Raw genomic sequence first — 54,231 nt, forward strand, 5'->3', positions numbered from 1 at the left:
GCGTACCCGATGCATGTGCACGAGGCGTGGACGCTGCTCATCGTGGACGACGGGGCCGTACGGTACGACCTCGACCGACACGAGCACGGCACGCCGGACGACACCGTGTCGCTGCTGCCGCCGCACGTCCCGCACAACGGCTCGCCCGCCACTCCGGACGGCTTCCGCAAGCGGGTTCTCTACCTCGACCACACCCACCTCGGCGACGAGCTCATCGGGGCGGCCGTCGACGGCCCCGATCTGCGTGATCCTGTACTGCGGCAGCGGGTGGGGCAGTTGCACACGGCGCTGACCAGGCCCGGCGAGGAGTTCGAGGCGGAGAGCAGGCTGACGCTCATCGGCGACCGGCTCAGGACCCTGCTACGACCCCCGCTGTACGACGGCCCCGCGCGCCGCGACCCAGCCCTCGCCCGCCGACTGCGCGAACTCCTCGACGAGCGGGTCGTGGAGGGGCTGTCGCTGGAGGAGGCGGCAGGGGTCGTCCAGGCTCATCCGGCGCACCTCGTACGGGCCTTCAGTGCCGCCTACGGCATCGCGCCGCACCAGTACCTCAACTCCCGTCGCGTCGACCGGGCCCGGCGCCTGCTGCTCGCGGGGCAGGGCCCCGCCGAGGTCGCCGCGCTCACCGGTTTCCACGACCAGGCCCATCTCACCCGGCACTTCAAGCGGCTGGTGGGGGTGACGCCGGGGCGTTACCGCAACAGCTCCAGGGCGGGAAGGGCCGGACTCTAAACAGGTGTTCGACGGAAGGCGTCCGTCCGGTGATCGACGCCGGTTAGCGTCGTCGCCATGGATGACAGACAGAACTCCTTACCGTTCAGACGTCTCTCCGTGGCCGTCGCGGGCGCGGCCGCCCTGGTCGCCCTCAGCGTGGGTGGCGCCATCGCCGCGAGCTCGGACGACGAGCCCGGCGGCGCCGAGCCGAGCGTGTCGGCCAGCCTCCCGCCGGGTGCGGGCACGGTGGGTGGCGGCGACAGCGACGGCAGTACCGTCGGTGGCAGTGGTGGCGGCGACGAGGGCAGCACCGGCGGGTCCGATCCCACCCCGGGACCCACCTCCCCGGACGATCCCCCGGTCACAGACGAGCCCACGGCCGAACCCTCCGCTCCGGGCGATCTGGCGGAGCTCAACCGCCGTATCGCCGAGCTCGACAAGAAGGTCGACGAGCTGCCCACCAAGAAGGAACTCGCCGACGCGCTGCGGGCCTTCGCGGACCAGCTGGACCAGCCGACCGCGCCCGAGAACCCCGGCGGGTCCGAAGAGCCGACCAACGATCCGCCCACCAGTTCCCTTCCGCCCGGCGAGTCGTAAGCCGCGGAGGACTCCAGGGCCCGGGGGTCAGCCCTCCGACCGCTGGGTCAGGTGCGCGAACGCGTCGAGGTTGCGCGTCGACTCGCCCCGGGCCACCCGCCACTCGTACTCCTTGCGGATCGCGGTGGCGAAACCCAGCTCCAGCAGGGTGTTGAAGCTGCCGTCGGCCGCCTCCAGGACCTGGCCCAGGAGTCGGTCGACCTCGTCGGCGGTGACCGCGGCGAGGGGGAGCTTGCCGGTGACGTAGACGTCGCCGAGCCGGTCGACGGCGTAACTCACGCCGTACAGCTTGAGGTTGCGCTCCAGAAGCCAGCGGTGGACGCCGGGTTCGTTCTCGTCGGGGTGACGGATGACGAAGGCGTTCAGCGACAGGGAGTGGCGGCCGACGAGGAGCGAGACAGTCGTCTTCAGCTTGCGGGTGCCGGGGAGCTGCACGACGTAATTGCCGGGTGCGGGGCTCTCCCACTCGATCTCGGCGTCCTTGAGGACGCCCTCGATGACCTGTGCCGCCTTCTCTGCCTCAGCCATGAAGCGAGCGTACGTGACGCCGGTACGACTGCGCGGCGGCCACATACACGTCCGCCGTCGCCGCGGCCGCGGTGTCCCAGCCGAACAACTGGGCGTGCCGGGCGGCCGCCTCTCCCATGCGGGGCGTCAGCGCCGGGTCGTCGGCGAAATCGCGCAGCACGCGCGCGTAGGCGGCCGGATCGTGTCCGCGTACGAGGAAACCGGTCCGTTCGTCGGCCACGGCCACCGGCAGCCCGCCGACCGCCGCCGCGAGCACCGGGGTGCCGGCCGCCTGGGCCTCTATGGCGACCAGGCCGAAGGACTCGCTGTAGGAGGGCATGACCAGCACGGACGCGGCCCGGAACCAGTCGGCGAGCTGGTCCTGGCCGACGGGCGGGTGGAACCGTACGACATCCGCGATGCCGAGGCGGGAGGCGAGTTTCTGCAGGCCCTCGGGTTTGGCGAGGCCGCTGCCGCTGAGGCCGCCGACGACCGGGACGAGGATGCGGGAGCGCAGGTCGGGCCGCTGGTCGAGGAGAACGGCGACCGCGCGGAGCAGGATGTCGGGGGCCTTCAGGGGCTGGATGCGGCCCGCGAAGAGAGGGATCAGGGCGTCCTGGGGCAGACCGAGACGGGCCCGGGCCGCCGCTCGGCCGTCCGCCGGGCGGAAGCGCTCGAGGTTCACGCCGGGGTGGACGACGGCGACCTTGGCGGGGTCGGCGGCGTAGTGCTGCACGAGTTCCTCGCGCTCCTCGGCGGTGTTCGCGATGAGGCGGTCGGCGGCGGCGACGATCTGGGTCTCGCCGATGACGCGGGCGGCGGGCTCGGGGGTGTCGCCGTCGGCGAGGTTGGCGTTCTTTACCTTGGCCATGGTGTGCATGGCGTGCACGAGCGGGGTGCCCCAGCGCTGGGCGGCGAGCCAGCCGACGTGGCCGGAGAGCCAGTAGTGCGAGTGGACCAGGTCGTAGTGGCCGGGGCGGTGACCGGCCCATGCCTGCATCACGCCGTGGGTGAAGGCGCACAGCTGGGCGGGGAGGTCCTCTTTGTTGAGGCCCTCGTAGGGGCCCGCGTCGATGTGGCGGACCAGGACGCCGGGGGCCATCTCGACGGTGGGCGGGAGACCGCCCGTCGTCGCGCGCGTGAAGATCTCGACCTCGATGTTGATCGCGGCGAGACGCTGGGCGAGCTCGACGATGTAGACGTTCATGCCGCCCGCGTCGCCGGTGCCGGGCTGGTGGAGCGGGGAGGTGTGCACGGAGAGCATGGCGACGCGGCGGGGGCGGCGGTGCAGTCGCAACCGGTGAGGTGTGACCTGGGAGCGACGCTGGAGCCTGCTGACGTACTGGCTCACGTGGCGTTCCTCCTTGCAGCGGGCATGCCGGACGGAGGGCGTGGGGACCCTCCAAGGGAGGCAACACCGGAGGGGTGTATTCCCATTCCGGGTGGGGTGGTTTTTGCCGAGGTATTACCGGGGGTCGCTCAACCGTTCGAGGGTGGGGTGCGTTGGTCTGTCGGTGCGTTGTGGCGGGGTCGGGTGCCACGCTTGCCGTGCCGGCGCCGGCGCCGGCGTCCGGTCCCGTGGCCGGCGCATACCCTCGTAGGCATGACCCCCCGCGCCGCCTCCCGCCCTGTGGGCACGGTCACGCGCGGGACGACCAACCCCAACCGGCTGCGCCGCATGGACCGGTGGATCGCGGCCACGCACGGCGCCGAGCTGCGCCGCGCCGCCGATCCGGTCGCCGTGGACCTCGGGTACGGGGCCGCGCCCTGGACCGCCGTCGAACTGCTCACCCGGCTCCGCGAGAACGCTCCACGCACGCGCGTGGTGGGCGTGGAGATCGAACCGGCCCGGGTGGCGGCGGCGAAACCGTACGAACGGGAGGGGCTCGTCTTCCGGCACGGCGGGTTCGAGATCCCGCTCCCCCAGCGGCCACTGCTCATCCGGGCGGCCAACGTGCTGCGCCAGTACGACGAGGGCGAGGTGGCCGCCGTATGGGAGCGGCTGTGTGCCCGGCTGGCTCCGACCGACCCGGCACGGGGGTCGCGCGGCGGGCTGCTCGTCGAGGGGACCTGCGACGAGATCGGACGTCGGCACGTGTGGGTCGCGCTCGGGCCCGAGGGGCCGCGGACGGTCACCTTCGCGACCCGGCTCGGCTCGCTGGACCAGCCCTCCGACCTCGCCGAGCGGCTGCCGAAGGCACTGATCCACCGCAACGTCCCCGGTGAGCCGGTACACCGCTTCCTGCGCGACTTCGACCGCGCGTGGGCGGCCGCCGCGCCCTACGCGTCGTACGGCGCCCGGCAGCGGTGGATCCGGACGATACGGAACCTGACGACGGACTGGCCGGTGGTGGACGGGCCTTCGCGGTGGCGGCAGGGGGAAGTGACGGTGGGGTGGGGGGCGTTGGCGCCGGGTGGGCTCGCGTGAGCGCCGGGGAGTCTTGCGGGGTGCCGCACGCTTGAACTCCGGGTGCCGCACAGGGCGCCGCATGAACTCCGTGTGCCGCACAAGGTGCCGCACGCTTGAACTGCGGTGCGCAATGCCGGGTGCCGCTCGCCTGAACTCTGTCACCGCACGCGGGATGCCGCTGCGTGAATTGCGGTGCGCCTGCATGCTGCCGCCGGCATGGCCCCGGCCCCGGCCCGCCTCGCCGAGAGCCACCCGAACGAAGAACTCCTGTGCTCCACGCCGGATAGTCCGCCCATGGCCCCCGGTCCACAGCGGGGGGCCTTCGCTTGAACTCCGCGTGCCGCGCGGAGTACAGCCACCCTGGCCCTGGGCCCGCCTCGCCAGGTGTCGCCTACTGCCCGCCTGAACTCCGGTGCGCCGCACAACATGCCGAGCACACGAACACCGGCCCGCCCCCGGAGGGACCCGCAGGGAACGATCTCCGTGAGTCGTTCGTCACAAAGGCGGGGAGATCGTCTTCGGCAGGCGGGGAGAGGGGGAGGCACCGGGAAGCGCCAGGTCGGCAGTGAGCGGCCCGGAGGGATACGCCGGGAAGGCCTGCCTCTGTCGCTTTCGGCCGTGACGTGGCACGATCCCCGAGCACCGTAAGTTACTGACGGTAAATCAGCTTTGGGGGCAAGGGTATGAGGACGGGCAAGCGCGGTCTGATCGCTACGGCCGTGACCGTGATCGGCGCGGTGGCCGTACTGGCGACGCCAGGCACCGCCTTCGCCGCCCCGAGTCCGACCCCCTCGCCCACCGCCTCACCGACGGCCGTGACCAACAAGGACATCGAAGCCGTACGCAAACAGCTCGACGCGCTCTACCACGACGCGGCCGTCGCCACCGACGCCTACAACGCCGCCGAGGAGAAGGCCGAGCAGCAGTCGGCGCAGATCGTCGCGCTGGCCCGGAAGATCGTCAAGGGCCAGGAGAGGCTGGCGGAGTTGAAGGCCCGCGCGGGCGCCGCGGCCGCCGCCCAGTACCGCACGTACGGCCTGTCGGACGAGGCCCGGCTGATGCTGAGCGACGATCCGCAGGAGTTCCTGGACAGCACCGGCCGCGTCCTCCAGGGCCAGCGCGCCACCAAGGCGCTCATCGCGGAACTGGCCCGCACCCAGCAGGACTTGAAGCAGTACGCCGACGACGCCTCCGCCCAGTGGACCAAGCTGGAGGCGAACCGCAAGGCGAAGGCCACGGCCAGGAAGAAGGTCGAGCAGCAGATCGCGGCGGCCGAGAAGCTCGAGTCCCGACTGGAGGCGAAGGAGAAGAAGCGCCTCGCCGAACTCCAGGAACAGGCCGCCCGTCAGGCACAGACCGCCTGGCTCGACTCCGGCGTCCTCAAGGACATCAGCGGCAAGGCGAGCGAGGCCGGGAAGACCGCCGTCGCCTACGCGACGAACCAGATCGGAAAACCGTACGTATGGGGCGCCGAGGGCCCGGACTCGTACGACTGCTCCGGACTCACCTCACAGGCCTGGGCGAGCGCCGGCAAGCCCATCCCCCGCACCTCTCAGGAGCAGTGGAAACAGCTCGAGCACGTCGACGTCGAGGACATGCGGCCCGGCGACCTGATCATCTACTTCGACGACGCCAGCCACGTGGCGATGTACCTCGGCGACGGCGCGATCGTGCACGCCCCCCGGCCCGGGCGCACGGTGACGATCGCCGGGGCGGGCTCGATGCCGATACTCGGAGTGGTACGGCCGGACGCCTGAGCGTCGTCGCCGGGCGACCGACTGAGACCTGGGTCATGTGATGCGGCGCACGCCTGACGCCTCCGCAAACCTTCCGCGAACGTGACGTTCGTCATCCCCGCAACACCCGCCACGTGTCCAACTGCGGTGGATAACGCGGCATATGACAGTGGCCACCGGCCAAGCGGCGTGTCTCACGCCATTCCTTTCCCGGCCCGGCACCCGCTATGGTCCCCGTCGGTGGATCGAGACCCCTCGCTCCACCATGCCCTCGGGGGGAGGGAAGGAACCGAGACCATGCCCGTACCCATACCGCGGCAGCGAGCGATCCCGGCCGTGGAAAGTGGTCAGGCGCCGGCCGTATCCCAGGACAAGCCCTCCCAGGAAGAAGCCCCGCGCAAGGAAGCCACGGTCGACCACAACGCCGTCACCCAACTGACCCTGCTCGTGATCGAGGACGATCCCGGCGGGTCCACGGTCGTCCCCGAACTCCTGGACTGGACCGGCAAGCCGATCCGCGTCCGCACCGCCCGCAACCTCACCGAGGCCGAGCGGCTGCTCACGGACGACGTGCACTGCATCCTGCTCGACCTCGCGCTGTCCGCGCCCGGCCGCCTGAATGACGACGACGAGCTCGCCGTACTCCGCCATGTCCTGCAACTCGCGCCCCGGCACGCCGTCCTCGCGCTCACCGCGTCCGGCGACGCCGAGCGCGGCGCGGAAGCGGTGCGGGTGGGCGCCCAGGACTATCTCTACCGGGACGAACTCGACGGACGGCTGCTGAGCCGGGCGATTCGGTACGCGGTGGAGCGGAAACGTTCCGACACGGCGGAGCGCAGACTCGCCGAGGGACGGATGCGGGCGCAGGAGAACCGGCGCCTGGAGCGCGGGCTGCTGCCCACGCCGCTGCTGGAGGGGTCGTCGCTGCGGTTCGCCGCGCGGTATCGGCCGGGCCGGTCGCGTGCGCTGCTCGGCGGTGACTTCTACGACGTCGTACGGACTCCGGACGGGACCGTGCACGCCATGATCGGTGACGTCTGCGGGCACGGCCCCGACGAGGCGGCGCTCGGCGTGGAGCTGCGGATCGCCTGGCGTGCGCTGACCCTGGCGGGGCTGTGCGGGGATGAGCTGCTCGGCACGCTGCAGGAGGTGCTGGAGCACGAGCGCTCCGACGACGAGATCTTCGCGACCCTGTGCACGGTGGACATCGCGCCGGACGGACGGCGGGCGGGGCTGTGTCTCGCCGGGCATCCGTCACCGCTGGTGGCCCGGCCGGGGCGACCCGCGCGGTTGTTGCCGTACGACAACAACGGCCCCGCGCTGGGACTGCTGCCGGGGGCTCGCTGGCCCCGGATGCAGGTGGAGCTGGGTGCCGAGTGGAGCCTGATGCTCTACACCGACGGGCTGATCGAGGGGCGTGTCGGGGAGGGCGGAGAGCGGCTGGGCCAGGACGGGATGGTGTCCATGATCCGTCGCCAGCTGTCCGAGGGCCTGCGGGGCGAGGCGCTGCTCCGGGCCGCGGTGAACGAGGTGCGCGCACTCAACGGCGGCGAACTGGCGGACGACGTGGCGGTCCTGCTGCTCGACCGGGAGACGTGAGGCCCGACCGCCGAGCGAAGGCTCACCGCCGCGGTTCGTGACGAGTCCACCGCGGGTGCGTGGCGCCCCACCGCGGTTCGCGACGGGTCCACCGCAGGTCCGTGGCGGCCCACCGCGGTTCGCGACGGGTCCACCGCAGGTCCGTGGCGGCCCACCGCGGCCTCATTACGGGCTCACGGCTGCCCACTGCCCGTCCGCCGCGGATTCTGGGGTCCATCTCTGTCCCTCGCGGACCCGCTGCCGCCGACCACAGGTGCCCGCCGCGCGTCCGCTGCGGATGCGTGGGTCCAGCACTCCCAGTCGCGGGTCTGTCGTAGCCCACCGCGAGCCCGTCGGCGGCCCATCTCGGTCCGCCCCGAGCCCATCTCGTTGTGCCGCTGGCGCAGTCCACGTCGGCGTCGTCCTGGTGGCCCCGCTGCGGGAGCCGGCCGCGCACAGCCAGGCCACGCCGAGTTGGTGGCCGAGCGACGACGGTCGCACCCGCCACGCAGCCACCCATCGATACGTCCCCGGCGGTCCCCGAAGGGGCTAGCGCCCCCCGTTGTACGGGCCGTAAGGGCCGTCGCTGCTCGAACCCCTGCCCCGGCCGCTGCGGCCGCCACCCGGAAGGGCGCGGATCGCCGGGCGTACGTCGACCATGTAGACGATCGTCGCGACGAGGCCGATGATCGGCAGGAACGACAGGATGTTGAAGATCAGGTTCACCACGAAGGCGAGCCCGAGGATGATCAGCCAGAAGGGCTTGGTCTTCTTGTCGGCCGCGCGGTAGGCGTCCTCACGGCGGATGGCCGCGTCGAACAGTGCGAAGCCGCTGAAAACGATCAGGGCCATGCTCAGCAGCCACATGAAGCCTGCGAACCCCTGCATCAGCACAACGTCCACCACCTGACTCGGCTCGTCATCTCAACGATTACGCGGTCACCGTACCCGTTACCCGTCCCCGCAAGGCCGCTACCCGCAGAACGGGCCGGGCACTCAGTAAGTGCCCGGCCCTCAGTCCTGAAGTGTCCCGCGGTGCCTTACTTGGCGGGCGGGGTCTTCTTGGCCGTCGTGGTCTTGCGCGCCGGCGTGGTCTTCTTGGCGGTGGCGGTCGTGGTCGCCTTCTTCGCCGGAGCCGGAGCCGCCGCGGCGACCGTGGCAGGCGTGGCCGGCTTCGCGGCCGGAGTCGCGGTCGCCTGGTTCTTGACCTCGCCCGGCTCGGCGTTCGGCTCGACGGCGATGGCCAGTTCCTCGATCTCCTCGGCGGCCTCGCCACGCCAGGTCTTGACGGTCTGCTCGCCGTGCTCGGCGACCTTCTCGTAGGTCTCGCGGGCCTTGACGGCGTACTCGGCGGCGACGCCGACGCTGCGCAGGGCGAGATCCTGAGCGGACTCGCCGAGCTTCTTCAGGTCCGCGTCGATCGTGCTGCCGAGCTTCTTCAGGTCACCGTCGAGGCTGCTGATGAACTCGCCGACCTTGGTCTGCAGGGTCTCCTGCGTCTCCTTGACCTTGGCGCCGGCCTCCTTGGCACGGGCCTGGGCCTTCTCCTGGACCGCCTTCGGGTCGGTGCCGCGCACGGCCTCGATCCGGGCCGGCGCCTCGGCGCGCAGCTGCTCCACCAGGCCGGGCACCTTCTTGGCCTCCTGGAGGGCCAGGTCACCGGCGCCGGCGAGGAAGTAGAGCGGGGTCGGGTCCTTGACGGCCTTGCGGATGTCGTCGGTGATGGCCATGGTGATGGTCCTCCCGGGTTGCTTTCTGATGAGGGTTTTGGGTCCCGCGGTGCGTGTCGGCGTGCGTCGAGCGTGTCGAGCTGTGACGAACCCTGCCGGGCTCAACTGGCCGTCTGCTGCGGGTCGGCGTCGCTGCCGTCGGTCTTGGGGGGCGTGCGGGTGGTGCGGGGCTTGCGGGTGGCGCGCGGTCGGCGGGTCTCCCGTACGGCGGTGTCACCGTCCGGGTCGCCGTCGGCCGGGACGGCTATGTCCCCGAGGCCCTCCTGGATGCCCGCCGCACTGTCGTCCGATCGGCCGCTCTGCCCGTCGCTCGGCGCGGGGGCCGCGTCCGGCGGGGCGATCTCGAAGCCGTTCTCCTTGCGGAAGGACTCGTAGATCTGGAGCAGCACCTGCTTCTGCCGCTCGTTGAGCGTGGGGTCGGCGAGGATGACCGCACGCGTCTCCACGTCGTCCCGGTCGCGCTCGGCGTCGAGGATGCCGGCTCGCACATACAGCGTCTCGGCGGAGATCCGCAGGGCCTTGGCGACCTGCTGCAACACCTCCGCGCTCGGCTTGCGCAGCCCGCGCTCGATCTGGCTCAGATACGGATTGGACACCCCGGCGGCATCGGCGAGCTGCCTGAGCGACAGCTGCGCAGTGCGCCGCTGTTCGCGCAGGTACTCACCGAGATTGCCGACGTTGAGCGATGCCATGTCCCCACTGTGCACCACCCGCGCTAACTATTGCAAGCAGGCGCTTGCAATAGTGCGCCACGCCACTCCCGTTGTCGGTGGGCCCTGCCAGGGTGTCCGTCGTGGATGAACTGGTGGAGCGGGTCGACGATCAAGATCGTGTTCTGGGGGTGGCGGTCAGCCGCCGGCAGGCTATCCGGGAAGGGTGGCTGCACCGGGTCGCCGTGACGGTGTGTCGTGATGAGCGTGGGCGAATCCTCGTCCACCGGCGGGCGGAGCGGCTGTCACGCTTCCCCGGGCTCTACGAGGTCATGGTCGGTGGCGCCGTGAATGTCGGTGAAACCTATGAACAGGCCGCCGGGCGGGAGCTGACCGAAGAGCTGGGCGTCCGTGTGCTGCCGCGCTTGCTGTTCACGTTCCTCAACCGCAGCGGCCTGAGCCCCCACTGGCTCGGCGTGCACGAAGCCGTAGTGCCGGACACCGTCGCCGCCGATCCCGATGAGGTCGCCTGGCACGGCCGGCTGACGGAGCCGGAGCTGCGGTCGGCCCTGCTGGAGTGGCGCTTCACTCCCGACAGTCACGAAGCCTTCGGCCGGTATCTCGCGTTCCGGACCGCGCGGCACACGGGAGGGACTCCACACATTCCGATATAGGCATATGATGACGCCATGGCACGAGCGGCGACGACCTCGGACGCGTTCAACGCGATAGCCGAACCGCAGCGGCGGCAGATCCTGGTGCTGCTGCGGAACGGCGAGCGGCCGGTGAACGACCTCGCGCGGGACCTGGGGATGACCCAGCCGCAGGCCTCCAAGCACCTGCGGGTGCTCCGGGAGGTCGGGCTGGTGCGGGTCCGCGGGGCGGGCAAGCAGCGGCTGTACGGCCTGGACGCCCACGGGCTGCGTCCGGTCCACGAGTGGCTGGGCGGCTTCGAGCGGTTCTGGAGCGAGAGCTTCGACCGGCTGGACGAGTACGTGCAGGAGCTGAAGCAGACACGGCAGGAGGGACCACACGATGGCGACGACGAGTAGCGGCGGCGAGGCCGCGCACCCGACCGCGGACCGCGAGATCGTGATCTTCCGGATGATCGGCGCCCCGCGGGAGTTGGTGTTCGAGGCGTTCACGCGAGTGCGGCACCTGTCGCGGTGGTGGGGGCCGGAGGGCTTCACCACCACGACACGGTCCTTCGAGTTCCGTGTCGGCGGGTCGTGGGACTTCGTGATGCACGGCCCGGACGGGACCGACTACCAGGAGTGGATCACCTGGCGGGAGATCGTCCCGTCGGAACGGATCGCGCTGCTGCACGGAGAGTCCCGCGACGACCCGAATGCCTTCGAGTCGGTCCTGACCTTCGAGCCCGCCGGGGAGGAGACCCGGATCGTGATGCGCACGGTGTTCCCCACCAAGGAGCTGCGCGACGAGGCCGTGGAGAAGTACCACGCGGTCGAGGGCGGCGAGCAGACGCTGAACAACCTGGCGGCCTACGTCGCCGAACTCGAGGCCGCCCCGAGGGGAGGGGACAGCTGATGGCCGGGAAGGCCGGGAAGGTGTTCTTCAGCGTGACGATGTCGCTCGACGGGTTCATGGCACCCGAACCGGTGTCGCCCGAGGACGCCTTCTCGCCCGAGAAGCAGGACGACCCGGGCGTCAGGCGCTGGAACGCGAAGTGGTCGGAGTTGCAGGCCTGGGCGTTCCCGCAGCGGTGGTTCCGGGAGAACCTGGGGCTCGGCGAGGGCGGCGAGGAGGGCATCGACAACGACATCGCCCGGGCGACGTACGAACGCACCGGCGCGAGCGTCATGGGCAGGCGGATGTTCGACCTCGGCGAGCCGGCCTGGCCGGAGGAGGCGCCGTTCCACACGCCGGTGTTCGTCCTCACCCACACCGGGCGTGACCCGTGGGAGCGGCCGGGCGGCACCACCTTCCACTTCGTCGGCGACGGCATCGACAGCGCGCTGCTCCGGGCCCGCGAGGCCGCCGGCGACCGTGATGTGCGTATCGCGGGCGGCGCCGAGACCATCCAGCAGTACCTCGACGGCGGCCTGATCGACGAGTTCTCGATCACCCTCGCACCGGTGCTGCTCGGCACCGGCATCCGCCTGTTCGACCACGTGGACCCCGACCGCCTCACACTGGGCCAGTCCCGCACGGACCCGTCGTCCCGGGTGACCCACCTGACCTACACGGTCGGGAAGCGGTAGCCGGCGTTTCCACAATCGCGCGGGCGACGACGGGCAGCTGACCTCACCGACAAACCCGACAAGAGGCGACTGCATAGGATCGTCGGCATGGCACTGCGACCTGTTCAGGTGAACATCAAGGCCGTTGACGCGTCGGCGGTCGGTCGGTTCTGGGCGCAGGCGCTCGGGTGGAGTGCCTACAGTCCCGGCGTGACCACCTACGTCGGCCCCGCGGGCGGTCTCGTGTGGCCGGACCCGGTCGCCTTCGGTATCGACGTCGTTCCCGTCCCGGAGCCCAAGACGGCGACGAAGAACCGCCTGCACCTCGATCTCGCCACCACCTCCGCCGCCCATCAGACAGAGTTGGTCGCGCGTCTGAGGGCTCTCGGCGCGACGCCCGTCGACGTGGGCCAGGGCGACGTGCCGTGGACGGTCCTCGCCGATCCCGAGGGCAACGAGTTCTGCGTGCTGGAGCCCCGGGAGGTCTACCGGGACACCGGGCCGATCGCCGCCGTGGTCGTGGATTGTGTGGATCCGCGGGCCATGGCCCGGTTCTGGGGCGAGGCGATGGACTGGACCCCGCACGAGGTGACCGACGATCAAGCGACGCTGCGTTCCGCCGCGGGGAGCGGCCCGTATCTGGAGTTCCTCCGCACCCCCGACGTGAAGACCGTGCCGGACCGCGTCCATCTCGATCTGCTGCCGTATCCCGGTGACGACCAGGCCGCCGAGGTGGCCCGGCTGCGTGCCCTCGGCGCCACCGATCTCGACCTCGGCCAGGGCGAGGTCCCGTGGACCTGCCTGTGCGACCCGGAGGGCCACGAGTTCTGCGTCCTCGCCCCGTCCTGACGCCCGGCCTCCACGCGTTCCCTGCGGCACCGGGCATTGTCAGTGCCGTGTGCGACGCTCGGCGCATGGGGTTCTTTGACGATCTGGTACTTGCTGAGGAACCGGCCGTCGAACAGGCCGTGCTGGTGCGGTTATGGCCGCCGCGAGAGGACGAGGGACGGTATGCGCCGCCCGTCGACCGGTTCGCACCCGCGCTGTCGCCGCAGCTGGAAGTGGTCGGTGCCGGGCCCGAGACGCGGGTCGTGGTGACGGGCTGGTCCGTGTGGCCGGGGTCGGTCACCTTGCACCTGACGGTGTTCCGCAAGGTCCGCAGACAGAGCGGGGACCAGCGGCGGCAGTCCGGCCTACGGGTGGGGTTGCTGTTCTCCGACGGCCGCCGGGTGACCTCGCTGGACGGCACGGTGACGCTGAGGATCCCGTACACCGGGCCGCAGGGTGAGGCGCTGGAGGCGGCGACCGAGCAGGCGGTCGGACTGATCCCGCTGGATCCGGGCCTGCACCACTCCCGCAGATCCCTGTTCAAGACGGACGTCGACCTGTATCTGCCGGAGCTTCCCCCGCCCGGGCAGGCGCAGTTGGTCGTCGAGTGGCCCGACGAGGGCGTGCCCGAGACGCGAACCCCCGTGGACGCGGACGCGCTCCGTACCGCCTCGCGCCGCGCGTTCGAGGTCTGGCCAGGGCTCGAACCGCCGGAGCAGGAGGCGGCCACGGGTTCGATCGCGACCTTCGAGGTCAGCGGACCGCCGGCACTTCTGGCACCACCCCTCAACCGACGCCGGCGCGAGGCTCTACGCCGTGAGGAGGAGGCCCGGCAGCGCTATGTACCGCGGCCCGACTGGCAGCGCATGGGCTACGCCGACTGGGGCGACGCGGCCCTGGTCAGGGCCCGGCTGAAGGCGGGCGCCCCGCCCGACGCCCGCGTCGGATGGCAGGGCGCCACCCCGCTGCACCTCACGGCGGAACAGGGCTCGGCGGAAGCGGTGGCCGCACTCCTGCCCCACGTCGCGGACGTCGACGTACTCGACGACGAGGAGCACACCCCGCTCTGGCACGCCGTCCACAGCATGGACGAGGCCACGGTGCGGGCGCTGATCGACGCCGGGGCGGACGTGTGGACACCGCAGGCAGAGCCCTGGTCACCGGGTCGGCTGCTGCTGACCACTCCCCTCGCCCCGCTGGTCCGACACCTACCGGGAGCGGTCGAGTTGCCGCCTGAGGAGGTCGCCGCCCAGCAGGCGGCCGACGCGCTCATCGCAGCCTTCGGCACGCAGGAGATATGGACCGAGGGGCTCGGCATCTGCTTCGTCCAGGGCCTCGACGAGGACGAGCTGATACGGCGGCTCGGTGCCGATCCCGCGCAGTGCCCGAGGACCGATCCCGACCACGCGCCCTTCGAGCCGGACGACTACGACGAGTCCCTGCGCCACGTGGGCATCACGGGCGTCGACGGCACCCCCGGCGGCTGTGTGATCACCCAGAACGGGTTCATGCCGAGCGACGACGCCGTACTGCGGGCGATATCGGCGGGCACCACCGCCTACGGGGTCTACTTCAACCCCAAGGGCGGCAGATTCGGCACCCTGGCCCGCGACGGCGAGATCGTCGCGTACGACGAGATCGGCCTCGGGCCGCACGCCTCCGACCCGGCCGCCTACTGGACCTTCCGTTTCTGGCAGGGCAAGCACGCGTTCCCCTACGGCGCCGACATCCTCGCCTACTGCTGCGCCGCGGCCGGTCTGCGGATCGACGATGGACGGGACGCGATCGACCCCCGGGCCCCGCGCCGCTGGGTGCCCCTGCCGACGCGACTTCAGCGCTGACCACGAGCCTGCCCGGAACTCGACGTGGCCCGCCTGGCGTACCCGGCAGGAGGACACCGGCGGGCTCGCGCGGGGGACACCTAGGGGCGCCGGGCCACGAAGACCAGCTCCTTGCCCGGCCGGTCCGGCGCGTCCCGTACGTCGTCCACCACGAATCCCTGCGCGCCCAGTTCCGCCTCGACCTCCGCCCGCTCCCGGAAGCGCAACGTCGAGTCCGAGGTCAGCACCCGCCCGTCCGAGGCGAACACATAGGTCCACCGGAACGTCACCAACTGCCCCTCCACTGCGCTGACTTCGACCCAGCTCTCCACCACCCCGGCTCCGGGCACGTCGGTCACGGCGTACGACTCCTGCCGGTTCCACTCCTCCCAGGCCCGCCGCGCGGGGTCCCGCGTCTCGAACACCAGCCGCCCACCGGGCCGTAGCACCGCGTACGCCCCCCGCAGGGTCTCCCGCCAGGCATCCGCTCCTACGATCTGCTGGGCGACGTTGGCCGTCATGGTCACCAGGTCGACGCTCGGGGGCGGCAGTTGGGAGGCGTCCCCGTGGATCCAGCGCACCCGCTCGCTCCCCGGCTTCCCGCGGGCCACGTCGAGCGAGGCCAGGGCGGGATCGACACCGACGACCTCGACGCCCCGCCCGGCCAGCAGCAGCGCGAACACCCCTGTCCCACAGCCGATATCCAGCACCTGCCGCGCCCCGAACTCCTCCACCATGCGGACATAGGCGTCGAGGTCGCCGCGATCGCCGTCGAGCGCGTCGTAGATCGCGGCGAGCCGTGGATGGGTGAAGCCTTCGTCAGCCATGCGCTCGACCGTAGGGGGAGGGGGCCGGGCCGGCCACCCGATATCGTCCAGTCACCGCCCCTCGCTCGCCAGCCACTCCTCCAGAACCACGAAGTCCCTGTCGGTGAGCCCAACTTGGGACTCCACTCGGTGCGGGAGAGTCCGCCCGGGATGCTGGGCCGCCACCCAGGCCCGGTCGGCATCGGTGATCTAGTCGTCGACCCAGGTCGTGGCCCACGCCAGCGCACAGCGGAGCGACGTCAGCCGCGCACCGAGCGTGGGATCGACGCGCGTCAGCAGCGTATGACCAGGGCATCCGGCAGCGGAAAGGCCGGCTCGTGCAGCGGATACGGCCCCGCCGCCCCGAACGGCAGCAACGTCCCGTCGACGTCCAGGAAGAGAAGCGCCCTCACTCCTCGAATCCACCCTCCGCGAGGATCTCGTCGACACGAGCCCGGTGCGCCGCCTCCCAGTCGTCGAGCGTCTCGGCCGCCTCCTTCGCCAGCGCGGCGCGGGCGGCGGTGAGGATGTCGGCCCGCCGCGCGGCGGGGACCGCCACGACCCCCTCCTCGTCGGCCACCACCACGTCCCCGGCCTCGACCCGCACCCCGCCGCACCGCACGCCCTCACCCAGCGGCGTCACGGCCTTCTTCGCGCCCGGGATCGGGATGACGCCCCGCGCGAAGACGGGGAAACGGGCCTCCCGCACCTCGGCGAAGTCGCGGATCAGCCCGTCGAGGACGAACCCGGCGATCCCCCGCCGCTGCGCGACCGCGCACACGTTCCCGCCGGCCAGGGCGTAGTCGAGGTCCCCCGACTCGACCACGATCACCGAGCCGGCCGGCGCCCGGTAGATCGCCGCGTGCAGCATGAGGTTGTCGCCGGGAGGGCACCGTACGGTGAACGCGGGCCCCGCGACCCTCGGCACCGGCCCCCACAGCGGCCGGATCCCGATGTCCATGACCTGGTCGCGACCGAGCAGATCGGCCAAGGTGGTCGTGGGAATGTCCGCAAACTCAGTGGTCTCGATCATGCCCCGGACGTTACCGTGCGTGTATGACTGCCGGGTCGGCCTTGTGCCGTGAGCGAGTTGGGTGCCCGGCCTCTGAGTGAGGCCGGGGAGGGCGAGAAGCCCTCCGCTTTCTCTGAGTCGTCCAGGAAATGACCGGAGACCAGAGAAAGCAGAGAGAGTGACCAACCCCATCCAGGACTTCAACCAGCGGATCATCGACGAGTTCCGCGCGAACCACGGCCGGGTCGGCGGCCCCTTCGAGGGCGGCCGCCTGATCCTCCTCACCACCACCGGCGCCCGCACCGGCACCCCGCACACCACCCCCGTCGGCTACCTCCCCGACGGCGGCGACCGCATCCTCGTGATCGCCTCGGCAGGCGGCTCGCCCCGCCACCCCGACTGGTACCGCAACCTTCTCGCGCACCCTCAAGTCACCGTGGAGAGCGGCGTGTTCACGTACGAGGCGAAAGCGGTCGTCCTGGCGGGCGAGGAACGGGACCGAGCCTTCGCGCGGGCGGTGGAGTCGGACCCCGGCTGGGCGGTGTACCAGGAGAAGACCGACCGGGTTCTCCCCGTGGTCGCACTGCACGAGATCGCCCGGCCGGGCCCGCCGGACATCAACGCCTCCTCCCCGGGCGAGGCGATCAGGCTCGTCCACGACGCCTTCCGCCGCGAACTGGCTCTTGTCCGACAGGAGTTGTCCGCCTCGACCAGCACCCTCGGCGCCCAACTCCGCGTCAACTGCCTGACCTTCTGCCAGGGCCTGCACAACCACCACACCGGCGAGGACGTGGCGATGTTCCCGTTCCTGGCCGACCGCCACCCGGAGGCGGGCCCGGCCCTCGACCGCCTGCGTGCCGAGCACGAGCACATCGCCGCGCTGGTGGAGGAGTTGAGGCAGACCCTCAGCGGCGGCACGGACGTCGACTCCGTCCGCACGGAGGTCGACCGCCTGACGACGGAGCTGGAGGCTCATCTGACGTACGAGGAGGAGCAGTTGATCCCCCTCCTCGACCGCACCTGACCTACCGGTGAGGTGGCGGCCACCCCGCGTGAACCTTGCTGGCGGGGTGGCCGCCACCTCGGGATACCGCGGAGGAAACTCGCGGGCGGCCGCCACCACAGGTTTCACGGACGGCCGCCACCTCGCCGCCCTCATGGACGGCGGCCGCCCCACCGGACCCGCCCGCAGAGCCCCCACCACCTCGGAATGCCCGCAGTGCGGCCGCCACCGCCGGACCCCACGAACGGCAACACCCTGGACCCCCACAGGCGGCCACCGCCACGCTAGAACGGCAGCGCCCGCCCATGCACCACCACCAGCCGTGACACCGCCCGGGTCAGCACGACGTACAGCCGGTGCAGTCCCCGTTCCTCCGCCTCCGCGATCGTGGCCGGCTCGACGGCCACGACGTGGTCGTACTCGAGTCCCTTGACCACACCGGCCGGTACGACGCTCACCCGCGCACCCAGCTCGTCCGGCCCGGCGGTGACGATCCCGGCCGCGTCCAGGGCCTGCCGTACGCGTGCCACGTCGGCGTCGGCCGCGACGACCCCCACGGACCCCTCGTGCGCGAGCGAGCCCCGTACCGCGTCCACGACCGTGTCCGGCAAGGCGTCCAGGGAGGTGGCCCGAATCGTCAACTCCCCGTCCCCGCGCAGCGACCGCCCCTCCGGCACCTCCACATCCAGGTGTGCGAGAAGCCGGTTGGCGAACCCGACGACGGCCTGCGGCACCCGGAAGCCGATGGTCAGCGGTACGACGGCAGCGTCCGGCTTGCCGAGGTGCCGCAGGACGGTGTGCCACGAGCGGGCCGCCCAGGGCGTGGTCCCCTGCGCCAGGTCCCCGAGCACGGTGACCGACCCGAAACGGGCCCGGCGGGCGATTGCCCGGCATTCCATCGGCGACAGGTCCTGCGCCTCGTCGACGACGAGATGGCTGTACCCCTCGGGATGCTCCACCAGCCCGGCGACCTCGTCGAGCAGCACCAGATCGGCCGCCGACCACCGCGCCGACTTCCACGACCTCGGCGGCTTGGCCCACAGCAGGTTCTTCTGCTCCTCGGCGTCGAGGATCCCCTCGGCGGCGACCGCCAACTCCTCCCGATCGCTGAGCAGTTCGGTCAGGACCTCCTCGGGTCGCACCTTGGGCCACACGGTGTCGAGGAACGCTCCCATCACCCGCGACCGCGAAACCCGCTGCAGCCAGGCGCCGTTCTGCGGCCCCGCCCGCCGCTCCGCCTGCAACTGCACACTGCGCACCACCCGCCCCCGCACCCGCTCCCGCCCGACGCCGTACGGCGGTTCCTCCTGTCGTACGTCCGCCACGATCCGCGCGAGTTCACCGGCCCGGACCCGCCACCGGTACGAACCGTCCGGGATCTCCAGGGAGTTGACGCCCTCGCTCGACACCCGCGCGTAGAGCGCCCGGCGCAGTACCTCCGCCATGCGGGGATCGTGCTTGAGAACGGCGGTGGGGTGGGCGTCGGCGGCGGTGACCGGATGGCGGGCGATCTCGTCCTGGAGGGTGGACTGCCGTACGCCGCTCTCGCCGAGCGCGGGCAGCACCTGGGAGATGTAGGAGAGGAAGGTCCGGTTGGGCCCGAGAACGAGAAGGCCGCCGCGTCGCATGCGCTGCGGGTGGGTGTAGAGGAGGTAGGCGGCCCGGTGCAGCCCGACGGCGGTCTTGCCGGTCCCGGGAGCGCCCTGGACGCACACGGAAACGGCGAGGTCACTCCGTACGAGATCGTCCTGCTCGGGCTGGATGGTCGCGGCGATGTCCCGCATGGGCCCGACGCGGGGCCGTTCGATCTCCTGGGTGACGATGGCACTGGGCCCCGACTCCCCTTTGCCCAGGTGCTCGTCCTCCAGCCCGGTGAGGTCGGCGGAGTCCCCCTTGCTCCCCGGCGCCCACCCGAACCGCCTCCGCACAGCTACCCCTTGCGGGTCGCGGGCGCTCGCCTGGTAGAAGGCGCGGGAGACGGGCGCACGCCAGTCGACGACGAGGGGCGGGGCGGCGGGATGCTCGGTGATCCGCAGCCGGCCCAGGTGATACGCCTGCCCGGCATGGTCACCGCGGTCGAAGTCCAGCTTGCCGAAGAACAGGGGCCCTTCGGGCAGCTCCCGCATCTCCTTGGCCTGGCTGCGCAGCTGGTATCCGAGTACCTCGGCATCGGCCCCGGAGGCGGAGACGTTCTCACCGACGACGACCTGCTCCTGCGCCCCGTCGACCATGGCGGCAAGGGCGGTACGGCACCGGTCGTGGTGGGAGCGCTCGCGGTGGAGGACCTCTTTCAGGGCGTTCCGGGAAGCGGGGTCGGCTGACGTCATGGGGACGAGCGTACGCGAGAAAGTGAGACTGAGTTAAATCTTTTACTCGCTCTCACTCAGGTGAGCCACGACAACCCGTCCGCCAGCAGCCCGAACGCCCGCTGCGCAGCGGCCACGGCATCCCCCCGCACGTCCTCGACCGTCTCCCCCTCGGCGATCCGCCGCCAGTTCTCCATCGCGAGAATCCGCCGCACGGCGATGATCTGGCCGGCGGCCAGCCGCGCGTCGAGATCACCCCCGAGCACCTCGGCGAGCGCGGCCTCCTGCCGCTCCAGGTGCCCGTGGGCCCGGGCGACGAGGGCGGGGGTGCCGTAGAGCAGCGAGTGAAAGGCGAGAACAGCGGGGTGATCATTGAGCCCGGTGACGGGATCCTCCCGCTCAAGGCCGTCGAGGAAGTGCCGCCGGAGCGCGGCGAGGGGCCGCTCCTCGGATTCGGCCACGACCCGCGCGGCCTCGTCCTCGTGATCGGCGATCCGGTGCAGAACGAGGTCCTCCTTGGCCGGGAAGTACCGGAAGAGGGTGGGCTTGGAGATCTCGGCGGCGGCGGCGATCTCGGCGACGGAGACCGCGTCGAAGCCCTTCTCCAGAAAGAGCCGGATGGCGATCTCGGACACGTTCTCGTACATCCGCTGCTTCTTGCGCTCACGCAGGCCGGGGGCGGTCATGGGGGTGAGCCTACGCACCGGGTCGGGAGTCAGGACGCCTTGAGCGGCGCGGGCAGCTTCGGCACGACACGCCTGCGCAGCCCCAGAGAGCCGGTGGCGGCGGACAGGGTCATCTCATACGCGTCGACGGCCCGCCGTACGTTCGGCGTGCTCAGCGCGGCCCCCGTCGTCATCCGGTCCAGATCCACGTAGGCCGAGCGGATCTGCTCGATCCAGCGATAGACGCTCCAGTCCCGCTCCCACCCGACGACACACTCGGAAGGAAGCTTCCTGCTCCAGCGGTCGAACATGCGCATGCGCATGTCCGTCCGAGTCGGCGTCAGATGCAGATGGCGTACGAGGTCGTAAAGGGGATCGCCGATCATCCCCATCTCCCAGTCGATGATCGTCAGCCCTCCCCGGCGTCCGGCACGCACCAGATTCCAGGGGTTGAGGTCACCGTGCAGCAGAACTGGGGTGCGCTCGGTCACCTCGTAGCGGCCGAGGATCCACCGGAGTACCTCCCCGTTCGGCAGTCCTCGTCGGTCGGCGGCCCGCAGGGTCTCGGGAGGAAGCTGGTCGACGAAGGCGGCAAGCCGTTCGGCCAGCCAGCCGTAGAAGCCGCCCTTCGGCTCGTCGGACGGCAAGGACGAGTGATCCACTCGCGCGAGCGCCGCGAGTTCGTCGACAAGCTCGTCCGCCTCGGCGGGCAACAAGCCGTCCACCGGGTGCTGAGGAGCCCGGCCTCCTGGGCCCTCGAAGGTGTGGATCGCGAAGTGGCGCCCGCGATCGTCATGGCCCAGCGCCAGGATTCGCGGCGCCCGGACCTGCACCCCGGACCGCTCGATCACCTGCAGGACGGCGTGTTCGGGGAGGAAACCCTGCTCACGGCGAGGAGCCGCCGCGGTTTCCCGACGGACCACCACGGGGTCGGGACGGTTCTCGAGACGAACGACGGTGTTGAGATGCGCCGTCCCGCGAAAGACGTGGTCGGCCGGCGCGATCCCCTCCGCCGCCAAGGCACTGCGCACCAGCTCCGGCGGAAAGTCGTCCCGCTCGGAGACGCGATCGTCGCGCCGCCACCGGAACAGCGAGTCCGGCACCCTCTCGGCCTTGCGCGCGAGCCGCGCGGCCTGCCAGCGGAACAGGGCGTCCGCGATCTCCTTCTCGGGCGGCACCTCGGACATGCCGAGCAGGCCGGCGGCGCGGTCCAGAGCCGTACTGATCTCCCCGGCAGCCGTCAGCAGCCGACGATCCTCGACCGAGTCATCAAGAGACTTCGCCGCGCGGATCACCTCGTGGTACGCGGCATGGATGCGCTCGAAGTCGACGTAATACGGAAAGTCCCGGCCGAGACCGGTGACGGCCAGTGGCCGGGTGCGCCGCATCTCGGCTGACCAAGCCTGGACGACTTCTTCTACCTGGTCCTCGGGGTAGCGCATCCGCACCACGTGGCTGGCGAGACCGTGCAGCGGGTCTCCGTACGACGCCGAGCACCAGTCGAGCCGGGCGACCGAGAGCTTGGGGCCCTCCAGGAGGAACACATTGTCCCGGGCAAGGTTGGTGAGGAGGAGGCCGTAGGGCCGGCGGGACATGGCGGGAACCCGCTCGGCAAACCGGGCCGGCGCGTCACCGGGCACCCCCAGAACGGCGAACAGACCGCCATTTTCGGCCCAGTTGGGGTTGAACATCCGCCCATTCGCATGGCGCACGAGAGTGTCCAGATAGGCCCGGCTGTCCCTCTCGTTGCGCGACCACTCGGCCGGCAGCGCGGGCAGCGCCTCTTTGCGCACAAGCATCAACTGCGCGAGGAACCGGGTCAGCACCCCGACGGTCAGAGCGTCGACGGGCTTGTCGGCCGGACAGGCCTTGGCCAGTGCGTCGACCCCTGCCCCGGGGGACGCCACTCGCGCTCCTGGGGAGACCTCACGGATGTATCCATGCCGACGAAACGCCGAAAGAACGGCATCTCGGACTTCGCCCCCGCGGTCAGGCCAAGCCCCGATCGCCACTCATGCTCCCGAAACGCTAGTTCTAAACATCGAAAGCGATGCGCATCCAAGGAAATTGATGCACACGATAGCGGCACGCGCCCCTCCACATGGCCACGATGCGCCCTTTGGAGTGAGACCTGTCGCAGATGTCTGGACGTGCCGGAATTTTTAACGCCCCCGTGCGCACTTCGTTACGTCGCCGGTAGCCATCACGCTGGCTCCGCCTCTACCGACTGCTCACAATGCGGCGGGCAGGGCCTTCAGCACCTGCTGCATCGAGCTCACGACGACGTCGGCGCCTGCATCCCTCAGTTCCTGCTCCTTGTCCGAGCGACGCGCGTAGCCCAGGAACGAGACCCCGGCCAGCCGCGCCGCCTCGAGGTCTGTCGGAGTGTCACCGATCATCAGGGTGGCCGAAGGCACAGCACCCATGGCCTTGATTGCCTGGTCCAGGCAGTACGGGTTCGGCTTCATCAGGTCGAGGTTCGGCGTGCGGCCGTAGACGTAAGGAAAGCAGTCCGTCAGCTGACGGCTCTCGACGTACGTCACTGCCGCAACTGCCGCGTTGTTGGTGGTGATTGCGAACCCGACGCCGCGCGACGACCACGCCCTGATCAACGGATCCACGTACGGCGTGGGCATCGCCTTGGGAACGGCCTGCAGTTCGCGCCGAGTGAGCCATGCCTCCAGTTCGAGGACCAGATCGCTGCCCGGGCGCCGCGCATGGACACCTCGCAAGGCATCGTGCGGGTCAATGCTGGATCGTTCCTGCTCTGTCAGCAGTCCGCCCATGCCCAACTGATCGATTTTCTCGACCAGTTCACCGGCTATCTGGTCCGCCGAATACCCCGCGAACAACCGGCAGATCGGTCCGTCCATGTCCCAGAGCACATACCGAGCGGAGGCGACCAGTGATGCGATTCGTGCTGTCTCTGCTGTCACCGGTTCAGTGTGCGTCGTCTCAGGAGTCACTAGGAGAGTGTCAGGTCCGTCGTGATGGTTGCCCAGAGGGCGTCGAACCACTTCTGCGATTGCTCCACGAACGCCGCGTCCCGTTCGCCGGCGCTCTTCTCGAAGGAGAAGAGGAGGGATTCGGTGCCGAGGACGTCGTACATGTCGAGCATTCCGGTGTCCGTGGCCTCCTCGCGGCGGGCAACCATGTAGTACGCGATCAACGCCTCCACGCCGTTGAGCAGGTACAGCTTCACCGGTGGCGTGAACGGCAACGCCCGGAACCTGACCTTGACGTCGATCCCGTGGGAGGAGCGCAGGGAGCGGAGATTGTGGCGCAGGACGTGACCCTGGGCGTTGCGCATCTCCAGCCAGCGCTGGTGGACCGGGTTGTCGTCGTCGGGGGCCTCGACCGGGACTGGGAAGGCCAGGTTGATGTCGCGGGAGGGCAGCAGGATGCGGACGTCGATGGACTCGGGGCGGATCCGGCCTTCGTGAATGAGGCGGACCGGCTCGCTCAGCGCCACCATCAGCGACTCCGCCGTGAGGCAGGCCGCGTCGATCCGGACGTCCGGGCCGGCGAACGCGTCGGCCAGGCGGGGCGCCAGGGCCACCATCGTCGGCTGCGGTCCGCCCTGGGTGACCGGCACCTCCGCGATCCGCGGCGGGCTCCCCTTGCTCACATTGCTGAGCAGCCCGTCCTCCTGCAGCGCGCGCAGCGCCTGGCGGACCGCGCCCCGTTCCACCCCGAACTCCTCCGCGAGTTCGGCCTGGGTGGGGAGGCGGTCACCGGCCTTGAGGTCACCCGTGCGGATGCGTTCCCGCAGGGTGTCGGCGATTTCCTGGGGCGAGAGCCTTCTGCTGCCGTTCACTGCCACGTTCTCCTGGGTCACGACCAAACGGTACAACTCCAATCCATCTACGGGGAGTTGTTCCGAAGTTGTTTATCAACCCCAACCAAGTGGGGACAACATAGGTAGAGTTGGCTGCCAACTTCAATGAGTTGGTGGAAGTTTTGCCTCCGCATCACCACCCGCCGTCACCCAGCCCGATGCCTGATGCCCGATGCCCGAAGGGGGAACCACCATGCCGGCCCTCGCCCTCCTCTCCGCCGTCTTCGTCGTCGGCGTCGAGCAGACCTTGCAGTGGAAGTACGGTGCCAGCGGCATCATCGGGATGCTCCTGCTCACCATCGGTCTCAAGGCCAAGAACCCCGCCATCAGTTCGGTCGGGGCCGTGGTGCTCGCCCTGCTGGTCGCGGGACCGGCCCTATGACCCGAGCGCAACCGGATCCGCCCCTGTGGGAGACCTCAGCCCGAGAGCACCAGCTCCGAACTGATCGTCTCCCACAGTGCGTTGAACCACAGCTGGGACTGCTCCACGAACGTCGTGTCCCGCAGGCCGGCGCCCTGCTCGAAGGCGAACAGCATCGACTGGGTGCCCTCGGAGTCGTACAACTCCAGGTGTTCGTCGTCGATCTCCTCCTTGCGGCGGGTCAGCGTGTAGTACGCGAAGAGCGCCTCCATGCCGTTCAGCAGGTAGAGCTTCACCGGTGGCGTGAAGGGCAGGGCACGGAACGAGACGTGCACGTCTATGCCGTGCGTGGCGCGCAGGGCCAGGAGGTTGTGCTGGAGGACCTGCACCTGGGCGTTGCGATGGGCCAACCAGCGCTCGTGGACCGGGTCGTCGTCGCGGCGGCCCCCGACCGGCACCGGGAAGGCGAGGTCGATGTCCCGGCCCGGGAGCAGGACCCGGACGTCGATCTTGGCCGGATTCAGCCGTCCGGCGTGGATCTGTCGCAGCCCCTCGCCGACGGCGAGGTTCAGGGACACCGACGTCAGGCACAGGGCTTCTATCTCGACGTGCGGGACCGCGAACGCGGCGGCGATCCGGGGGCCGAGCGTGACCATCGTGGGCTGTGGAGCGGCCCCCGGGCCGGTGCCCGCCCTGCTGAGCCCCAGGTCGGGGGCGACGGTCGCCGGGCTTCCCTTGGAGACGTTGGTGAGCAGATGCTCCGTCTGCAGCAGGTACAGCGCCTGCCGTACGACCCCCCGCTCGACGCCGAACTCGTCGGCCAGCCGTGCCTGGGTGGGCATGCGCTGACCTGCCCGCAGCGTGCCGGACCGGATCCGGGCGCGGAGCTCGTCGGCCACCTCGCGATGGGACTTCTGTGGCCTCTGCGACCTCTTCCGCCCATTGACGGAGGCGTGTTTCGGGTCCACGACCAAACACTACAACTTCCCGCCATCTTTGGGCAGTTCGCCGGAAGGTGGTTATGAGCCGCATCCAAGGAGATAAGTACAGTGAAGTTGGTCGCCAACTTGGTCAACCTTGAGAAACATGGTCAAAACTGCACAGGGTTGGCCACCTCGGTGGTCGACAGGGACCATCGTCCCGAAGGGGGACCGTCATGCCGTTCGTCGCCATCGCCATCGCCGCTCTCGCCGTCGGCTTCGAGGCACTCGTCCAGTGGAAGTGGGGCGCGATGGGCATCGTCGCGTTCGTCGCCCTGACCATCGGCGTCAAGTCCAAGAACGTCGCGATCGGTGGCATCGGAGCGGTCATCCTCGTGATGCTGCTCGCCCAGTCCGGATGACGTCCGCCCGCCCGCCGGGCCCAGGATCCGGCTGACCGGGCTCCCCCCTGGAGGGGAGCCGGGAGCCCGGTCGGTCTGCACAGCCACAACTGAACACCGACAACTGAACAGCAGCGACAGCTGCACACACCCGCACCGCCACAACTGAACCGCCACAACTGAACATCCACAACTGAACAGCTCGCTACGGATGCGAGAGCACCACCAGGTACTACCAGGAATACCCCCACCCGTCCCCGCCCGAAGGGAGCGTCAGAACATGTCCGGGCACCAAGGTCGCCTGGACGTGCGCAGCAGGGCGTCGACCCCCCGGCCGGCGCCCGCTCGTTCTTCCCGCACCCGCCCCAGCGCCGCGAGCCGCACCGCCGACTCGTCCCCGAGCCACAACGTCGCCAACTCCCGTACGTCGAGGGTGAGATCGGCGCTGCGCGTCGTCGCCGTACAGGAAGCACCGTCCGGGGCGGCGTCCAGCCGGTAGCGGCCGCCCGTCATCCCGGACCCGTCCACGACCTCCAGCACCAGCTCCCCCTCCCCCTCGTACGTCCGCGCCTCCAGGGCCCGTACGACATCCAGGATCCGCACCCACATCCAGTCCGACTGCATGCTGATCCTGGCCGCCGGGGGGTTGGGCAGCAGGTGCGGGAGCAGGTCGTCTGGGGCCCGCCAGCCGCTCTTGACCTGCATGACCCAGTCGATCGAGCACAGGTAGTGCCACAGTGCGCGCTCGGCGGCCGGGGTCGAGGCGATCAGGTCCCGCACACTCGCCGTGTTCGACGGCTGCATGGTGTCGGCCCACTTGTCGTCGACCTCGTACGCCATCAGCCCCTCGACCGTGCCGTCCGGCGCCCGGTACACCGCGAAGAACGGCTCGGTCCACGCCGGGTCGGGGCGCACCGCACCCGTGTTCAGCTGCCACCACCAGTCGCCCCGGCTGATCGCCCCCGGAGTGGCCCGGCGCATCCGGTCGTGCAGTTCGGGACCGAGCTTGCGTACGTCGTCGGGGTCCACCAGGTCGATACGGCCGCCGTCCAGATCCGGGCCACGGAGGTCGAGGCCGGCGCGCGGGACGTCGATCGTCCACTCGGTGCCCGTGGTGGCGGGGCCGAAGCCGTAGCGGCCGTAGATCCGGTACTCGGCGGCGATCAGCGTGGCCAGGACGTCTCCGCGCTCCTTCGCGGCGGCGAGGTCCTGGCTCATCATGCGGGTCAGGAGGCCGCGCCGGCGGTGGGTGGCGGTCACGGTGACGCCGGTTATCGCGTCGGCGGCCACGGACCGGCCCCCGACCGCCGTCACCTCCTGTGCGAAGGAACGGAAGGTCGCCACGCAGCGGTCCGCGTCGAAGGCCCCGAGGATCCGGCCGGGCGCGAACTGAGTCCTACGGGCCTCCAGTTCCGCCGCCGTCACCACCGGCTCCCGCAGGAACCCGGTCCGCACGGCACGCAGCCACTCGGGATACTCGGCCTCGGTGACCGCACGGACGTCGATGTCGGCTGGGGCGCTCATGGGGCCCACGGTAGGCGGGCGGGGTCGGGGTGTCGTGTCGTTTTCCGCACCCGGACGGCCGCACGCCGCCCCCGGGGAGCACCCCGAACACCCCCGACATCTCTACGTCAGCAGATCCTCCACCTGCGCCTCCCCCTCCCGGTACCGCCGCGCGATCTCCCCGCTGCACTCGTCCGCAGTCCGCTGCAAGCGTTGCCGGCGCACCGACACCCGCTGCTCGTAGCGGACGAGCCGGCCCATCGCGGTGCTCAGTTCCAGGTCGGTCCGCGCGCAGAGGTCCGAGAGCTCGACCTCGGCGAGCATCTCGGCGGCCAGCAGCCGGTACTCCTCGCTGTGCGGGGTGCCCAGCCTGACGTGACGGGCCGAGGAGCGGTGGCGGGCCGGGGCGTCGGTGAGGATCTCCGGGAGCCGATCGACCACGGAGGCCTCCGGGAGCCGTTCCGGAATGGAGCCGGTCGGGGACCGGCGGAGCAGTTCCGCGCGGAGGATGTCGATACGGCCCTGCAGCAGCCGTCGGACATAGCTGAGGTCGGCCTCGTCCCGCTGGGCGTCCCTGCGCAGGGTGCGCAGTTCGGGCAGGCTCAGCGTGGCGAGATCCTGTTCGGGTGGTTCCTGGGGCAGCAGCGGGCTGTCCGTTCGTTGTGTGGGCGGCCGCCGACTGTCCAGCCGCCCGGTACTCGGTGTGCTCATGCGCCTCTACCGTCCCCTCGACCGGCGTGTGCAAGCATCGTGCCACCCCAAGTGGCCGCTATGTGACCGAGTGCCCCCGAACGGCCGCACATGGGGGGTTAAGGATCAAAAACAAACCCGAACACGGGCCCCTCCTGAGCGAACGGCATGATGGGCACATGCGTGCAGTGGTGCAGAGGGTGGACGGCGCGAACGTCGTCGTCGACGGCGAGACGGTCGGGGAGATCAGCGGCGAGGGACTGTGCGTCCTGGTCGGGGTCACCCACGAGGACACCAAGGAGAAGGCGGCCCAACTCGCCCGCAAACTCTGGTCGGTGCGGATGCTGCACGACGAGAAGTCGTGCAGCGACATCGACGCCCCGCTGCTGGTGATCAGCCAGTTCACCCTGTACGGCGACGCCCGCAAGGGCCGCCGCCCCACCTGGAACGCCGCGGCCCCCGGCGACATCGCCGAGCCTCTCGTCGACGAGGTCGTCGCACAGCTCCGCGCCCTGGGCGCGACGGTGGCCACCGGCCGCTTCGGCGCACGGATGCGGGTCTCGCTGACGAACGACGGCCCGTTCACGGTCCTGCTGGACATCTGAGAGCCGGGGGCTACGGCTCCACGACGACTTCCTGGGCCGCGGCCGTCGACTCGACGACGAGCCGCGCGTCCAGCGGGACGTTCCGCTTGACCAGGGCGAGCGCGACCGGGCCGAGCTCGTGATGCCGTACGGACGTCGTCACGAAACCGATCTTGCGGCCGTCGGGCCCGTCGTCCGCGAGCCGGATGTCGGCGCCTGCGGGCGGCAGGTGCACCTCGCTGCCGTCCAGGTGCAGGAAGACCAGGCGCCGCGGGGGCTTGCCGAGGTTCTGGACGCGGGCGACGGTCTCCTGTCCCCGGTAGCAGCCCTTCTGCAGGTGCACGGCCGTCCCGATCCAGCCCAGCTCGTGCGGGATGGTGCGGTGGTCGGTCTCGAAGCCGAGGCGGGGGCGGTGCTGCTCGACACGCAGCGCCTCGTAGGCGAGCAGACCCGCCGCGGGACCGGACTTCTCGGCGTACGACTCCAGATCCCCGCGCGGCAGGAACAGATCGCGGCCGTACGACATCTCGCGTACGACGACCCCGTCCGGCACCTCGGCGATGGAACCGGCGGGAAGGTGGACGACCGCGAACTCGTCGGTGCGGTCGGCGACGTCCACCCGGTTGAAGAACTTCATCGACTCCAGATACGCGATCAGCGCGCCCTGGGTGCCGGGCTCGACGTGCGCCCACACAGTGGTGCCGTCGTCGACGAGGTACAGCGCGTGCTCGATGTGCCCGTGCGCGGAGAGGATCAGCGCCTCGGTGGCCTGGCCCGTGGGCAGCTCGCTGACGTGCTGGGTGAGCAGCAGGTGCAGCCAGCTGAGGCGGTCCTCGCCGGTGACGGACACGACCCCGCGGTGCGAGAGGTCGACGAATCCGGTGCCGTCGGCGAGGGCGCGCTGCTCACGGAACAGGTCGCCGTAGTGCGCGGCGACGTCTTCGTCCACGCCCTCGGCGGGGACGGCTCCGGGCAGGGACAGCAGGGGGCTCTTCATACGACCAAGCCTACGACTCGGTAGTTGAAGCCTTGAGAGAGCAGTCCTTGCAGCGGCCGAAGATCGCGAAGTGCTTCATGTCGGTCTCGAAGCCGAACTCCTGGCGGAGCTTCGCGGTGAAGTCGGCGGCCACCTTGACGTCCGCCTCGATGACGTTCTCGCAGTCGCGGCAGACCAGGTGGATGTGGTGGTGGCGGTCGGCGAGGTGGTACGTCGGCGCCCCGTGCCCCAGATGGGCATGGCTGACCAGCCCGAGCTCCTCCAGGAGCTCCAGGGTCCGGTAGACCGTGGAAATGTTGACCCCCGACGCCGTCTTCTTCACTTCCGTGAGGATCTCGTCGGGGGTCGCGTGCTCCAGGGTGTCCACGGCTTCGAGGACAAGCTGGCGCTGCGGCGTCAGCCGGTAGCCGCGCTGCCTCAGGTCACTCTTCCAGTCGGTGCTCACCACACCGGAAAGTCTAGGACCTCCCGGCGCGGGTCCTACTTGAAGAAGGCGATCCCGTCGTCCGGAAGGTCGTCGGGGAGGGCCTTGGCCCAGCGCTCGACCTCTTCCGGGGTGACGACCTTCTTCAGGTGGGCCGACATGTAGGGGCGCAGCTCGACCTCGGGGGTCTGCTTCTCGCCGACCCACATGAGGTCGCTCTTGACGTAGCCGTACAGGCGCTTGCCGCCGTTGTACGGACCCGAGGCGGCCGTACGCGCGACGGCATCGGTCACCAGGTCGATCTGCGGCTTCTGGGCGGCCATCTCGCCGTACCAGATCTCGACGACGCCGTCGTCGCGGACCATCGTCACCTCGACCTTGCGGTCGGCGTCGATGCGCCAGAAGCCGTGCTCGGACTCCAGGGGGCGGACCTTGTTGCCGTCGTTGTCCAGCACCCAGGTGTGGGACTCGTACTCCAGGAAGTCCCGGCCGTCGTGGCCGAAGGTCACCTCCTGGCCGAAGTTGCACTTCTCCGAGCCCGGGAAGTCGTGCACGCCCGCGCCGGCCCAGTTGCCGAGCAGGAAGGCGAGCGGGACGAGGTCCTTGTGGAGGTCGGACGGGATCTCGATCATGAGTGGCGGTTCCTAGAGGGGGGTCAGCGCTGGCCCTGGTACAGCTTCTTCACGGTCAGGTACGAGAAGGCGAGAACGCCGACGCAGACCAGGACCAGCAGGGCTTCGAAGAAGATCTCCACGGGGTGCTCCTCGGATGAGCGGGGTGCGGTGCATGTACACGGGCCGGGCCCCAGCTTACGCGGCCGGGGCCCGGGGAACCGTAGGGGTCCGCTCAGCCGAGGAGCTGGCCCTGGAGGGTCACGGTCTGCTGGAAGGGGACGGGGTTCGCGGTGCCCTTGCGGGACTGGACGACCAGGGCGAGTACGTCACCGGAGGACAGGTATGCGTGCCGGGTCTGCTCGGCGCCGTACGGCTTGGACTCGACGTAGACGGAGGCGGTGATCTCGGGGATCCGGGCCGCGCTCGGGAAGTGCTCGTCGGAGACGGACGTGACGGCGTCGCGCAGTTCGAAGCCGGGGCTGCCGTAGGGGGCTATGTCCTCGCCGAACAGATCGTCCACGACGGCCGCGGTGTCGAACTGGAGCAGGTAGATCCGGGTGTGCGTGCCGTCCGGGGTGGTCCAGCCGCGCGCCGCGATGTGCCGCAGACCGTTGTCGGAGAGCTTCTGCCCCAGCTCCTCGCGGTCCTCCTTCTCGCCGTACTCCGCGAGGAGGCCCTTCGTCGGCAGCCAGCCCTCCGTGCCGCGCAACGCCTTGTCGACGGCCGCTCCCTTCGGCGCGGGCAGCACCAGGGCGCGCAGGTCGGCGTAGTGGCTGCCCGCCTTGTTGTCCGGGGCGAGGGGCCCCGGACTGCCGGAGGGCAACGGCGGCTTCGTCAGCGTCGGGTACTCCCACCGTCCGTCCGCTTTCGTTCCCAGGCCCGGTACGTCCGTCCGCTCCATCCCCGCGATGCCGTACGCCGTCCCGGCCCCGACCACCGCGAAGGTGAGCAGGGCGGCGGTCCAGCGGAGAGCCGCGCGCAGGACACGGCGGTCCTTGGGGGCGGGGAGGTGTTCCGGGGCGGCGAGGGAGTCGGGGTCGGGTGTCGGGACGGTTGCGGGGTCGGGTGTCGGGACGGTTGCGGGGTCGGGTGTCGGGACGGGCGCGGACACGGGCATCGGGGCGGTCGCGGACTCGCCCGCGGGCTCGGGCCCGGACGCGGACGCGGCGACCCGGGGTGAGGACACCCCGTTCTGGGGCTCGCTCCGCTCGGGCTCGTCGGTGTGCTCGGCGCCGCCAGGCCGTTCCTTCGGCTCGGCCTGGTGCCCGTGACCGACGCTGCCGACCGACTCAGCCACCTCGACCTGCCCGGCCCCAGTGACCGGCTCCACCAGCTCGCCCTTCTCAATCCGGTCGACCGGCTCCGCCACCTCGAACCGCCCGGCCTCGGCGACCGGCTCCGCTGCCTCGGCCTTCTCCGGGCGGGCGACCGGCTCCCGGGTCGGGGGCTGGGCCGGTATCTGTTCGGTCTGCTCGGTCATACCGACTCCCCCGGCTCCGCGATCCGGTCGAGCTGCTCGCGCATGAGCATCGCGATCCCCTTTTGCTGCATGGGCCTGGCGCTGTCGGCGGTGAAGTCGACCAGGACGTTTCCCTGAAGGGCGAAGCAGAACATCGAGTCCAGCTTCGTGTCGGCGTCCTTGGGCGTCAGGAAACAGCGCGCGTCCTTGTGGCCCTCGATCCGGGGCCCGTCGCGCAGGACGTCGCCGAGCACGTCGAGGAAGTCGTTCTGGAACTCCGAGATGCCCCGCGCCGCCGCCTTGTTGTCGAGCTGCGTCAGCTCGATGGTGACCGTGGATGCCTTGTCCGTGTAGACGGAGGAGAGCTGGTCGGTGCTGACGTAACTGCGCATCGCGATGCCCGTGAGGCGCTGCTTGTCGATCTGCTTCTCCAGCGCCTTGCGCTGGGTCCGGGGCAGACCGCTCAGCGACTCCTTGCGCAGGGCGGTGGCCTCGGCCCCGCTGAGCCGGGTCTCGTAGCCGTACTCCCCGATGTCGGGCCCACGGCTCCACCCGTCGGCGCCGTACGGCACGAGCATTCCCGCGAGTCCCTGCGCGGGCTCCGTCTTCGTCTTGCCGGCCCCGCTCTTCGGGAACGTCCACACGGGAGCGCCCGCGTCACGGTCGGCACCGTCGACGGTGACCACGGTGAAGCCCACCCCGGCGACGACGGCCGCGACGAGCACCACTGACCCGACGACCGCGGCGATACGGCCACGACGGACGCGGACGCGCCTCGCGGGCGCCGCCGCGGGCTCGGTCGAGGCGGTGAGCTCGGCGGGACCGATCTCACCCACCTGCTGGTTCTCGGACTCGCTCACAGCTTCTTCACCTGCCGCTCGGCCAGATCCATGATCTTCGCCTTCGCTATGGGCCTGGTGTCCCAGACGAAGATCTTCATGAGGATGTCCCCGCGCCAGGCGACGGCCGAGGCCTTGTACTGCGGCAGATAACCGGGCTCGGTGTCCGGCTTCGTGTGGACGTACACCATGGCGTTTCCGCCGCCCGGCACCGACCAGCTCTTGGTGCCAGCCTGGGAGTCCTCGAAGTAGTTCTCGCCGTCGGCCGCGTCGGAAGCCTCCCGGGTCTCCTCCTGCCGGTACTGGGTGAGGCGGATCTCGACGCCGTAGGTGCGGCCGACCTGCCAGCCGGTGTCCGCTGCGCGGCGGAACTCCTGGGAGACGAGTTCGCCGAACGCTCCGCCCGGCTTGTTGGCCGTCTCCGCGACTTCGGCCAGCGTCATCCAGCGGTCGTCACTGCCCCAGTCGGCGTCCTTCGCCCCGGCCGGCTTCTTCAGCAGCAGCTTGCGCAGGTCGCCGTCGGTCTTCACCCGGCGGTCCTGGGAGGCGGGCAGCGGCTCGGGCGCCGGGCCCTTGGCCTGTGCCAGCGTCGGCTGGGAGAGCGAGGCCAGTTTCGTCGGCTCACGGTCGGCCTGGATCAGGTATCCCGTGCACGTCCCGGCGACGACACCGAGTACGGCGGCGGAGGCGATCAGCAGCGTCGTACGGCCCCGGCGGCGCGCCCGGGGTCTCTCCTCGGGCGGCTCAGGTGCTTCGGGTATCTCGGGTGCCTCGGGCACCTCGGGTCTTTCCAACGCGTCCCCCACAAGACGTGAAGCGCGCATTCCGTATGCGCGCTTCACAGGAGACCGCCGGTCAACATCCAGGGTTGTACGCCAACTTGATCACGATTCGGACACGTGGGCAACGAACACGGACCAGGCCCCGTCGGAGAAGAGCAGCGCCCGCCGACCGGGGTTCTTGCTGTCCCGGACGGGGACGAGGGCGGGCAGGGCGTCGGAGACTTCCAGGCACTGGCCGCCGTCCGGGTTGCTGTAGCTGCTCTTGCGCCACGTCAGGCCGCTCAGGTCGATGGCTCGCACGGTGCTTCCTCCAACAGCCGCAGGATGAACTTCCGTGACTCGGCCGGATTCAGCGCCAGGTCACGCATCGCATCGTAGGCACGGTGCAGCCGTTCGACCGAGGCGTTTTCCTCGACCAGTTCACCTCGCAGAGCGTTCTTCAGATACGCGATGGTCCGTCCGCGGAGCAGCTTCAGGAACATCACGTCGGAGCTCACCAGGCCGTGCAGCCCGGCACTCTGTGGCACCACCTGGATCGTGACGTGCGGCCACCGCGACACCTCCAGCAGATGCTCCAACTGCCCCCTCCACTCGCCCGCTTGCCGCAGCGGCGTCCGCAGTACCGCTTCCGCCAGGAGTGACCGGAAGATCGGGGCGTCCTCCTCCTCCAGCAGTTTGCGCCGCCCGGTACGGGCCTCCACCTGCTGGTCCAGTTCATCGCCCTTCGCCCCGCCCAGTGCGAGCAACTCACGGGCGTACCCGTCCGTCTGCAGCAGACCGGGCAGGACGCTGACACCGAAGTGCCACAGACTGTGCGCCTCCGTCTCCAGCACCATGTACCGCCGGTACTGCTCCTTGAACTGCGTCGGATCCCCAACCGCCAGCTCCCACAGGGCCAGCAGCATCCCCGGCGTCCCGTAGTGCTGGTCCAGTGCCTCCACGATCTCCGGGCTGCCCAGGCTGCGCCCGCTCTCCATCTTCCCGAGCGTCGAAGCGTCCCAGCCGAGCCGGTCCGCCAGGTCCCGCAGACTCCCGCCCTTCCCGGCCCTCAGTAACCGCAGCTCCTCCGCGAACCGTGCCCTCGGTTCATGGCTCCGCCCTGTGACCATCCGCCGCTGCGGCACCGCACCCTCCTTGATCATCCTTGTGGAATTTGTGGAATTTGGAGCGCCCGCTGTGGAATTTGCGGCCGTTTCCGTCGCTCTCCGTCGTCGCCCTGAGCCATGCTCGTACCGACCCAGGAACACGCAGAGTATTTCAACTGTCGCATTCCGTATAGATGTTGGGCGAAAGGATGGAAAACCGATGGAACCGGGAACGCTTCTCTTCGACCCCGCCACCAACAGAGTCGGCGAGTACCAGGACCGCTCCGGGCCGTACGCGATGCTGCGTCCCGTGGGCGGTGGCCGGGAGTGGCAGGCCGATCCGTCGGCGCTGCGGCCGGCCACCGACCAGGAGCGGCTGAGCGCCGGGGTCCGCGCGGCGAACGACCGCGCGCGGGCCGCCGTACCGGAGCCCGGTCCGCCGCTGACCGACGGCCCGTTCCTCGTGGTCGACCAGCCACGCGGGCACCGGCGAGAGGCGGACCTCGCATGAGCGTGCCGCCGCCCTACTATCCGTATCCGCCGCCGGGCCGGCCGAGCGGCCCGCCACCTCCCGAGGTGCCGGAGTCGGCACCTCCGCCGCCCGCCCCGGATCCCCGTCCCCGGCGCCGACGGCTGCGCCTGCGGGTGCCCTGGATCCTCACCGACGACGCCTTCTGGACCGGTGTGCTCACCGCGCTCAGCGTCGCGGGACTGCTGGTGATGATCGTCGCGACGGCGTGACCGCCGCACTACGCTGCCGGTATGGCGAAGAAGCTCGTGATCAAGGTGACCGCCGGGGCCGACGCCCCCGAGCGGTGCTCGCAGGCGTTCACCGTGGCGGCGGTGGCCGTGGCCAGCGGGGTGGACGTGTCGCTGTGGCTGACCGGGGAGTCGGCGTGGTTCGCGCTGCCGGGGCGGGCCGCCGAGTTCGAGCTGCCGCACGCGGCCCCACTGCCCGACCTGCTGGACTCGGTCCTCGCGGGCGGGCGGCTCACCCTGTGCACCCAGTGCGCGGCCCGCCGGGACATCACGGAGAAGGACGTCATCGAGGGCGTACGGATCGCGGGGGCGCAGGTCTTCGTGCAGGAGGCGCTCGCGGACGGGACGCAGGCGCTCGTTTATTGAGCAGGCACCGCGTGCGGCCTGTCACAGGTGATCGACAATCCGGCGGGTGCCTTACCCGGCAGGGTTACTCTGCCGCTCGACGGCCACCCGTCCGTCGACAAGACCGCCGCCCCGGGGGGACCCACCGCATGCGCGCCCTGCGAGTACTTCTGATCATCGCCGTGATTCTCGGCGGGCTGTTCGTCGCCGCCGACCGTCTGGCGGTCCACTTCGCGGAGGGCGAGGTCGCGGACCGGCTGAAGACGCAGGAGGGGCTGACCACGACGCCGAGCGTGGACATCAAGGGGTTCCCGTTCCTGACCCAGGTGGCCGGCGGCGAGCTCGACGACGTCGAGGTCGGGATGAAGGACTACGACGCGGACACCGGCACCAGCGGGGGCTCGATCCGCATCGACGACCTGAACGCCGCCATGAAGGGCGTCGCGTTCTCCGGCGACTACAGCTCCGCCACCGCCTCCACCGCCGCCGGCACCGCGACCATCGCCTACGACCAGCTACTGAAGGCCGCGGGGTCCGAGGAGGCCCAGCTTCCGCTGGGTGTCACCGCCAAGGTCGTCGGCCTCTCCGACGGCGGGGACGGCAAGATCAAGGTCGATATCAAGATCAGCGCCTTGGAGAAGCCCGTCTCCGTGCTCAGCACCGTCTCCGTCGTCGACGGCGACACCGTGCGGGTGCACGCCGACTCGATCCCCAGTTTCGGCAACATCACCCTCGCCGACACCGACGTCCGTTCGGTCGCCGACTTCGACCAGAAGATCGAGGGTCTGCCGGGCGGTATCAAGCTCGACAAGGTCGAAGCGGGTGCGAACGGTGTGGAGATCGCGGTGAAGGGTTCGGACGTCAAGCTCGCCGGGTAGGACGAGCGTCGGGCGGACACGCTGAGCCGGATGCCGCGCGTCCGACAGGCGAGACGGTGACGTCCGTACCGTAGATGTGATGACGGCTACAGCCGCCCGGGAACCGTGGGACCACGGCCCGGGCGGCTTTTTGGTCCCACATCCCGGACGATCGCATCTCAGTATGCGACACACCGGTGACATGCCGGTATGTCCCTCCCTACGATCGGCACCATGAAGCGACAGGCGGATCTCACGAAGCGGCGGGCAGTAGACCTGTGCCGCGTCGCCGCCATGCTCTGTCGCCCCTTCTGAGCGGACGGCACCGACCTCCGCGTCCCCTCGCCCTGGCGCCCCAGGGCATCCGTGCGCCCCGCGCACCCTTCCGCACGCCCCGCCGCAACTGCCCCGGAGGAGAACGAGCATGAGCCGCAGTGACGTCCTGGTCGACGCCGACTGGGTCGAGGCCAACCTCGACGAGCCGAACATCGCGATCGTGGAGGTGGACGAGGACACGTCCGCCTACGAGAAGAACCACATCCGCAACGCGATCCGCATCGACTGGACCAAGGACCTGCAGGACCCGGTCCGCCGCGACTTCGTCGACCAGGAGGGCTTCGAGAAGCTCCTGTCGGCGAAGGGCATCGCCAACGACACCCTGGTGATCCTCTACGGCGGCAACAACAACTGGTTCGCGTCCTACGCCTACTGGTACTTCAAGCTGTACGGCCACGAGAACGTCAAGCTTCTCGACGGCGGCCGCAAGAAGTGGGAGCTGGACGCCCGCGAGCTGGTCGAGGAGGTCCCGGAGCGGACCGAGACGACCTACACGGCGAAGCCGCAGAACAAGGCCATCCGCGCCTTCCGTGACGACGTCGTCGCCGCGATCGGCTCGCAGAACCTGGTCGACGTCCGGTCGCCCGACGAGTTCAGCGGCAAGCTGCTCGCTCCGGCCCACCTGCCGCAGGAGCAGTCGCAGCGTCCGGGCCACGTCCCGTCCGCGCGCAACATCCCGTGGTCGAAGAACGCCAACGACGACGGCACCTTCAAGTCGGACGAGGAGCTCAAGGAGCTCTACGCCGAGGAGCAGGTCGACCTCGCCAAGGACACCATCGCGTACTGCCGTATCGGTGAGCGCTCGGCCCTGACCTGGTTCGTGCTGCACGAGCTGCTCGGTGTCGAGAACGTCAAGAACTACGACGGCTCCTGGACCGAGTACGGCTCCCTGGTCGGCGTTCCGATCGAGCTCGGCGCCAACAAGTAAGACCCCGTCCGCATCATCCCGACCGGCCTTCCTTCCGGTCAGACCCCTTCCTTGGAGAAAGACATGTGTGGAGCGAAGGCCGGCGGCCCGGACGCCTCGACGATCAAGCCCGGTGAGACCACGATCCAGGGCCAGGTGACGCGTGACGGCGAGCCTGTGGTGGGCTACGTCCGCCTCCTGGACTCGACCGGCGAGTTCACGGCGGAGGTCCCGACCTCCGCGACGGGCCAGTTCCGCTTCTACGCGGCCGAGGGCACCTGGACCGTTCGCGCGCTGGTTCCGGGCGGCACCGCCGACCGTACGGTCGTCGCCCAGCAGGGCGGCCTGGCCGAGGTCGCGATCGCCGTCTGAGGCAGCCGACCGACTGATCGGCCGGAGGGCCGTACCCCGTCGCACGGGGTACGGCCCTCCGGCCTTTCCGGGCCTACGCTGGACTCATGTTGGCGCGACGACGGCACGCTTATTTCGCGATGATGGGCACGTGCATCGGGCTGTTCGTCCTGGCCTGGGGAGTCGTGCGGCTCTGGTCGGTGCCGGTGGCCGTGGGAATGTGCGTGGTGGCGATGGTGATCCCTCCGCTCGCCGCGATGGTCGCCAACCGGCGCGGCCCCGACGACCGCTGGTGGGACGACCCCTCCGGCGACCCGAAGTCCGACGAGTGGTGGGACGAGCTGGACGGGAAGCGACGGCGGGGCTGACCCGACAGGAGGCCGAGCGGCCCCGGCGTGGCCGTGGCTGGGGCTGCGCCCCAGACCCCCCGTCGGCCTGAACGGCCTCGCCCTCAAGCGCCGGGCGGGCTGGAATGTGCCCGGCGCCGAGCACGTGCCGTCGACGCGGCTCACCACGAACTCGGTCCCTGCGTCACTGAGCCCCTCGGCGTCGAGATGCCCGATGTCCCTGTCAGCGACCCGTCAGCGGCCTGGCGGCCGAGACCACCCGGGCTGTCGCTGAAGGCGCGCGGCTCGCCGAGTATCAGCCGCAGGGCGACGTCCGGGTTCTGTTCGACCCGGCCGGGCAGCCCTTCTGTCTGTGGACCCAGATGCCCCCGGCGACCTAGCCGATCGCCCGGCCCAGCACGTACACCGCCGGGGCCGACGCGGCCAGTGGGAGGGCCACGCCCGCCGTGAAGTGCACGAAGCGGGACGGGTAGTCGTAGCTCGCGACCCGGTGGCCGATCAGCGCGCACACCGCGGCGCCCGCGCCGAGGAAGGCACCCTTCGCGCCGAGGCCCGTCATCCCGCCGACCGCGATGCCCGCGCCCGCCGCGGCGAGCAGGGCGACGACCACGGAGGCCGGGGTCGGCAGGGGCAGCGCGCGGGCCAGGACCGCCACGGCCACCGCGGCCGCGCCGACCGTCACCGCGTCCGGGTCCGCCGCGAGGTGGCCGGTCGCCACGATCGCCAGGGCCGCCGAGGCGACGGTCGCCATCAGGCCGTACATCCGCTCGTCGGCGTCGGCGTGCGAGCGGAGCTGCAGCACCAGGCTGAGCAGGACCCAGACGCCGAGGGTGCCGAGGATCGCCGCGGGCGCGTTCTCCCGGCCGGCCGTCAGCAGGGCCGCGTCCGCCACCAGCGCGCCGAGGAACGCCAGCGCGATGCCCTGCCGGGCGGGCCACATGCCGTTCAGCCGGAACCAGCCGGCCGCGGTCACGGCCTGGAGGACGACGAGGGGCACGAGGAGGGCGTACGACCCGACGGCCGCGGCGCCGGAGAGCAGCAGGCCGAGCAGTGCGGTGAGCGCGGCGGGCTGGATGCCGGGCTCGATGATCGGGGACCGGCCTTCGAGGCGGGCGCGCTGGGCGTCGGTGATGCGCGCGTTGCCGGCGACGGTGGCGGGGCCGTAGCCGGAGCCGGAGCCGGAGGAGTCGGGCGCGGGGTGCCCCGGGGCCGGGGCGCCATACGCACCGGCCGCCGGAGTCGCCGGGGCGGGGCCGCCCTGCACGGGCCCGTGGCCGTACCCCTGCGGCTCGCCCTCGTAGCCCTGCTGCGGCAGGTACGCCGTCTCCCCCGCCGCCTGGACGGGTCGGTGCACCTGGGTGTCCCAGGTCTGGCCCTGCCACTGCTGGGTGTACTGCTGGGCTGCCTGGGCCTCGTCGTCGTACCCCTGCTGGGCCGGCCAGCCCTGCTGCGGGTACTGGTCGTAGCCCTCGTACGGCTGGTTCGTCATCGTCACCCTCCTGCGAACGGCGGGAGCACCTCGACCGTGCCGCCGTCGGCCAGCCGTACCGTCTCATGTCCGCGGGTGCCCACGGGGTCTCCGTCGACGAGGAACGAGCATCGCCGCAGGACACGCACGAGTTCGCCGGGGTGTCGCTCGCGTGCCGCGTCCAGCGCCTCGGCGAGTGTGGCCGCGTCGAACGGCTCCTCGGCGATCCCGGCCGCGGCCTTCGCGGCGGCCCAATAGCGCACCGTGACCTTTGGCATCCGCTTCCTCAATCGATCGGTGGTGTATGCCGCCAGGCTATCCGGCCGCTGTGGCGGCCCAGTCCCCGATGCGGTCCAGCAGCTCGTCGCCGACCGCGTGCTCGGCGTGGCCCATGGGCTCGATCCACAGCTCACCGTGGTCGCCGGCGGCCTCCGCGAGCATCCGCGGGTGGTCGAGGGGGAAGTATCCGTCGCGGTCGCCGTGGACGATCAGGAGCGGGGTGGGGGCGATCCCCGGGACCGACTCCACCGGGGAGAGGGGGACGGGGTCCCAGTCGCGGTGGTGGATGCGCGTGCGGAATCCGTAGCGGCTCACCAGGCGGCCCTCGGGGCGGGTCACCAGCCAGTGGAGTCTTCGCATGGGGGCCGTGCCGCGGTAGTACCAGCGGGCCGGTGCGCTGACCGAGACCACCGCGTCCGCGTGCGCGTCCGTGCGCCCGTCGGTCTCCGGCCGGTACAGCGCCGCGTGCCGCAGCACCACCGAGCCGCCCATCGAGAACCCGACGGTGGCCACGCGTGTGTGGCCGAGTCCGCGCGCCCAGGACACCGCGGCGGCCAGATCCAGCACCTCGCGGTCGCCGACCGTGGAGCGCCCGCCGGAGGCTCCGTGGCCGCGGAAGGAGAAGGTGACGACAGCGCCGTACCGGGTGAACGTGTTCACCACCCGGCGAACATGTGGGCGATCCACATCGCCGGTGAAACCGTGCGCGACGACGAACACCAGGTCACGGGAGGGTGGCCGGGAGGCTTCGTATACGGAGGAGGGCGGATCGTATACGGAATCGATCGTCACGCCGTCGTCGGTGTGCAGAAACGTCCGTATAGGTGCATGTCTGCGCGTCTCAGAGTGCGGACTCACCGTGGAACGCACCACACGACCTGCCGGATCAATGCTCATGTGGGCTATTCTCGTCGGAAGAGGACTCGGGCAACGCAGCCCCCGGGTCCTTTTGTGCTTTCGGATACCCCTGTATACGAAGGCCATGACCTCGCGGGACCGAGGAGGAACCAGACATATGAGTTCTCTGCTGCTCCTGACCAATGCCCTCCAGCCGTCGACGGAGGTGCTGCCCGCCCTCGGCCTGCTCCTGCACAACGTGCGTGTGGCTCCGGCGGAGGGCCCCGCACTCGTCGACACCCCGGGTGCCGACGTCATCCTCATCGACGGACGCCGTGATCTGCCCCAGGTCCGCAGCCTGTGCCAGCTGCTGCGCTCCACCGGGCCCGGCTGTCCGCTCATCCTCGTCGTGACCGAGGGCGGCCTCGCGGCCGTCACCGCCGACTGGGGCATCGACGACGTCCTCCTCGACACCGCCGGTCCGGCCGAGGTCGAGGCACGGCTGCGTCTCGCCATGGGCCGCCAGCAGATCGTGAACGACGACTCCCCCATGGAGATCCGCAACGGCGACCTGTCGGTCGACGAGGCGACCTACTCCGCGAAGCTCAAGGGCCGGGTCCTCGACCTGACCTTCAAGGAGTTCGAGCTCCTGAAGTACCTCGCCCAGCACCCGGGCCGCGTCTTCACGCGCGCTCAGCTGCTGCAGGAGGTCTGGGGCTACGACTACTTCGGCGGCACCCGGACGGTCGACGTGCACGTACGACGGCTGCGCGCGAAGCTCGGCCCCGAGCACGAGTCGCTGATCGGGACCGTCCGCAACGTCGGTTATCGATTCGTTACTCCTGAGAAGGGCGACCGGGTCACCGACGAGGCGAAGGCCAAGGCGGACCGGGCAAAGGCGGAGGATGCGGACGAGAGTGCCGCCCTCGAAGACGTAGAGGCGTAGCGGGTCCCGCGGATGGGCATGGCTCAGGAACCGATGCGCCCCCGCACGCCTGTCCGCGGGAGCACGGGGACCTCCTTCACGCCCTGCCCAGAGCGGGTCCATCCGCGTAGACTCCGCGCGTGGCCAAGGTAACCAGGGATGATGTCGCACGGCTGGCAGGGACGTCCACTGCCGTCGTCAGTTACGTCATCAACAACGGACCCCGGCCGGTTGCCCCGGCCACGCGCGAGCGTGTCCTCGCCGCGATCAAGGAGCTGTCGTACCGGCCCGACCGGGTGGCCCAGGCGATGGCGTCGCGGCGCACCGACCTCATAGGCCTGATCGTGCCGGACGCGCGCCAGCCGTTCTTCGCGGAGATGGCGCACGCGGTCGAACAGGCCGCCTCCGAGCGCGGGAAGATGGTGCTGGTCGGGAACTCCGACTACATCGGCGAGCGCGAGGTCCACTATCTGCGGGCGTTCCTCGGGATGCGGGTCTCGGGGCTGATCCTGGTCTCGCACGCGCTGAACGACAACGCCGCCGCCGAGATCGACGCCTGGGACGCCCGGGTCGTGCTGCTGCACGAGCGGCCGGAGGCGATCGACGACGTCGCCGTCGTCCTCGACGACCTCACCGGCGCGAAGACCGCCGTCGAGCATCTGCTGGGCCACGGCTACCCCTACGTCGCCTGTATGGGCGGCACGGCCGACACCCCCGCGGTCGGCGACCCGGTCTCCGACCACGTCCAGGGCTGGCGGCAGGCCATGGACGAGGCCGGTCTCCCGACCGAGGGACGGCTCTTCGAGGCGCCGTACAACCGCTACGACGCCTATCAGGTGGCGCTCGGGGTGCTCTCCGGGCCCGACCGCCCGCCCGCCATCTTCTGCTCCACCGACGACCAGGCGATCGGCCTGCTGCGGGCCGCGCGCGAGCTGCGCATCGACGTGCCGGGCGAGCTGGCGGTCATCGGGTTCGACGACATCAAGGAAGCCGCGCTCGCGGATCCGCCGATGACGACCATCGCGTCGGACCGGTCGGCGATGGCCCGGGCGGCGGTGGACCTGGTGCTGGACGACGGGCTGCGGGTCGCCGGCTCCCGCCGGGAACGGCTGAAGGTGTTCCCGTCGAAGCTGGTCGTGCGGCGGTCCTGCGGCTGCGAGTGAGCTTTCTGAAGACCGTCTGAGAACATCCGGCCCGAGGCCAGCGGCGCCTTTATATCGGGCATACGCGGTTCTGCCGGGCTTCTCAGGGAGCACTCAGGGAGCTCTCATGGTCGCGGGACAAGCTTGCTGTCATGACCGAGAGCTTCCGCCGCGACGGCGAGTACGAGCAGTACGAGAACCCCTACCAGGGCGCCCAGCAGCAGCACGCTTCGTCGCCCGTGAACCCCGAGTGGCCGCCCCCGCCGGCCCAGCCGCCGGTCGTCGAGCCGACCACCGTGTGGCCGGGCGGGCAGCAGGCTCAGCACGCCGCCTTCGCCTCCGAGGGCGCCGGTTCGTACGGCGGTGACGGCAACGGCGGCGGAACCGCTCTCCTCACCGCGGCCCCCGAGGAGCCCGCTCCCGCTCCGAAGCGGCGCACCCGCGGCCCCCTCGCCCTCCTCGCCGCCGTCGCGATCGTCGCCGCGGCGATAGGAGGCGGCACCGCCTACGGCATCCAGGAGCTGACCGGCAACGACACGGTCGCCTCCAGCAGCACCAGCACCAACGTGGTGCCGTCCTCCGCCAAGGGCACGGTCTCCGGGGTCGCCAAGGCGGTCAGCCCCAGCATCGTCGAGATCAACGCCACCTCGAACGCCGGGGAGTCCACCGGCTCCGGCGTGATCATCACCAGCGACGGCGAGATCATCACCAACAACCACGTCATCTCCGGCGCCACTTCCGTCAAGGTGAGCACCAGCGACGGCAAGACCTACACCGCGAAGGTCGTCGGCACCGACAGCAAGAAGGACCTCGCCCTCATCAAGCTGGAGAACGCCTCCGGCCTGACCCCGGCCACCCTCGGCAACTCCGACGGCGTCCAGGTCGGCGACGAGGTCGTGGCGATCGGCTCCCCCGAGGGTCTGACCGGCACCGTGACCAGCGGCATCGTCTCCGCCCTCAACCGGGACGTGACGGTCGCGACCGACGAGGGCCAGAGCCAGAACCAGGGCCAGAGCGGCGGCAGCGGCCAGTGGCCGTTCGAGTTCGGCGGCCGGCAGTTCAACGGCGACACCGGCTCGTCCACGACGACGTACAAGGCGATCCAGACGGACGCGTCCTTGAACCCGGGCAACTCCGGCGGCGCGCTGATCGACATGAACGGCAACATCATCGGCATCAACTCGGCGATGTACTCGGCCACTTCGGACTCGTCCACGGCCGGCAGCGCGGGCCTCGGCTTCTCCATCCCGATCAACACCGTCAAGTCCGACCTGGCCACGCTGCGGGCCGGCGGCTCGGACAGCTGACCCCCTTCGACCCTCGCGAGGAGTACGCCATGATCAAGCAGGTTTCGCACACGGTGGCCGGTACCGACCCGGCCGGGTTCGCCCTGGCCCTCGAGGTGGCGTACGCACTGCACGCCCCGGCGCCCCGGGCGCCCGAGGTGGCGTCCACGGCGATGGCCCGTCGCGGGGTGAGCGCCGCCCGCAGCCGCCGCCGCACCGTACGCGGCTGACCCTTGAGAAAGCACGTCCCGCAGCGCCATCGGGGAACCGTGCGAGGCTGAAAGCGTTCACTACCTTCAGTCCCCTGTTCTCCCACCGCACCCGAGGAATCCCCAGCCATGAGCCCCGCCGAAGGCGACCGTGACCCCCAGCGCATCCTGATCGTCGACGACGAACCGGCGGTGCGCGAAGCACTCCAGCGCAGCCTCGCCTTCGAGGGCTACGACACCGAGGTCGCCGTGGACGGCGCCGACGCGCTCGACAAGGCGACCGCGTACCGGCCCGACCTGGTCGTCCTCGACATCCAGATGCCCCGCATGGACGGGCTCACGGCCGCCCGCCGCATCCGGGGCGCCGGCGACACGACCCCCATCCTGATGCTGACGGCCCGCGACACGGTCGGCGACCGGGTCACCGGGCTCGACGCGGGCGCCGACGACTACCTGGTCAAGCCGTTCGAGCTGGACGAGCTGTTCGCCCGGGTCCGTGCACTGCTGCGGCGCAGCTCCTACGCTGCGGCGGCCGAGGCGGCGTCCGCCGCGGACGACGAGGCGCTCACCTTCGCCGACCTGCGGATGGACCTCGCGACGCGTGAGGTGACCCGGGCGGGGCGGCCGGTGGAACTGACCCGGACCGAGTTCACGCTGCTGGAGATGTTCATGGCGCACCCGCGCCAGGTGCTGACCCGGGAGCAGATCCTGAAGGCGGTGTGGGGCTTCGACTTCGAGCCGTCCTCCAACTCGCTGGACGTCTACGTGATGTACCTGCGCCGCAAGACGGAGGCGGGCGGCGAACCGCGGCTCGTGCACACCGTGCGGGGCGTGGGGTACGTCCTGCGGCAGGGCGGCGCGGAGTGAAGAGGCTCGTACGGCGCTACCGGTCCCTTCCGCTCCGGTCCCGGCTGGCGCTGCTGGTGGCGGCGGCGGTGGCGTTCGCGGTGGCGGCGGTCTCGGTGACGTGCTGGTTCATCGTGCAGGGGAAGTTGTACGACCAGCTCGACGAGGATCTGCAGAACGCGGCGCAGCCGCAGCAGGTGCAGGCGGTCGTGGCCACCCTCGCCGAGTGCCCTCAGACACCGGTGGAGACCTTTGGCGATGTCCGGACCCGGGCCGAGGTCTACCTCCAGCTGGTGCAGGCGGACGGCAAGGCCTGTGTCTCGTCGAACTCCCTGGGCAGGGTCAGGACCACCGGTGCCGACGAGAACGTGGTCAAGGACACGACAAGAAGGAGGGGGATCCTTCGCAACGGCACCGACTCGGACGGCGAACCCGTACGAGTGCTGACGACACCCTTGTACGTCAGCCAGGGCCCGGGCTCACGGCCCCAGCTGTACACCGAGGCCGCCCTCACCGTGGCCGTCCCGCTGAAGGCGACCCAGTCCACCCTCAACGAACTCGCCCTCATCCTCCTTCTCGTCTCCGGCATCGGAGTCCTCGGTGCCGGTGCCGCGGGGCTCTTCGTCGCCCGTGCCGGTCTGCGTCCCGTCGACAAGCTCACCGAGGCCGTCGAGCACGTGGCCAGGACCGAGGACCTGGGCATCCGGATCCCCGTCGAGGAGGACGCCGAGGACGAGGTCGCCCGGCTGTCCCGGTCCTTCAACTCGATGACGAGCTCCCTCGCCAGCTCCCGCGAGCTCCAGCAGCAGCTCATCGCCGACGCGGGGCACGAGCTGCGCACCCCGCTGACAAGCCTCCGCACCAACATCGAACTCCTCACCCGCAGCGAGGAGACCGGCCGCCCCATCCCCGAGGCCGACCGCAAGGCACTGCTCGCCTCCCTGAAGGCGCAGATGACCGAACTGGCCGCCCTGATAGGCGACTTGCAGGAGCTGTCCCGCTCCGAGGGCCAGCGCGGGGAGCGGGTGCAGGTGGTGTCCCTGGAGGACACCGTCGAGTCGGCCCTGCGCCGGGTGCGACTGCGGGGCCCGGAGCTGACCATCAACGCCTCGCTGGAGCCCTGGTACACCCGCGCGGAACCGGCCGCCCTGGAGCGCGCCGTGGTCAACGTCCTCGACAACGCGGTGAAGTTCAGCCCCGAGGGCGGGATCGTCGACGTCCAGCTCACCCAGGGCGTCCTCACCGTCCGCGACCACGGTCCCGGCATCCCCGACGACGAACTCCCCTACGTCTTCGACCGCTTCTGGCGCTCCCCGGACGCCCGCGCTCTGCCCGGATCCGGCCTCGGTCTGTCCATCGTGGCCCGCACCGTCCAGCAGGCCGGCGGCGAGGTCACCCTCGGTCCCGCCGAGGGCGGCGGCACCGTCGCGACCGTACGACTGCCGGGGGCGCCGACTCCGCCACCGGAGGCTCCCGCCGCCGGGCAGTGACCGCCAAGCTGTCGATGTCCTGTCAAACCTCTCGCGTTCTCGACCCTACTCGCGGGTTCTCTGCCAGCTTCCTGAGTCGTCGCACAGGTGCCCCACGCACCTGTCCTCAGCACTCAGGAGTGAAGAACCCCCCATGCGTCTGTTTCGTACATCGACTCTGAAGAAGAGCGCCCTCGCCGCCGCGTCCGCGGCCCTCGCCGTCACCGGGCTGCTGGCCGGCTCCGGGACCGCGCAGGCCGCCGGTCCCGGCGGGGCCCAGAACGTCCGGGGCGTGGACCCCGGGAACACCGACGTCATGCTGGACCGGCTGTGCAGCCAGGAGACCAGCCTGACCGGCGTCTACGGCGCGCTCAACGTCGACACCGGCGAGTTCAAGACCCGCGACGAGTACCTGCGGGACGTGTTCGGACTGTGGGTGCCCGCCGGACCGTGGGAGCTGTTCCGCGGCTGGTGCGGGTACGCGCAGTCCTCGACCTGGTCCGTGAAGGGCGAGCCCGTGCGCACCTCCGAGTGGACCGGCAACCACGGCACGACCGAGGACAAGGTGACCTTCGTCAGCGGGTACAGCACCAAGACCTTCGCCAAGAAGAGCGTCGGCGCCAGCATCAGCCTCTCGCTGGCCAAGAGCATCTTCTCCGGCACCGTGGGCGGCAGCGCCGGCTACGAGTGGGGCTGGGAGAAGTCCTCGTCCTTCGAGCGGCGCAGCGAGAAGTCGATACCGCCGTGCACCCAGGTGGCGACCACCTGGACGCCGTACCAGCGGGTGGTCCGCGTGAACCCGGTGTTCTCCGTCGAGGACTACCAGTGGAACAAGGGCGACGGCGAGGTCACCACGCACACCTGGCGTGGCCGGGACGCGAGCTGGAAGACGATCTACTCGTACGGCTACTACATCGACGGCATCTCCGACAAGCTCCTGCCCAACGGCCAGCCCGACGGCCGTGAGGACAAGTGGCAGGAGAACCTCGACCCGAAGTCCTGCGCCAAGTAGGCCGATTCGGGCGGCAACCTTCCGTGCGGGGGCGGCGACTGCACTGCGGTCGCTACCCCCACACGGAACGGATGACCTCATGGCCCAGCATCGCCGACGCCGAACAACCGCTCTCGCCCTCGGTGTTCCGCTCGCCCTGACGGCCGCGGGAGGACTCGCCTACGGCCTGCTCCCCGGCTCCCAGCCCGAGGCCTCCGCAGCGACGACCGCCGCTCCCGCCTGGGCCACCGCCACCGCCGACGGCTTCGCCTCCGTCAACGCGCTGGGGCAGAACGGGACGTACGGCGGCCGGGACGGTCAGATCGTGACCGTGAAGACGCTCGCCGACCTGGAGAAGTACGCGACGGCGAGCGAGCCGTACGTCATCGTCGTCGCCGCGACGATCACCATGGACCCGGTCGGAAAAGAGATCAAGGTCCAGAGCAACAAGACCATCGTCGGAGCCGGGACCTCCGGGCAGATCGTCGGCGGCGGCTTCTTCCTCGGCTCCGGCGTCCACAACGTCATCATCAGGAACCTGACGATCCGGGACGCCTACCAGGGCGTGTGGAACGACAAGGAACACGACTTCGACGCCATCCAGATGGACGGCGCCCACCATGTGTGGATCGACCACAACGATCTGCGGCACATGGCCGACGGACTCATCGACGTCCGCAAGGACAGCACCTATGTGACGGTCTCCTGGAACAAACTCAGCCAGGACAACAAGGCGTTCGGCATCGGCTGGACGGAGAACGTCGTCACCGACATCACCATCCACCACAACTGGGTGCGGGAGACGGAGCAGCGCAACCCCTCCACCGACAACGCCGCCCACGCGCACCTCTACAACAACTTCCTGGAGGACGTGGCCGGGACGGACATCGCCTCCTCCTACGGCAACTACTCGCGCGGCGCGACCAGGATGGTCCTGGAGAACTCCTGGTTCCAGGGCTTCAAGAACCCCGTCATCAAGGACAGCACCGCGAGCATCGTCCAGAAGGGCAACACCTTCGTGGACACCAGCGGCAGGAACGAGAGCGGGGGCACCGCCTTCGACCCGAAGACGTACTACGCCTACACGCTCGACAAGACCGCCGACGTGCCCGCCCTACTCAAGTCCGGTGTGGGGCCGCGCAGTTCCATCGGGACGACGGCCGGCATCACGACCAAGGCCGCGGCGGCCACCACCCTCACCGTCGCCAAGGACGGCAGCGGCCAGTACTCGACCGTGCAGGCCGCGGTGAACGCCGTACCCGCCAACAACCCCTCGCGTGTGGTGATCTCCGTGAAGCCGGGGACGTACCGCGAACTGGTCAAGGTGCCGTCCAACAAGCCGCACGTGACCATCCAGGGCACGGGCTCCAGCCGTAACGACACGGTGATCGTCTACAACAACGCGTCCGGCACGCCCAAGCCCGACGGCTCCGGCACCTACGGCACCGGCGGCAGCGCCACCGTCGCCGTGGAGGCCGACGACTTCCAGGCCCGCAACCTGTCGATCTCCAACGACTTCGACGAGGCCAGTCACCAGGACATCGCGGGCCAGGCGGTCGCGCTGCGCACCGCCGCCGACAAGGTGTTCCTGGACGGGGTCATCGTCAGCGGCGACCAGGACACGCTCCTCGTGGACACCGCGGCCAAGGAGAAGCTGGGCCGGGTCTACATGAAGAACTCCTACGTCGTCGGCAACGTCGACTTCATCTTCGGCCGGGCCACCGCGGTGATCGACAAGTCCGTCATCACGCTGAAGAAGCGCTGGAACGGCACCTCGGCCGGTTACGTCACCGCGCCCAGCACCGCCGCGAGCCGCAAGGGCATCCTCATCGCCAACTCGACGGTGAACGGGGACGTCTCCTCCGCGAGCTTCTACCTCGGCCGGCCCTGGCACGCGGGCGGCGACACGACCCTCGACCCGCAGACCACGGTCCGCAACACGTCCTTGAGCGCGGCGATCAGGTCCACGCCGTGGACCGACATGAGCGGCTTCTCCTGGAAGGACGACCGGTTCGCGGAGTACAAGAACACCGGCGCGGGCTCGGGTGCGGCCTCGTCCAACCGGCCGCAGCTGACCGACGCGCAGGCCGCCGCCCAGGAGGTCGCCGACTGGCTGGGCGACTGGACGCCGAGCGCGGCCTGATCTGCTCCGCTCCTGTGTCAGTGCCTCGTTCTAGGCTGGTTGTTCAGCTGAAGAAGGACTGACGGGGGAGCGGAACAATGGTGCGTATCGAAAGGCATCGGGTCGGCGAGGCAGCCGTTTCGGCGGTGCGGAAGGACTTCGCGAACAGGATCGGTTCGCAGGTCCACTCCTTGTCCAAGGCCGGCCCGGTGACGGCGTGGGAGTGGTGGCTGATCGCCCAGGAGTTCGTCGAGTATCTCGGCGCGCTCTCGGTGGAGACCCCCGATCTGCACTCCCCCGAGGCGAAGGCGATCCTGGAGGACGCCGCCGAGGCGGCCGCCGGCGCGGTGGCGTACGCGGCGTACTTCCCGCGCGACCACTTCGAGGTCTTCCTCACCTACCCGAACTGGGGCCTGGTCTACGACCGCGAGCCCGGCGGCACCCCGGAGCCGGTCACCGCCGCCAAATGGCTGGACGCGTTCTGCCTGGCGATCCTCGCCGAGAAGACCCAATGGCACGGCGAGGCCTTCCACTTCGCCCGCGAGGCCCCGCTGGAGGGCCGATCCGGCCACCCCGACGCCGAGCTGATCAACGGCTTCATGGCGTACGTCCTCGGCGACACCGCCGACGACGACGCCGACCACCCGCCTTCCCGCGAGCAGAAGCTCACCGCGCTCGACGCGGCGCTCGACCGGGTCCGGGCACGGCAGACGGAGACCGGCGAGCACCTCACCGACCAGCCGTACGGCATCGGGCTGCAGGCGCTGCGCGCGCTGACCGCGGGCGACCGGGAGGGGTTCGGCGAGGCGGTCGTACGGCTGTTGAAGCCGCTCACCGGCACCACCGGGCCCGGTGCGCGTCCGGGCAGTCTCCTCCCGCTGCTGCCGATCGCCCTGACGGCGCTGGCGTACCGCGAGGAGGGCTGGCCGCCGGCCGTCGACAGCGACTACCTGCCGGACGCGCTGGTCACCGGGTTCAAGGCCACGCCGCCGCGGGTGGGGCCCTACGGCCGGGACCGCCGCCCGGACGCGGTGGCCGAACTGGCTGCGGGAGTGGTGGAGTTCGGGCGTTGCCTGGAGCCGCGTCCGCTGGACCCGGACAGCGAGGAGCAGTTCGAGCGGTACACCCGGGACGCCGTCACCCCGGTGCCGGGCAAGTCGCTCACCACCTTCGAGCTGGCCTACGCCGTCACCTACCAGGAGCTCCTGTTCCGGACCCGCGCCTCGCACACGCCCGACGCGAGCGACGCCCAGCTGGAGAACCTGCGGCTGGCCGCGGAGCTGGGGGCCGCGCTGTTCCGTACGACGCTGGCGGAACCCGGTACCGACGTGCCGGTGACGATCGACGGCAGGACCGTGACGTACCCCGCCTGCCGGGACGAGGACGCCGGGCCGGGGGCCTGGCACCGGGCGGTGCACCTCGCGCTGATCACGGGCCGGCGGGAGGATCTGGCGCCGCTGGTGCTGGCGGGGCCGGAGCGTGTCGGCCCGGACCGTTCCGTGTCGGCCTCCTACCGCCGGGCCCTGCACGCCTACCTGCGCGGCGAGGACCCCCAGCCCGCCACGGGCCAGGCCCTGCGGGATGCGGGCAAGGCCCGCGACCAGGGGCTCCTGCCGCCGCCCGTGGTGCTCTTCTCCCAGCTCGTCGAGGGCGACGAGGAGAGCTTCAACCTGGCCCTCCTGGACGCCCTGACGGCCCACCGCGACCACTACGCCGTGGCCGACCGCCCCTCCGACCCCGACGCCGCCCTCAACCTCGACACCCTGGCCCTCACCTGCCACGCACGCCGCCGGGGCTGGGAGATCAGGGTGAGCTCCCCGTATCTGCCGAAGCGGATCGTGGAGGCGGCGAAGCCGTTCTGAGGACGTGCCGGCGGCCGGCCGCGCCATCAGCCGCGCGGTGCCGTCATGTCGATCGGCGGCCTTCTGAGGATCATCGTGTCCTCCGGGAGTGGGCCCAGCAGGCGGGCGTAGGTGCCTCGGCGGGTGAGCAGTTCCGTGTGGGTGCCCGCTTCCAGCAGGCGGCCGGCGTCCACCACCAGGATCCGGTCCGCGTCCGGGGCCAGGCTCAGGTCGTGGGTGATCATGATGGTCGTACGGCCCGACATCAGCCTGCGCAGGGGCTGCACGACCTGGCGCGCGGCGACCGAGTCGAGGCCGGCGGTGGGTTCGTCGAGGATGAGGACGGGCGCGGCCCGGAGCATCGCGCGGGCGATGGTGATCCTCTTGAGCTGGCCGCCGGACAGGGCGGCCGTGCCGGGGGCGATCTCGGTGTCGTAGCCCTCGGGGAGTGAGGAGATGAAGTCGTGGGCGGCCGCCGACCGGGCCGCCTGTTCGATCTCCGCGTCACTCGCGCCCGGCCGGCCCGTCCCGATGTTCTCGCGGATCGTGCCGTTGAGGATCAGCGTCTCCTGCGGGAGCAGGGCGATCTGCTCCCGCAGGAACTCCAGGCCCATGTGGGTGAGCGGGACAGCGTCCAGGGTGATCACGCCCGCGGAAGGGTCGTAGAAGCGGGTGAGGAGCTTGGACAGGGTGGACTTGCCGGCGCCGCTCGGGCCCGTGATGATCACCAGCTCGCCGGGGGCGGCCGTGAAGGAGACGTCGGTGAGGGAGTCCCTGGGCGCGTCGGGATAGCGGAAGTGCACGCCGTGGAAGCCGACCCAGCCGTGGACCGGCCAGGCGGGGACGGGTTCGACCGGGTCGCCGACCGACGGTTGCGCGTCCAGGATCTCGTTCAGGCGCCGGGCGCCCGCGGTGGCCGCTGTGAGGGTCAGACCCAGCTGGCCGAGGTTGCGGACCGGCGGGTACAGATAGCCGATGAAGGCGGCGAAGGCGAGGAGTTGGCCCAGCGTCATACGGTCCGCTGAGATCTCCCAGACGCCCAGGCCGATCACGGCGAGCACGCAGAGCGTCTCCACGACCTCGACGAACTGCTCGTACATCTCGCTCAGCCGGGCCCCGCGCACCGACGCCTTCATCCAGGCGCGGGCCTCACGGTCCAGGCGCCGCTCCTCGTCGCGGCGGCGGTTGTACGCCTGGGTCAGCACGACGTTGCCGAGCGACTCCTGCACGACGGAGGTGATCGCGCCGTCCGCGACCCGCTCGTCCTGCGAGGCATCCTTGATCCGGCCGGAGAAGCGGCGGGCGGCGACCAGGAACAGGGGCGCGAGGACGAAGGTGGCGAGGGCCAGGTCCCAGCGCAGATACAGGGCGGCCGCGGAGTAGAAGACGGCCGAGAACGCGGCGGCGACCGTGCCGACGACGCCGGACACGACCATCTGCTCGATGGCCTCGACGTCACCGGTGAGGCGTTCGACCAGGTCGCCCTGGCGGTGCTTCTGGAAGAAGTGCGGAGGCAGGTCCTGGATGTGCCGGAAGACCTTCGCGCGCAGCCGCAGCACGAATCTCTCCGCGGTCCAGGTCGCGAGCGAGTTGCCGAAGTAGCCGACGAGCGCGCCGAGCACGGCCACGGCGAGCCAGGCGCCGGCCGGGCCCCAGAACGCGGAGAGGGAACCGGCCTTCAGGGCGGTGTCGGTGAGCTCCGCGAACAGCAGGATCGCGGCGGTCTCGGCGAGCGCGGACACCACCACGCACGCGACGATCGCCGCCAACCACTTGCGGTCGCCGCGGGTCAGCGGCCAGAAACGGTGGAAGGCCTCGCGGACTTCCCTCATCGTCGGCACCTCCTCTGGTGCT

The 54,231-nt window shown here is 70.5% G+C and carries 59 protein-coding genes and 2 pseudogenes (1 of these 61 running past the window's edge); 33 read left to right on the forward strand and 28 right to left on the reverse strand.

Annotation, left to right across the window (positions count from 1 at the left end; translation table 11 throughout):
- Both ACZ39I_RS25925 and ACZ39I_RS25930 read left to right on the forward strand, forming a co-directional pair.
- Nucleotides 1-732, forward strand: the 3' portion of a protein-coding gene (locus tag ACZ39I_RS25925; RefSeq protein WP_467246820.1) for a helix-turn-helix transcriptional regulator. Its footprint begins 96 nt before the window's first position; 732 of the gene's 828 nt are visible here — the last part of the coding sequence; its start codon lies off the left edge, out of view; its stop codon occupies nt 730-732.
- 57 nt (nt 733-789) lie between these two features.
- Nucleotides 790-1,311 (forward strand): hypothetical protein, encoded by a 522-nt coding sequence (locus tag ACZ39I_RS25930; RefSeq protein WP_467246821.1) that lies wholly within the window; start codon nt 790-792, stop codon nt 1,309-1,311.
- A gap of 27 nt (nt 1,312-1,338) precedes the next feature.
- Here the strand turns inward: ACZ39I_RS25930 and ACZ39I_RS25935 are convergent, their stop codons facing one another.
- Both ACZ39I_RS25935 and mshA read right to left on the reverse strand, forming a co-directional pair.
- The gene (locus tag ACZ39I_RS25935) at nt 1,339-1,839 is read right to left on the reverse strand and encodes a type III secretion system chaperone family protein (RefSeq protein ID WP_467246822.1); all 501 of its coding nucleotides are present in this window, start codon (nt 1,837-1,839) and stop codon (nt 1,339-1,341) included.
- Nucleotides 1,832-3,169: a D-inositol-3-phosphate glycosyltransferase gene (gene mshA, locus ACZ39I_RS25940; RefSeq protein ID WP_352391722.1), complete on the reverse strand. Its 1,338-nt coding sequence runs from the start codon at nt 3,167-3,169 to the stop codon at nt 1,832-1,834. The genes ACZ39I_RS25935 and mshA overlap by 8 nt, the downstream gene beginning before the upstream one ends.
- A 252-nt stretch (nt 3,170-3,421) precedes the next feature.
- Here mshA and ACZ39I_RS25945 point away from each other — a divergent pair, with 252 nt between their 5' ends.
- The 3 genes from ACZ39I_RS25945 (at nt 3,422) to ACZ39I_RS25955 (ending at nt 7,563) form a co-directional block, all read left to right on the forward strand.
- On the forward strand, nt 3,422-4,246 hold the full coding sequence (locus tag ACZ39I_RS25945; RefSeq protein WP_467246823.1) for a class I SAM-dependent methyltransferase: 825 nt from the start codon (nt 3,422-3,424) through the stop codon (nt 4,244-4,246).
- A gap of 665 nt (nt 4,247-4,911) precedes the next feature.
- On the forward strand, nt 4,912-5,985 hold the full coding sequence (locus ACZ39I_RS25950; RefSeq protein WP_467246824.1) for a C40 family peptidase: 1,074 nt from the start codon (nt 4,912-4,914) through the stop codon (nt 5,983-5,985).
- A gap of 276 nt (nt 5,986-6,261) precedes the next feature.
- Nucleotides 6,262-7,563: a PP2C family protein-serine/threonine phosphatase gene (locus ACZ39I_RS25955; RefSeq protein ID WP_467246825.1), complete on the forward strand. Its 1,302-nt coding sequence runs from the start codon at nt 6,262-6,264 to the stop codon at nt 7,561-7,563.
- Nucleotides 7,564-8,091: 528 nt separating this feature from the next.
- Here ACZ39I_RS25955 and ACZ39I_RS25960 read toward each other — a convergent pair.
- From ACZ39I_RS25960 to ACZ39I_RS25970, 3 genes are all read right to left on the reverse strand, one after another.
- Nucleotides 8,092-8,430, reverse strand: a complete 339-nt coding sequence (locus ACZ39I_RS25960; protein WP_082319565.1) for a DUF2516 family protein — start codon at nt 8,428-8,430, stop codon at nt 8,092-8,094.
- Nucleotides 8,431-8,582: 152 nt separating this feature from the next.
- Complete coding sequence (locus tag ACZ39I_RS25965; protein ID WP_467246827.1) at nt 8,583-9,272, reverse strand: hypothetical protein; 690 nt, start codon at nt 9,270-9,272, stop codon at nt 8,583-8,585.
- A 101-nt stretch (nt 9,273-9,373) separates the two neighbouring features.
- Nucleotides 9,374-9,964 carry a helix-turn-helix domain-containing protein gene (locus ACZ39I_RS25970; protein WP_467246828.1) on the reverse strand — a complete coding sequence of 197 codons (591 nt, stop codon included), beginning with the start codon at nt 9,962-9,964 and terminating at the stop codon, nt 9,374-9,376.
- Nucleotides 9,965-10,056: 92 nt separating this feature from the next.
- On the opposite strand from ACZ39I_RS25970, the gene ACZ39I_RS25975 reads away from it, so the two are divergent.
- From ACZ39I_RS25975 to ACZ39I_RS26000, 6 genes are all read left to right on the forward strand, one after another.
- A complete protein-coding gene (locus tag ACZ39I_RS25975; RefSeq protein WP_467246829.1) occupies nt 10,057-10,596 on the forward strand; it encodes an NUDIX hydrolase in 540 nt (179 codons plus the stop codon).
- Between the two features lie 15 nt (nt 10,597-10,611).
- Nucleotides 10,612-10,974, forward strand: a complete 363-nt coding sequence (locus ACZ39I_RS25980; RefSeq protein ID WP_467246830.1) for an ArsR/SmtB family transcription factor — start codon at nt 10,612-10,614, stop codon at nt 10,972-10,974.
- Nucleotides 10,958-11,470, forward strand: a complete 513-nt coding sequence (locus ACZ39I_RS25985) for an SRPBCC family protein (RefSeq protein WP_467246832.1) — start codon at nt 10,958-10,960, stop codon at nt 11,468-11,470. Before ACZ39I_RS25980 ends, ACZ39I_RS25985 begins: the two co-directional genes overlap by 17 nt.
- A complete protein-coding gene (locus ACZ39I_RS25990; RefSeq protein WP_467246833.1) occupies nt 11,470-12,144 on the forward strand; it encodes a dihydrofolate reductase family protein in 675 nt (224 codons plus the stop codon). Before ACZ39I_RS25985 ends, ACZ39I_RS25990 begins: the two co-directional genes overlap by 1 nt.
- Before the next feature lie 87 nt (nt 12,145-12,231).
- A complete protein-coding gene (locus ACZ39I_RS25995; protein ID WP_467246835.1) occupies nt 12,232-12,972 on the forward strand; it encodes a VOC family protein in 741 nt (246 codons plus the stop codon).
- Nucleotides 12,973-13,037: 65 nt separating this feature from the next.
- Nucleotides 13,038-14,792 carry an ankyrin repeat domain-containing protein gene (locus ACZ39I_RS26000; protein WP_467246837.1) on the forward strand — a complete coding sequence of 585 codons (1,755 nt, stop codon included), beginning with the start codon at nt 13,038-13,040 and terminating at the stop codon, nt 14,790-14,792.
- Nucleotides 14,793-14,872: 80 nt separating this feature from the next.
- On the opposite strand, the gene ACZ39I_RS26005 is transcribed toward ACZ39I_RS26000, so the two are convergent.
- The 3 genes and pseudogenes from ACZ39I_RS26005 to ACZ39I_RS26015 all read right to left on the reverse strand — a co-directional run bounded on the left by ACZ39I_RS26005 (nt 14,873) and on the right by ACZ39I_RS26015 (nt 16,610).
- Nucleotides 14,873-15,598 (reverse strand): class I SAM-dependent methyltransferase, encoded by a 726-nt coding sequence (locus ACZ39I_RS26005; RefSeq protein WP_467246839.1) that lies wholly within the window; start codon nt 15,596-15,598, stop codon nt 14,873-14,875.
- A 51-nt stretch (nt 15,599-15,649) separates the two neighbouring features.
- Nucleotides 15,650-15,990 (reverse strand): annotated as a pseudogene (locus ACZ39I_RS26010) (hypothetical protein).
- Nucleotides 15,987-16,610 carry an RraA family protein gene (locus ACZ39I_RS26015; RefSeq protein WP_467246841.1) on the reverse strand — a complete coding sequence of 208 codons (624 nt, stop codon included), beginning with the start codon at nt 16,608-16,610 and terminating at the stop codon, nt 15,987-15,989. Before ACZ39I_RS26015 ends, ACZ39I_RS26010 begins: the two are co-directional and overlap by 4 nt.
- A gap of 157 nt (nt 16,611-16,767) precedes the next feature.
- On the opposite strand from ACZ39I_RS26015, the gene ACZ39I_RS26020 reads away from it, so the two are divergent.
- Nucleotides 16,768-17,613, forward strand: coding sequence for a nitroreductase/quinone reductase family protein (locus tag ACZ39I_RS26020; protein WP_467246843.1), 846 nt, complete (start codon nt 16,768-16,770; stop codon nt 17,611-17,613).
- A gap of 263 nt (nt 17,614-17,876) precedes the next feature.
- On the opposite strand, the gene ACZ39I_RS26025 is transcribed toward ACZ39I_RS26020, so the two are convergent.
- From ACZ39I_RS26025 to ACZ39I_RS26045, 5 genes are all read right to left on the reverse strand, one after another.
- Nucleotides 17,877-19,919, reverse strand: coding sequence for a HelD family protein (locus ACZ39I_RS26025; RefSeq protein WP_467246845.1), 2,043 nt, complete (start codon nt 19,917-19,919; stop codon nt 17,877-17,879).
- A gap of 56 nt (nt 19,920-19,975) precedes the next feature.
- On the reverse strand, nt 19,976-20,584 hold the full coding sequence (locus ACZ39I_RS26030) for a TetR family transcriptional regulator (RefSeq protein WP_467246847.1): 609 nt from the start codon (nt 20,582-20,584) through the stop codon (nt 19,976-19,978).
- 29 nt (nt 20,585-20,613) lie between these two features.
- Nucleotides 20,614-22,389, reverse strand: a complete 1,776-nt coding sequence (locus ACZ39I_RS26035; RefSeq protein ID WP_467246849.1) for a phosphotransferase family protein — start codon at nt 22,387-22,389, stop codon at nt 20,614-20,616.
- A gap of 405 nt (nt 22,390-22,794) precedes the next feature.
- Nucleotides 22,795-23,580: an HAD family hydrolase gene (locus tag ACZ39I_RS26040; protein ID WP_467246851.1), complete on the reverse strand. Its 786-nt coding sequence runs from the start codon at nt 23,578-23,580 to the stop codon at nt 22,795-22,797.
- Nucleotides 23,529-24,407: a GntR family transcriptional regulator gene (locus ACZ39I_RS26045; RefSeq protein WP_467246969.1), complete on the reverse strand. Its 879-nt coding sequence runs from the start codon at nt 24,405-24,407 to the stop codon at nt 23,529-23,531. Before ACZ39I_RS26045 ends, ACZ39I_RS26040 begins: the two co-directional genes overlap by 52 nt.
- 187 nt (nt 24,408-24,594) lie before the next feature.
- On the opposite strand from ACZ39I_RS26045, the gene ACZ39I_RS26050 reads away from it, so the two are divergent.
- On the forward strand, nt 24,595-24,783 hold the full coding sequence (locus ACZ39I_RS26050; protein ID WP_031056585.1) for a hypothetical protein: 189 nt from the start codon (nt 24,595-24,597) through the stop codon (nt 24,781-24,783).
- A gap of 35 nt (nt 24,784-24,818) precedes the next feature.
- Here the strand turns inward: ACZ39I_RS26050 and ACZ39I_RS26055 are convergent, their stop codons facing one another.
- Nucleotides 24,819-25,736, reverse strand: a complete 918-nt coding sequence (locus tag ACZ39I_RS26055) for a winged helix-turn-helix domain-containing protein (protein ID WP_467246853.1) — start codon at nt 25,734-25,736, stop codon at nt 24,819-24,821.
- Between the two features lie 182 nt (nt 25,737-25,918).
- Between ACZ39I_RS26055 and ACZ39I_RS26060 the strand changes: the two genes are divergently transcribed.
- Nucleotides 25,919-26,104 (forward strand): hypothetical protein, encoded by a 186-nt coding sequence (locus ACZ39I_RS26060; protein ID WP_393603392.1) that lies wholly within the window; start codon nt 25,919-25,921, stop codon nt 26,102-26,104.
- Between the two features lie 252 nt (nt 26,105-26,356).
- Here the strand turns inward: ACZ39I_RS26060 and ACZ39I_RS26065 are convergent, their stop codons facing one another.
- Together ACZ39I_RS26065 and ACZ39I_RS26070 are read right to left on the reverse strand one after the other, a co-directional pair.
- Nucleotides 26,357-27,607: a GNAT family N-acetyltransferase gene (locus tag ACZ39I_RS26065; protein WP_467246855.1), complete on the reverse strand. Its 1,251-nt coding sequence runs from the start codon at nt 27,605-27,607 to the stop codon at nt 26,357-26,359.
- Nucleotides 27,608-27,709: 102 nt separating this feature from the next.
- Nucleotides 27,710-28,297 (reverse strand): RsiG family protein, encoded by a 588-nt coding sequence (locus tag ACZ39I_RS26070; protein WP_403671667.1) that lies wholly within the window; start codon nt 28,295-28,297, stop codon nt 27,710-27,712.
- A 158-nt stretch (nt 28,298-28,455) separates the two neighbouring features.
- On the opposite strand from ACZ39I_RS26070, the gene dtd reads away from it, so the two are divergent.
- Nucleotides 28,456-28,881, forward strand: a complete 426-nt coding sequence (dtd, locus tag ACZ39I_RS26075) for a D-aminoacyl-tRNA deacylase (RefSeq protein WP_467246857.1) — start codon at nt 28,456-28,458, stop codon at nt 28,879-28,881.
- A gap of 10 nt (nt 28,882-28,891) precedes the next feature.
- On the opposite strand, the gene ygfZ is transcribed toward dtd, so the two are convergent.
- The 8 genes from ygfZ to ACZ39I_RS26115 form a co-directional block, all read right to left on the reverse strand.
- Nucleotides 28,892-29,857, reverse strand: coding sequence for a CAF17-like 4Fe-4S cluster assembly/insertion protein YgfZ (gene ygfZ, locus ACZ39I_RS26080; RefSeq protein ID WP_467246859.1), 966 nt, complete (start codon nt 29,855-29,857; stop codon nt 28,892-28,894).
- A gap of 10 nt (nt 29,858-29,867) precedes the next feature.
- The gene (locus ACZ39I_RS26085) at nt 29,868-30,305 is read right to left on the reverse strand and encodes a Fur family transcriptional regulator (RefSeq protein ID WP_467246861.1); all 438 of its coding nucleotides are present in this window, start codon (nt 30,303-30,305) and stop codon (nt 29,868-29,870) included.
- Nucleotides 30,306-30,337: 32 nt separating this feature from the next.
- A complete protein-coding gene (locus tag ACZ39I_RS26090) occupies nt 30,338-30,913 on the reverse strand; it encodes a heme-binding beta-barrel domain-containing protein (protein ID WP_466285116.1) in 576 nt (191 codons plus the stop codon).
- A gap of 214 nt (nt 30,914-31,127) precedes the next feature.
- Nucleotides 31,128-32,012: a hypothetical protein gene (locus ACZ39I_RS26095; RefSeq protein ID WP_467246971.1), complete on the reverse strand. Its 885-nt coding sequence runs from the start codon at nt 32,010-32,012 to the stop codon at nt 31,128-31,130.
- A gap of 359 nt (nt 32,013-32,371) precedes the next feature.
- Nucleotides 32,372-33,214, reverse strand: coding sequence for a hypothetical protein (locus ACZ39I_RS26100; protein ID WP_467246863.1), 843 nt, complete (start codon nt 33,212-33,214; stop codon nt 32,372-32,374).
- Nucleotides 33,211-33,972 carry a hypothetical protein gene (locus ACZ39I_RS26105; RefSeq protein ID WP_467246865.1) on the reverse strand — a complete coding sequence of 254 codons (762 nt, stop codon included), beginning with the start codon at nt 33,970-33,972 and terminating at the stop codon, nt 33,211-33,213. The genes ACZ39I_RS26100 and ACZ39I_RS26105 overlap by 4 nt, the downstream gene beginning before the upstream one ends.
- A gap of 105 nt (nt 33,973-34,077) precedes the next feature.
- Nucleotides 34,078-34,275 carry a DUF397 domain-containing protein gene (locus tag ACZ39I_RS26110; protein WP_467246867.1) on the reverse strand — a complete coding sequence of 66 codons (198 nt, stop codon included), beginning with the start codon at nt 34,273-34,275 and terminating at the stop codon, nt 34,078-34,080.
- Complete coding sequence (locus ACZ39I_RS26115; protein WP_467246973.1) at nt 34,257-35,099, reverse strand: helix-turn-helix domain-containing protein; 843 nt, start codon at nt 35,097-35,099, stop codon at nt 34,257-34,259. The genes ACZ39I_RS26110 and ACZ39I_RS26115 overlap by 19 nt, the downstream gene beginning before the upstream one ends.
- 181 nt (nt 35,100-35,280) lie before the next feature.
- Between ACZ39I_RS26115 and ACZ39I_RS26120 the strand changes: the two are divergent.
- The 9 genes and pseudogenes from ACZ39I_RS26120 to ACZ39I_RS26160 all read left to right on the forward strand — a co-directional run.
- Nucleotides 35,281-35,505: pseudogene (locus tag ACZ39I_RS26120) on the forward strand (hypothetical protein); the annotation flags it as partial.
- 62 nt (nt 35,506-35,567) lie between these two features.
- On the forward strand, nt 35,568-35,801 hold the full coding sequence (locus ACZ39I_RS26125; protein WP_467246869.1) for a hypothetical protein: 234 nt from the start codon (nt 35,568-35,570) through the stop codon (nt 35,799-35,801).
- A gap of 21 nt (nt 35,802-35,822) precedes the next feature.
- Nucleotides 35,823-36,185 carry a DsrE family protein gene (locus ACZ39I_RS26130; RefSeq protein WP_123761657.1) on the forward strand — a complete coding sequence of 121 codons (363 nt, stop codon included), beginning with the start codon at nt 35,823-35,825 and terminating at the stop codon, nt 36,183-36,185.
- Nucleotides 36,186-36,313: 128 nt separating this feature from the next.
- On the forward strand, nt 36,314-37,042 hold the full coding sequence (locus tag ACZ39I_RS26135) for an LmeA family phospholipid-binding protein (protein WP_467246871.1): 729 nt from the start codon (nt 36,314-36,316) through the stop codon (nt 37,040-37,042).
- Between the two features lie 213 nt (nt 37,043-37,255).
- Entirely contained in the window at nt 37,256-37,336 is an 81-nt protein-coding gene (locus tag ACZ39I_RS26140; RefSeq protein ID WP_350751515.1) for an Ms5788A family Cys-rich leader peptide, read from the forward strand.
- A 109-nt stretch (nt 37,337-37,445) separates the two neighbouring features.
- The gene (locus ACZ39I_RS26145) at nt 37,446-38,285 is read left to right on the forward strand and encodes a sulfurtransferase (RefSeq protein WP_467246873.1); all 840 of its coding nucleotides are present in this window, start codon (nt 37,446-37,448) and stop codon (nt 38,283-38,285) included.
- Nucleotides 38,286-38,348: 63 nt separating this feature from the next.
- Nucleotides 38,349-38,636 carry a DUF1416 domain-containing protein gene (locus tag ACZ39I_RS26150; protein WP_007382995.1) on the forward strand — a complete coding sequence of 96 codons (288 nt, stop codon included), beginning with the start codon at nt 38,349-38,351 and terminating at the stop codon, nt 38,634-38,636.
- Between the two features lie 86 nt (nt 38,637-38,722).
- Entirely contained in the window at nt 38,723-38,983 is a 261-nt protein-coding gene (locus ACZ39I_RS26155) for a DUF3099 domain-containing protein (RefSeq protein WP_467246875.1), read from the forward strand.
- 221 nt (nt 38,984-39,204) lie between these two features.
- Entirely contained in the window at nt 39,205-39,342 is a 138-nt protein-coding gene (locus tag ACZ39I_RS26160; RefSeq protein WP_467246975.1) for a VOC family protein, read from the forward strand.
- On the opposite strand, the gene ACZ39I_RS26165 is transcribed toward ACZ39I_RS26160, so the two are convergent.
- From ACZ39I_RS26165 to ACZ39I_RS26175, 3 genes are read right to left on the reverse strand one after another with little or no spacing between them, the layout of a single operon-like run.
- On the reverse strand, nt 39,339-40,451 hold the full coding sequence (locus ACZ39I_RS26165; RefSeq protein ID WP_467246877.1) for a hypothetical protein: 1,113 nt from the start codon (nt 40,449-40,451) through the stop codon (nt 39,339-39,341). The two genes, ACZ39I_RS26160 and ACZ39I_RS26165, sit on opposite strands and share 4 nt — an antisense overlap.
- A 2-nt stretch (nt 40,452-40,453) precedes the next feature.
- Nucleotides 40,454-40,708, reverse strand: a complete 255-nt coding sequence (locus ACZ39I_RS26170; RefSeq protein ID WP_007382997.1) for a MoaD/ThiS family protein — start codon at nt 40,706-40,708, stop codon at nt 40,454-40,456.
- Between the two features lie 37 nt (nt 40,709-40,745).
- Nucleotides 40,746-41,606 (reverse strand): alpha/beta hydrolase, encoded by an 861-nt coding sequence (locus ACZ39I_RS26175; protein ID WP_467246879.1) that lies wholly within the window; start codon nt 41,604-41,606, stop codon nt 40,746-40,748.
- A gap of 118 nt (nt 41,607-41,724) precedes the next feature.
- Between ACZ39I_RS26175 and ACZ39I_RS26180 the strand changes: the two genes are divergently transcribed.
- The 9 genes from ACZ39I_RS26180 (at nt 41,725) to ACZ39I_RS26220 (ending at nt 52,398) form a co-directional block, all read left to right on the forward strand.
- Nucleotides 41,725-42,492 carry a response regulator transcription factor gene (locus ACZ39I_RS26180; protein ID WP_352391683.1) on the forward strand — a complete coding sequence of 256 codons (768 nt, stop codon included), beginning with the start codon at nt 41,725-41,727 and terminating at the stop codon, nt 42,490-42,492.
- A 119-nt stretch (nt 42,493-42,611) separates the two neighbouring features.
- Nucleotides 42,612-43,634 carry a LacI family DNA-binding transcriptional regulator gene (locus ACZ39I_RS26185; RefSeq protein ID WP_352391682.1) on the forward strand — a complete coding sequence of 341 codons (1,023 nt, stop codon included), beginning with the start codon at nt 42,612-42,614 and terminating at the stop codon, nt 43,632-43,634.
- Between the two features lie 131 nt (nt 43,635-43,765).
- Complete coding sequence (locus tag ACZ39I_RS26190) at nt 43,766-44,920, forward strand: S1C family serine protease (protein ID WP_467246881.1); 1,155 nt, start codon at nt 43,766-43,768, stop codon at nt 44,918-44,920.
- A 29-nt stretch (nt 44,921-44,949) separates the two neighbouring features.
- A complete protein-coding gene (locus ACZ39I_RS26195; protein WP_467246883.1) occupies nt 44,950-45,129 on the forward strand; it encodes a hypothetical protein in 180 nt (59 codons plus the stop codon).
- A gap of 108 nt (nt 45,130-45,237) precedes the next feature.
- Nucleotides 45,238-45,975, forward strand: a complete 738-nt coding sequence (locus ACZ39I_RS26200) for a response regulator transcription factor (protein ID WP_352391679.1) — start codon at nt 45,238-45,240, stop codon at nt 45,973-45,975.
- Nucleotides 45,972-47,444, forward strand: a complete 1,473-nt coding sequence (locus ACZ39I_RS26205; RefSeq protein WP_467246885.1) for a HAMP domain-containing sensor histidine kinase — start codon at nt 45,972-45,974, stop codon at nt 47,442-47,444. Before ACZ39I_RS26200 ends, ACZ39I_RS26205 begins: the two co-directional genes overlap by 4 nt.
- Before the next feature lie 133 nt (nt 47,445-47,577).
- Entirely contained in the window at nt 47,578-48,435 is an 858-nt protein-coding gene (locus ACZ39I_RS26210) for a hypothetical protein (protein WP_403671175.1), read from the forward strand.
- Nucleotides 48,436-48,514: 79 nt separating this feature from the next.
- The gene (locus ACZ39I_RS26215; RefSeq protein ID WP_467246886.1) at nt 48,515-50,557 is read left to right on the forward strand and encodes a pectinesterase family protein; all 2,043 of its coding nucleotides are present in this window, start codon (nt 48,515-48,517) and stop codon (nt 50,555-50,557) included.
- Between the two features lie 77 nt (nt 50,558-50,634).
- Nucleotides 50,635-52,398 (forward strand): immunity 49 family protein, encoded by a 1,764-nt coding sequence (locus ACZ39I_RS26220; protein WP_467246887.1) that lies wholly within the window; start codon nt 50,635-50,637, stop codon nt 52,396-52,398.
- Between the two features lie 26 nt (nt 52,399-52,424).
- Here the strand turns inward: ACZ39I_RS26220 and ACZ39I_RS26225 are convergent, their stop codons facing one another.
- Complete coding sequence (locus ACZ39I_RS26225) at nt 52,425-54,209, reverse strand: ABC transporter ATP-binding protein (protein ID WP_467246888.1); 1,785 nt, start codon at nt 54,207-54,209, stop codon at nt 52,425-52,427.
- Between the last annotated feature and the right edge of the window lie 22 nt (nt 54,210-54,231).

This window comes from Streptomyces sp. NPDC024687 (assembly GCF_055559055.1).

Coding starts and splice junctions, on each gene's coding strand:
- ACZ39I_RS26130 (WP_123761657.1), top strand. CDS start 35,823: ATGGCGAAGAAGCTCGTGATCAAGGTGACCGCCGGGGCCGACGCCCCC.
- ACZ39I_RS26220 (WP_467246887.1), top strand. CDS start 50,635: ATGGTGCGTATCGAAAGGCATCGGGTCGGCGAGGCAGCCGTTTCGGCG.
- ACZ39I_RS26060 (WP_393603392.1), top strand. CDS start 25,919: ATGCCGTTCGTCGCCATCGCCATCGCCGCTCTCGCCGTCGGCTTCGAG.
- ACZ39I_RS26180 (WP_352391683.1), top strand. CDS start 41,725: ATGAGTTCTCTGCTGCTCCTGACCAATGCCCTCCAGCCGTCGACGGAG.
- ACZ39I_RS25970 (WP_467246828.1), bottom strand. CDS start 9,964: ATGGCATCGCTCAACGTCGGCAATCTCGGTGAGTACCTGCGCGAACAG.
- ACZ39I_RS25955 (WP_467246825.1), top strand. CDS start 6,262: ATGCCCGTACCCATACCGCGGCAGCGAGCGATCCCGGCCGTGGAAAGT.
- ACZ39I_RS26030 (WP_467246847.1), bottom strand. CDS start 20,584: ATGACCGCCCCCGGCCTGCGTGAGCGCAAGAAGCAGCGGATGTACGAG.
- ACZ39I_RS25990 (WP_467246833.1), top strand. CDS start 11,470: ATGGCCGGGAAGGCCGGGAAGGTGTTCTTCAGCGTGACGATGTCGCTC.
- ACZ39I_RS26155 (WP_467246875.1), top strand. CDS start 38,723: ATGTTGGCGCGACGACGGCACGCTTATTTCGCGATGATGGGCACGTGC.
- ACZ39I_RS26225 (WP_467246888.1), bottom strand. CDS start 54,209: ATGAGGGAAGTCCGCGAGGCCTTCCACCGTTTCTGGCCGCTGACCCGC.
- ACZ39I_RS26025 (WP_467246845.1), bottom strand. CDS start 19,919: ATGACGTCAGCCGACCCCGCTTCCCGGAACGCCCTGAAAGAGGTCCTC.
- ACZ39I_RS26095 (WP_467246971.1), bottom strand. CDS start 32,012: ATGCCCGTGTCCGCGCCCGTCCCGACACCCGACCCCGCAACCGTCCCG.
- ACZ39I_RS26170 (WP_007382997.1), bottom strand. CDS start 40,708: ATGCCAAAGGTCACGGTGCGCTATTGGGCCGCCGCGAAGGCCGCGGCC.
- dtd (WP_467246857.1), top strand. CDS start 28,456: ATGCGTGCAGTGGTGCAGAGGGTGGACGGCGCGAACGTCGTCGTCGAC.
- ACZ39I_RS26200 (WP_352391679.1), top strand. CDS start 45,238: ATGAGCCCCGCCGAAGGCGACCGTGACCCCCAGCGCATCCTGATCGTC.
- ACZ39I_RS26005 (WP_467246839.1), bottom strand. CDS start 15,598: ATGGCTGACGAAGGCTTCACCCATCCACGGCTCGCCGCGATCTACGAC.
- ACZ39I_RS26150 (WP_007382995.1), top strand. CDS start 38,349: ATGTGTGGAGCGAAGGCCGGCGGCCCGGACGCCTCGACGATCAAGCCC.
- ACZ39I_RS26065 (WP_467246855.1), bottom strand. CDS start 27,607: ATGAGCGCCCCAGCCGACATCGACGTCCGTGCGGTCACCGAGGCCGAG.
- ACZ39I_RS25950 (WP_467246824.1), top strand. CDS start 4,912: ATGAGGACGGGCAAGCGCGGTCTGATCGCTACGGCCGTGACCGTGATC.
- ygfZ (WP_467246859.1), bottom strand. CDS start 29,857: ATGAAGAGCCCCCTGCTGTCCCTGCCCGGAGCCGTCCCCGCCGAGGGC.
- ACZ39I_RS26050 (WP_031056585.1), top strand. CDS start 24,595: ATGCCGGCCCTCGCCCTCCTCTCCGCCGTCTTCGTCGTCGGCGTCGAG.
- ACZ39I_RS26090 (WP_466285116.1), bottom strand. CDS start 30,913: ATGATCGAGATCCCGTCCGACCTCCACAAGGACCTCGTCCCGCTCGCC.
- ACZ39I_RS26135 (WP_467246871.1), top strand. CDS start 36,314: ATGCGCGCCCTGCGAGTACTTCTGATCATCGCCGTGATTCTCGGCGGG.
- ACZ39I_RS25930 (WP_467246821.1), top strand. CDS start 790: ATGGATGACAGACAGAACTCCTTACCGTTCAGACGTCTCTCCGTGGCC.
- ACZ39I_RS25995 (WP_467246835.1), top strand. CDS start 12,232: ATGGCACTGCGACCTGTTCAGGTGAACATCAAGGCCGTTGACGCGTCG.
- ACZ39I_RS26175 (WP_467246879.1), bottom strand. CDS start 41,606: ATGAGCATTGATCCGGCAGGTCGTGTGGTGCGTTCCACGGTGAGTCCG.
- ACZ39I_RS26215 (WP_467246886.1), top strand. CDS start 48,515: ATGGCCCAGCATCGCCGACGCCGAACAACCGCTCTCGCCCTCGGTGTT.
- ACZ39I_RS26165 (WP_467246877.1), bottom strand. CDS start 40,451: ATGACGAACCAGCCGTACGAGGGCTACGACCAGTACCCGCAGCAGGGC.
- ACZ39I_RS26140 (WP_350751515.1), top strand. CDS start 37,256: ATGAAGCGACAGGCGGATCTCACGAAGCGGCGGGCAGTAGACCTGTGC.
- ACZ39I_RS26125 (WP_467246869.1), top strand. CDS start 35,568: ATGAGCGTGCCGCCGCCCTACTATCCGTATCCGCCGCCGGGCCGGCCG.
- ACZ39I_RS25965 (WP_467246827.1), bottom strand. CDS start 9,272: ATGGCCATCACCGACGACATCCGCAAGGCCGTCAAGGACCCGACCCCG.
- ACZ39I_RS25945 (WP_467246823.1), top strand. CDS start 3,422: ATGACCCCCCGCGCCGCCTCCCGCCCTGTGGGCACGGTCACGCGCGGG.
- ACZ39I_RS26195 (WP_467246883.1), top strand. CDS start 44,950: ATGATCAAGCAGGTTTCGCACACGGTGGCCGGTACCGACCCGGCCGGG.
- ACZ39I_RS26070 (WP_403671667.1), bottom strand. CDS start 28,297: ATGAGCACACCGAGTACCGGGCGGCTGGACAGTCGGCGGCCGCCCACA.
- ACZ39I_RS25935 (WP_467246822.1), bottom strand. CDS start 1,839: ATGGCTGAGGCAGAGAAGGCGGCACAGGTCATCGAGGGCGTCCTCAAG.
- ACZ39I_RS25980 (WP_467246830.1), top strand. CDS start 10,612: ATGGCACGAGCGGCGACGACCTCGGACGCGTTCAACGCGATAGCCGAA.
- ACZ39I_RS26145 (WP_467246873.1), top strand. CDS start 37,446: ATGAGCCGCAGTGACGTCCTGGTCGACGCCGACTGGGTCGAGGCCAAC.
- ACZ39I_RS26000 (WP_467246837.1), top strand. CDS start 13,038: ATGGGGTTCTTTGACGATCTGGTACTTGCTGAGGAACCGGCCGTCGAA.
- ACZ39I_RS25985 (WP_467246832.1), top strand. CDS start 10,958: ATGGCGACGACGAGTAGCGGCGGCGAGGCCGCGCACCCGACCGCGGAC.
- ACZ39I_RS26015 (WP_467246841.1), bottom strand. CDS start 16,610: ATGATCGAGACCACTGAGTTTGCGGACATTCCCACGACCACCTTGGCC.
- ACZ39I_RS26210 (WP_403671175.1), top strand. CDS start 47,578: ATGCGTCTGTTTCGTACATCGACTCTGAAGAAGAGCGCCCTCGCCGCC.
- ACZ39I_RS25960 (WP_082319565.1), bottom strand. CDS start 8,430: ATGCAGGGGTTCGCAGGCTTCATGTGGCTGCTGAGCATGGCCCTGATC.
- ACZ39I_RS26190 (WP_467246881.1), top strand. CDS start 43,766: ATGACCGAGAGCTTCCGCCGCGACGGCGAGTACGAGCAGTACGAGAAC.